This window comes from Pseudidiomarina tainanensis, assembly GCF_004214835.1.
GTDB lineage: Bacteria > Pseudomonadota > Gammaproteobacteria > Enterobacterales > Alteromonadaceae > Pseudidiomarina > Pseudidiomarina tainanensis.
In genome coordinates this window covers 230,687-288,357 of the sequence record NZ_PIQJ01000002.1, presented here as the reverse complement: position 1 = coordinate 288,357, position 57,671 = coordinate 230,687, and the positions used below count along the sequence as shown (strand labels likewise).

Genomic DNA, 57,671 nt, shown 5'->3' with positions numbered 1-57,671 from the left:
TCTAACCAGGCTAACAATTCGCGGTGCAACCAGTCAGCTGTCCAGTCCGGTGCTTGATAGGCGCCATGACCCCAAATTGAGCCCAATTGCATACCACCGACCGACTGCCAAGCAGTTTGACCATCAAGGATCGTCTCTTCCGTCATCAGTACTTGACCCGATTCGGTCACCACTTGATCCGGAATAGGCGGAGCGACACGGTAAACTTCTTTACCGAAATAACCGAGGACACCAAAGGTAATTGCCAAAATGGCAATCAGTATCCACCATAACTTTTTATAACCGGCCATGTGGCACCTCCGGCTGTTGATGTTGTTGCATTGTTGATTCTCCCTTTAATCACGTTTGCGCTGTGTTACGAATGGGTTGCGCACACGTCGATTGTCTAGCAAGCCCCGTGCCAAGTTTTATCTCACTGAAATAGCACGGTTATTCAAATCTACTGGGTTAAATCAACCCAATTCGTCAGCGGTCATTTCAACCGCGTCGGTAGAAATTACCCGCGTATAGAATGGCAAAGCCTTCGTCCATTAGAAATTGAGCTAAAGAGGTAAATTAAAGGAATGTTTGGGGTATACCCATTGGAGGTAGTTTTTATTGATCTGGATCAAAGCAGCATTGTGCGCCGAGACTATGCTGAAACACAATATATAGTTATTTAATAATAACCTTACACAATATATAGGTATTTCATGTTGCGATACAGTGCTGAACAGGTGGTATTTCAGGAGGTTCCTGGAGAGGTTTCCCTTGCCTATACCATCACCGGCTGTCCAGTGGGATGCAAAGGGTGCCACAGCGTCGACAGTTGGCCAGTTGGTAGCGGCGAGACGCTCACTACCGACTACTTCGCGGCGCGTTTGGCACAGTATCGCAACCTGATTACCTGCGTTTTGTTTCTCGGCGGTGAATGGCAGCCAGAAGCATTGATTGAATTGCTTAAATTAAGCCGAGATGCCGGTCTCAAAACTTGTTTATACACCGGTTATGACGATGTGTCGCTGGCGCTTAAACAACAATTGACCTATCTCAAAACGGGGCCGTGGATTGCTGAGCTAGGTGGTTTAGATAGCCCCACCACCAACCAGAAGTTTTATGACTTACGCAATCAACAACTACTGAATTGCCGGTTTATCACGACGTAACCGGATACATCAATAAAAACATGGAGAAGAACAATGCTGCGCTTACACCCAGAACAAGTTGACGCGAAAATGGATTTCATCAAGCAGTATTTGGCTGCCCAAAATGCTGCGGATGGTTCAAAAATGGATGCCAATGCGAACGTTACCCAGAAAAATATTGCGACCCTTGAAGCGGAATTGATGAAGGACTTTTTCGTGCAAGTAAACCGCAAACAAGTGAGCTCGAAAATTGGTGAGTTGTTCGGCGCTGATCTCGCCCAAGAATATATTCGTCAAATTGAAGATCACGAAATTTACGTCCATGACGAAACCAGTTTGAAGCCGTACTGTGTGTCGGTCACCATGTATCCGTTTTTACGCGATGGTTTGACGAAGCTAGGCGGAGAATCAAAAGCTCCGAAGCATCTCGAAAGCTTCTGCGGTACCTTTGTCAATTTCGTTTTTGCGGTGAGTTCACAGTTTGCTGGCGCCGTTGCGACGGTTGAATTTTTGGCGTACTTCGACCATTTTGCGCGCCGCGACTACGGGGATAATTACCTAGAAACTCACCGTCACGAAATCGAAAATCACCTACAACATGTGGTTTACGCGTTGAACCAGCCGGCGGCGGCACGCGGTTATCAAAGTGTATTCTGGAATATTTCTGTGTACGACCAACACTACTTTGACAGTATGTTCGGTGACTTCGTGTTCCCTGATTTTAGCAAAAGCAGTTGGGAATCTGTCAGCAAACTGCAAGACTTCTTCTTGCATTGGTTTAACGAAGAGCGCAAGAAAACAATTCTGACGTTCCCTGTGGTGACCGTGGCCATGTTAACTGACAATGGCCAATGCAAAGACCAACAATTTGCCCGTCATATTGCACATGAGCTTGCCGACGGTAACTCGTTCTTTGTCTACTTATCGCCAAACGCTGACTCTCTTGCTTCATGCTGCCGTTTGCGCAGTGAGATTGCCGACAACACTTTTAGCTATACCCTGGGGGCAGGCGGCGTTGCCACTGGCTCGATTAATGTAATTACCATCAATATGAACCGCTTAGTGCAAGACGGCCGTGACCTCAATACCGAAATTGAAAAAATTCATAAATACCAAGTGGCGTACCGTCGCATCATGGAAGAGTACAAAGCTGCAGGCTTGCTCACCGTATATGACGCGGGCTTTATCTCGCTGGACAAACAGTTCTTAACCATTGGCATCAATGGCATGGTCGAAGCGGCCGAATCACAAGGTTTAGTGGCCAGTAATAACCGCGAATACATTGAATTCGTGCAGCGTCATTTGAAAGTGATTTACGATGCCAACAAACGGGCGAAGCAAGAATACGGTTACATGTTCAACACCGAGTTTGTCCCAGCTGAGAATCTTGGCGTGAAAAATGCGAAGTGGGACCGTGAAGATGGCTACTTTGTCCCGCGTGATTGCTACAACTCCTACTTCTATGTGGTGGAAGATGAGCAAACCAATTCACTGGATAAATTCGTGATGCACGGCAATGAGTTGATTGAGTTCTTAGATGGTGGCTCTGCGCTACACTTGAACCTCGATGAAAAACTAACGGAAGACGGTTATTTATCGATGCTCAATATTGCCGCTACCACCGGTTGCAACTACTTCTGCATCAACGTCAAAATTACCATCTGTAATGAGTGCGAGCACATCGACAAACGGACGTTATGTGAGTGTTCATCATGTGGCTCAGAAGATGTGGATTACGGTACTCGCGTGATCGGTTATTTGAAGCGAGTATCCTCATTTAGCCAAGGGCGTCGTAAAGAACATCAAGTGCGTCATTATCACCGTAAACAGCAGGACACCAGTATTGCTGGGGCGCGTGCGCACGCAAATGCGCTGAAGCAAGCCAGTTAGGCTTGCTTTAAATCAACGCTCAAATAAGCGCTACGTTACACCACTTTGGAGTAACGTGGCGCGGTTGCAGCATCATCCAAGTACGCATCAAAACAGGCACAGATACTACGCACCCATAAGCGACCTAATGGGGTCACGGTCAAGCGCTGGTCGTTTAATTCAACCAAACTATCTTCTACGAATGGTGCCAATTTTCGCTTCGCATCGGCGAAGTAAGACCAAAAATCGTCGATCTTCCATTCTTTTGCGAATGCCTCAATGTCGAGATCAAAATGGCAAATAACTTGTGAAATCAGTGCCGCGCGTAAGCGGTCATCAGCGTTTAACTCAAATCCTTTCACAATCGGCAACGTGCCGTTATCAATTGCCTTGTAATACGACGGTAGCTCTTTCACGTTTTGCCACAACACGCCATCAATTTGGCTAATCGACGAAGCACCGATACCCAGCAAGGCATCTTGTCCAGACGTGGTGTAGCCCTGGAAGTTACGTTGTAATTCGCCACGTTGTTGCGCTTGCGCCAGGGTATCGTCCGTTTTAGCAAAGTGGTCCATGCCAATGAACTGATAGCCCGCTGCGGTAAATTTGGTGATACCTAACTGCAGTAATTCCAGCTTAATAGGAGCCGTTGGCAGACTTGATTCGTCTATTTTACGCTGCCCAGCAAAGCGCGATGGCAAATGCGCGTAGCTGAACAGTGACACGCGGTCGGGATTAAGTTCAATCACTTGGTCAATCGATGCCGCGAAGGTTTCAGGACGCTGATACGGCAGGCCATAGATTAAATCCAGATTAATTGAACGGAAGCCAAGCTCCTTGCTCAGTGCCACTTGGTGTTTGATCATGTCGGTGTCTTGCACGCGGTTAATGGCAATTTGCACTTTCGTATCAAAATCTTGTACGCCATAACTCACGCGGTCGAAACCCAGTTGGCGCAAATGCCGCAGCTTGTCGTCGCTACAACTGCGCGGATCAATCTCAATGGACCATTCCGCATTGTCGGTAAAGCGAAAGTGCTCATGCAATAAGTCCATCAAGCGTGACAGTTGGGTTTCGCTTAAGAATGTTGGCGTACCGCCGCCCATATGTACCGACTCAAACTTACGGTGACCCAACAAAGCGCTGTACATCGCCATTTCTTTCGCTAGGTAGTCCAAGTAAATGTCGGCTTTATGCTGGTGGCGGGTGATGACTTTGTTGCAACCGCAGTAATAGCAAAGCTTTATACAGAACGGTAAATGAATATATAAACTCAACTCATCAGGGGCGTTAGCAAGCGTGCGCTCCATGGTGCTCAACGGGAACTGATTATGCAGCGCCAAGGCGGTTGGATACGACGTATATCGTGGTCCGTTGATATTGTATTTGTCGATGAGCTCTTGGCTCCAAACAATTTGGTTTGCGTGGTTAGTCATGCGAACACCCCGTGGGGAAACCCCTTACTGATGAATATCTGAGCGCAGTTTATATGATGCGGATCAAAAATTTGATACATCTGAAGGGGTATAAGGACCGCGAATTGTCGCGGCAGTTAGCGCAATTCGGGCTTTGCTAAAATCAGGCTAGCGGTTTCTTGGGTGGCTCGATATAGCGTGCTAGGCAGACGCCCCTCGAGCTCAATTGTATCGAGTAAATTTTTCACCGATAAGCCGAGTTCAGTGTCGCCTTTGATAAGTAATTTGCGCCGGAAAAACAGGGTGTCAGGGTCCACTTGACCACTCATCAGCAATACCAGCGAGGCGCTATTTCCGCGCATCGTAACAGCTGCTTGTTGCGGTTTTACCGTTACTTTCAGACGCATGGTGTGCGGGCTCGCAATGGCGGTGACATAAAATACTAAGCTGAGATCAGGAACTTCAATTTGTACCCATTGACCCACTAAAAATTGGAGTTTTTGGTGTTGTAACTCTGGCTTTAATACGTGGTTCAAAATTGCCCCAAGCACTTGTTCTGACAAGGGTTTGGGTACAATGTGCAGAGCGCTATTCAAACCTCTCATTAGCTGCTGCCAGTGATCTACTACTTTTGGGATAACCATAAGTTGCCGTCCATTAATGTCCCGGAAAATATTCATCGGATTATAATACTCATTACGAATGCATGTTTATCGACGGGATCAATAATTATGGAACTTCTGTGTCCGGCTGGCAGCATGCCAGCTTTAAAAGCGGCGATTGAGCACGGCGCCGATGCGGTGTATGTCGGCCTCAAAGACGAAACCAATGCGCGGCACTTTGCTGGGTTAAACCTTGATCAAGCGGGGTTAACCGAAGCGGCGCGATATGTACACCAGCACGGTAAGAAGCTTCATGTTGCGATTAATACGTTCGCGCATGCGGATACTTTTGAAAATTGGCGTCGAGCTGTGGATATGGCCGTTAAAGCTGGCGCCGATGTGCTGATCCTCGCTGATATGGCGGTATTAGCGTATGCCGCCGATCGGTATCCCAAAGTCGAACTACATCTGTCGGTACAAGCGTCGGCAACCAACGCGGCGGCGATTGAGTTCTATAAACAGTTTGGTGTCAGCCGAGTGGTATTGCCGCGCGTGCTGTCGATGAATCAAGTGCGGGCGATTGCACGCACCACCGACATCGAGCTTGAAGTTTTCGCATTTGGCAGCTTATGCATTATGGCTGAAGGGCGTTGTTATTTAAGTTCGTACATGACGGGCGAATCGCCTAACACTGCTGGTGCTTGCTCACCCGCTAAATTCGTTCGTTGGGATGAAGCCGACGACGGCACCTTAGAGTCGCGTCTGAATAATATCTTGATTGATCGCTTTGCGCCGAACGAAACCGCAGGTTATCCAACGCTATGTAAAGGCCGCTTCAAAGTTGGTGACGATACTTACCATGCCTTAGAAGAGCCAACCAGTCTGAACACGCTCAGTCTACTGCCTGAGTTATACAAAGAAGGCATAGCGTCACTGAAAATCGAGGGGCGCCAACGTAGCCCAGCGTATGTTGCTCAAATCACCCAAGTATGGCGTCAAGCCATTGATGCCGTGATGGCAAATCCAGCGCAGTTCACCGTGCAAGAACAGTGGGATCATGTTTTGGCAGGTTTATCTGAGGGGAGCCAAACCACCCTTGGCGCTTACCACCGAAAATGGAAATAACGATGAAATTTTCTCTTGGAGCAATTCAGTATTTTTGGCCCAAACAAGTGGTCGATAATTTTTATCAACAGGCGGCAGAATCGTCTGTGGATATCGTTTACCTCGGCGAAACCGTTTGTAGCAAACGACGCGAGCTGAAGTTTGAAGATTACATGGCAATAGCGCATATGTTGCGCGAAGCGGGTAAGCAGGTTTGCCTTTCAACCATGACGTTACTCGAGGCACCGTCGGAATTACGTGAGCTACGCAAGTACTGCGATAACGGTGAATTCTTGGTCGAAGCGAATGATGTTGGCGCCATTCCTTATCTCCAAGAGCACAAAGTGCCCTTCGTTGCAGGTGCTGCTATTAACTGCTACAACCAACATACATTACGCAAATTAATGAGCTTAGGTATGAACCGCTGGGTGATGCCAGTTGAGTTGTCGCGCGAGTGGCTGGCAAATCTGTTGCAACAACCCATGGTGCACGATGTCCGCGATTGTTTTGAAGTGGAAGTGTTCGCGCTAGGACACATGCCGCTGGCGTGGTCAGGACGGTGTTTTACCGCGCGCTCCGAAAACCGCCCCAAAGATCAATGCGAACTGGTTTGCATCAACTATCCAGAAGGGCGTCCGGTCACCAGTCAAGAAGGCCAACAGGTGTTTGTGCTGAACGGTATTCAAACGCAATCAGGCAGCCGCTATAACTTGGTCAACCAACTCCCGAATATGGATGGCTTGGTGGATGTTGTGCGGTTAAGTCCGCAGTTAGTTGGAACTTTTGACTGGCTCGAGAAATTTCGCGCTAACGTGGCAGGTGGTGCGCCACAGCGGTTGGATAAAAATGATAGCAATGGCTATTGGTTAGCGCTGGCAGGACTTGTGCAACAGCTCGATTAATATTCGCTTAACGCTCGATCAAATAGGGAGAGCTCATGTTACAAATTACCGATTTACAGGTTGAACAAAAAATGTGGCCGTTATTGCGCCAAGCTTTTCGTCCCATGTTCTTGCTGGGCGCGAGCTTCAGTGCCATCGCGATGTTGTTGTGGATACTGGTACTCAGTGGTCAAGTGTCGTTGCCGGTATACGGGCAAGTGATGTTTTGGCATGCCCATGAAATGATCTTTGGCTTCGTCGCAGCAATTATTGTGGGCTTCCTACTCACTGCTGTCCAAAACTGGACGGGATTACGCGCGACCCATGGTCGGGCTCTGGGTATTTTAACCGTGGTGTGGTTAAGCGGTCGCTTGTTCATGTTATTTGGCGCGGGGTTACCAACTTGGTTAGTTGCCGCGGTGGACTTATTGTTTTTACCGTTGGCAGCGATTTTATTGGCGGTTCCACTTATTCGAGTCAAACAACAGCGTAACCTATTCTTTGTTCCGGTGTTGTTCTTGCTCACATTCTGTAATGCATTGATGCACTATGGCTTGGTGAGTGGACGTTTCGATATACAGCAATTGGGAAGTCAAAATGCAGTTTGGTTGGTCACGTTATTGATGGCGATTGTGGGTGGTCGAGTACTGCCGATGTTCACCGCCAACGGCACCATGACCCAAAAAGCGCAACCGATTGAGTGGCTGGATCGTATAGGGCTCGGCAGCTTGTGGCTGATTTTTATCCTGAATATTACTTTGTTCAGCGCGCAGCTACCGAATGGTGTCATGGCAGCTTTATACGGAATTAGCGCCGTTGCCTTAGGTATTCGCTGTTTGCGCTGGCGCATTTGGATCACGCTACGGGTGCCACTGCTGTGGTCCTTGCACGTCGCTTATTGGTTTATTCCGGTTGGCCTTGCATTGTTTGCTTTGCGTGAGTTGGGTATCACCAGCATCACCAACTCGATCGCCTTGCACGCATTAACAGCCGGCGCTATGGGCAATATGATTTTGGCCATGATTGCACGCGTATCCTTGGGTCATAGTGGTCGCCCACTCCAGCCTAAAGCCATCATGTCGTTGGCATTCCTCTTGGTTATTTCAGCGGCGCTTTCCCGTGTGGTACTGACTTGGTTGGTCCCTGATTTAGCGATGTCATGGTTGGTATTTGCGGCGGCAACGTGGATTATTGCCTATACGATTTATGTGGTGGTGTATCTGCCCATTCTTATCACGCCGCGGCCTGATGGGCGCCCGGGTTAATCGGCATCGATTGTATCGGCGGGTGCGGATTCAGGACGTAGCCAGAGCCAAAACGCGATAGTCGCCATAATGCCAATGATGGCAAACTTTAGCGCCAACGGTGCTGGGCTGAAGCTCAGCATAATGGCGCTACCGCCCATCATCACCGAGGCGATCACTTTGGGTTGACGTTTCACTACGCCGTGCTTACGCCAAGCGATTATCTGCGGGCCGTATTTGGGGTGAGAAAGCAATTTTTGCTCAAGTACCGGCCAGCCTTTACCACCCGCCCATGCAGCGACTAATAAAAACGGTACCGTTGGCATAATCGGCAACAATAAGCCGATTAACCCAAGCAGTAACGCCAAAATTGCTATCGTGCGCCACAGCAGTATGCGCAAAATGACCTTCATAGAATACCGAATCCGTAATTGCTTAAACCAAATGTGAGCACTGTTGCTATTTAAGCCCCAAGCGGCTGGCAAGCTTATGCAAGTTGCTCGGATCAAGGTCTAGTATACGGGCAGCTTGTGTCCATTTATAGTCAGTATGCTCGAGAGCTTGTTGAATGAGTTCTCGTTGCACCGTTTGTACCGCATTTTTCAAGTTTAATGCACCAGCATCTAATGAGCCTGATGTTTTCGGTAATGGCAGCTCATGCGCGCCTACTGCTGGCACCACAGCAGTGGGTAAATCCAGTAATTGCGCATCAATACTGACAATATCATCGCGGCGAGCGCCCAAGCTTAAAGCTTTAATGGCGGCGCGGCTGATAGTGTGCTCCAGTTCGCGCACATTACCTGGCCAGTCATAGCGTTGCAGTGCTTGCTCGGCGGCTGGTGATAAACGTAATGCCCGAACACCCAAGCGAGCGCGGTTGAGCTCAAGAAAATGTCCCGCCAGCACGGCGATGTCATCGTGGCGTTCACGCAGTGGTGGAATCGGCAACGGATAAACCGACAAACGGTGATATAAATCTGCGCGGAAGTCGCCAGACTTGATTTGTTGTTTCAAATCGCGATTCGTCGCTGCCACAATTCGAACATTCACTTTATGTGAACTATCGCTACCCAAGCGCTGAATTTCACCATTTTGTAAAACGCGCAACAACTTGGCTTGAATCGCTAGTGGTAACTCACCGACTTCGTCTAAAAAGATCGTACCACCATCGGCACTATCGAAACGTCCGGCACGTTCCCCGGTTGCACCTGAATAGGCTCCGCGGGTATGCCCAAACAGTTCACTTTCAGCCAAGGTTTCTGGTAACGCCGCACAGTTTACATAAACCAACGGCTTGTGGTTGCGTGGTGATAAACGATGGAGTTGGCGCGCAAAAAGCTCTTTACCGACACCCGTTTCACCCAGTAACAGTACCGGTAAATCAGAACCAGCAACCACTTCTAATTCTTGTAACACGGTCATCAATGCCGCACTGCGGCCAATAATTTCTTGGCCATCGTTGCTGTTGCTGGTAAGTGAGTATTCACTATCGCGGCGATTGTTACGCAAGGACCGAATATTTTGCTCAATCAGCCCCATACGAATGGCCGCTTCTACCAGTAAGCTGGCGCGTTGCAAGGCTTGCATGGTGTTATTATCGAACGTGCCTGGGTTAAGCGCATCCAGTGTCAGGACGCCCCAACATTTACCTTCAATATATAAGCTAATACCCATGCAATCGTGCACTGCAAGGTGCCCATCTGGGCTGTCTTCAATTAATCCATCATACGGATCAGGCAAGCTACTGTCTGGCTCAAACCGAACCGTTTCACGACTACTTAAAATGCGTTCGAGGCGCGGGTGTTGGGGGACTAAAAATCGCCGACCTAGCGCTTCGCGGGCGAGCCCGATACTTGCAATAGGACGCAACATATCTTGGTCATGTTTGAGTATCACCACAGCGCCACAGTTGAAGTGGGTGCGCAGTGTTTTGACAACTTTTTCGAGCCGAATGACCGCCGGTAAATCGGTCACTAAGTCGGCAATTAACGTTTCCAATAAAGAGACATCATGCATGGTAAAAACAACCCTTTTAGGCCGGAATGACCCGAACTTTATTGGGTTTAATTTACCATTGCGGATAAAAACTCGATATAAATCAAAGTGGGTAGTTTTGGCACCAAAATTGCACCAGTTAAGGGGTAAATACTATGAATGACGCTGCTTGCAGCGGAAAATTTTAGCTAGGAGACGTTATGACTACCCAAACCGTTCACAGTGAAGCTCTTGCCGTTTATCAAGCCATGCCGAAAAAAGCACTCACTGAATTCATGATTGAACACTTTCATGAGAAGCATCGTGCGCAGTTACCTGATCTCATCAACTTAGCGCGTAAAATCGAAGACGTGCACAATGACCACAACGAATGCCCAGCGGGTTTAGCTGAACATTTGCAAGCCATGTACCAAGAGCTTGAAAGTCACATGATGAAAGAAGAACAAATTTTATTCCCGATGTTGGCTGGTGGCATTTATCCAAAAGGTCCAATTGCGGTTATGGAAGAAGAGCATGATCAACATGAGCAAATGATTGCGCAGCTTTTAGAACTTACGAATCAGTGCAATGCACCGCGCGGCGCCTGCGGTAGTTGGATTATGTTGTATGAAGGCATTAACGAATTTGTGAGTGACTTACACCAGCATATAGCGATTGAAAACAGTGTGCTGTTTAAGCAGGCTGAAGAAGCAACTAAAGGCCACCATGGCAACGGCCACTGTTGTGGCGGTTGCCAATAGGCCGTGCAAGTTACTGAGCCAGCTCGCGCAAGCGGGTTGGCTCAATGACATTGACGAGTTTGTTCTGGACATCAATCACGCCCTCCAACTGCAGTGCAGATAGAATGCGGCTGATGGTTTCGACTGATAATCCCAGATAGTTACCGATGTCAGCGCGAGTCATGGTGAGTCGGAATGAACGGCTTGATAAGCCTCGCTCTTTAAAGCGATCAGCAAGGGTCACCAAAAAATGCGCTAAACGTTGCTGTGCAGAGCGATTATTGAGTGTTCCGAGCAATTGCTTGCTGGTGAAAATCTCACCGCTCATTAAGCGCCACATTTGACGGCGTAAGCCTGGCATTTGTTCCGCGAGATCATCGAGCGAGCTCACGGGAATTTCGCACAGCATGCTGGTTTCAAGCGCTTGGGTATAGCTTCGGTGTTCGCTTCTAGCAAGCGCGTCGAAGCCAATCAAATCGCCGGGTAAATGGAAGTCGATGATTTGCTCAACGCCATTATCATCAATCGTGTATGATTTTAGTGAACCACTGCGAACCGCATATAAAAACTTCAGTGGCGCGCCGGCGTTTACTAACACATCGCGTTTGTGTAACGGCTTATGACGCTGAATAATGGTATCGAGGCGTGCCATACCTTCTTGATCTAACTGATATGGCAAACACAGAGCTGCCATGCTGCAATTTTGACAATGAATGTGTGAAGTCATATTCGCCATAACGTTTTCCTGATGCAGATCAAAATCAAATATCAATGCATGCAGTATACGCAGTCTGGTTGCAAATTAACCTTGCGCTGAAGGAGTACCCCCGAGATCCCTCTCAAGGGGTAGATCGAAAGAGTTTTTGCGTCAGTGGTGGAATATCGATAAAATGCGCCCCTACCAAAAAGGAGCCGATTTTGGACGCATTTCTCACTTCGACGGTTACCGTCGCTCTCGCCGAAATCGGCGATAAAACGCAATTACTCAGCCTGTTTTTAGCCGCGCGATATCGTCACAAATGGTCGATTATTGCGGGTATCTTTGTGGCAACCGTTTTGAATCACTTTGTATCGGCTTGGTTCGGCAGTTGGATTGTTGGTGTATTGCCTGAAAATATTGCGACTTATATTGTTGCAGCCTGCTTTATTGCCGTGGGTTTGTGGGTGCTGATTCCTGATAAGCCAGACAACGATGAACACAATGAAGTGCGTAAATATGGGGCATTTATCGCTACAACGATATTGTTTTTTATTGCTGAAATTGGCGACAAAACACAGGTAGCGACCATTGTCCTTGGCGCGCAATACACCAGTGTGATGGCGGTTACAATTGGAACCACCTTGGGCATGATGATTGCGAACGTGCCGATTGTACTGCTCGGTGGAAAACTCATGCAGAAGCTCCCGCTTGATCTGGCTCGCTATATCGCTTCAGCGGTGTTCATTATTCTCGGTATCATTGCTCTGTTTTGGTGATTCACTGCGGTTGTAAAAAAACTTAACGATGATCACAAAATTGACCAAGATTTAATCTATAGTTGATCGCACATTGATAGAAAACTGGAGGTGTGCGATGCCCCGTCTTGAAGATAAAGTAGCCATTATTACCGGCGGTGCCGCAGGCATAGGGCTTGCGACCGCGGCATTATTTTTGCGCGAAGGCGCGAAAGTTTGCCTTGTCGACTTAAAGCAGTCTGACCTAGATGTCGCAGAAAAAGAGCTGGGTCATGCCAATCGTGTGTTTAGCGTCGCCGCTGATGTATCGAATGAATCCGACGTGCAGAAGTTTATCCAAGCAACTCTAGCGCATTTCTCGCGCATTGATGTCTTGGTCAATAACGCCGGCATTGAATGCAGACCCGCTGCTGTGCATGAGCAAGCAACCGAACATTTTGATCGCGTGATGGCAGTGAATACTCGCGGCGTATTTCTTGGCATGAAGTACGCTTTGCCGCATATGCTCAAAGCGAAGTCTGGTAGTATTATTAATATGTCATCGGTCGCGGGTCTCGATGGCTTTGGCAATATGAGTCCGTATGTGGCGTCAAAACATGCCGTGGTTGGTTTGACCAAGTCTGCCGCATTAGAAGCTGGACCATTTGGCGTGCGCGTTAACTCGGTGCATCCATCGCCCATTCATACACGAATGATGCGAGCTATCGAAGAAGCCATGAACCCTGGCCATGGTAAAGAAGTGCAAAGCCAATTTGAACAAATCATTCCAATGCAGCATTATGGCGAACCGATGGACGTGGCGAACTTAGTGTTGTTTTTGGCGTCTGATGACAGTAGTTTTATTACGGGTTGCCAATATCGCGTCGACGGCGGCATGGGCGCCAGTTAAAAAGCCAAGACGATATTAGCTCTTAGATATTGGATATTAGAAAATACAGTTATGTTGAGATTTGGTGCTGACAAAAAACGTGCTTATGCCGCCTTAATGGCGGTGTTTTGCGTGCTGTTTTTGTGTTGGGGCCAACAAAGTAGCTGGGTCCCTGCAGGGTGTCCGCAAGCTCAACATCACGCCCAAACCAGTGCTGCTGGCGATACGGTGGTGGTTGCTGAGTGTGATAGCTCCTCGCAATTACTGCAACAGGCGCATCTCAATATATTAGATGGCGGCGCGGCGGTTTCGCTGTTTGTGGGCGTGACCTTACTGGTTATTATTCGTCAGCTATTTGTTGGATTTGCGCAGGCGCCGCCCAGTTATCGGCGACGCCGACCCCACCTTCTATTTTGTGTATTCAATGAGTAACACCGGCATGGTTTAAAACTGTGTGATTGCACATTGCTGAATGTGTGATAAATAATCATGAATACATGAGATAACTCTATGATAAATAATTTAAAAATCTGGTTGGCGACACTGTTGCTATGGTTGCTGAGTAGTAATGCTCAAGCCCAAGTGGCGACCGACTGGATTCAACTCGAAGAACATCCTCCTGTTCAAGTGCGCTTGCTAATACCAGGCAAAACCGATCCGGAACAACGTCAAGTTGCGGCACTGTTGCAGGTGCGGCTTGCCGAGAATTGGAAAACCTATTGGCGCACGCCGGGCGAAGGCGGTGTGCCACCGCAGCTGGCTTGGCAGAACGACTCCGTCAATATCACCGACATTGCTTGGCGCTTCCCGGTACCTGAGCGTTTTGATGTGCAAGGAATCGAAACCGTCGGCTATCAAGGTGATATCAACTTTCCATTGCAAATTAGTGTGGAAAATTGGCAGCAACCCGTTGCGCTGCAAGGGCTCCTAACTTTAGCCAGCTGTACTAATATTTGCGTGATCTCGGACTTCCCTTTGGCATTAAACTTCACGCCAAGTGAGCTTACTGCTGATATGGATGCGATGTTTGCTTACGAGCAGGCGCAAAGTGCCCTGCCGCATCGAGATCACCCGCAGCTCAGTGTCGCTGACATGGTCTGGTCGGTGTCGCAACAACAATTAGCGGTTACCGTTAAAAATACCGCGCAATGGCGACAGCCGCGGATTTTTGTGGATAGTTTGCGCGAGGATTATGCGGATCTAACCATCGAGTTATTAGAGCAACACCATCAGGGCAATGAGCTGACCGCGCGGTTTGCAATTTCGCATTGGCTGGAACAGCCCGAACTAGCCGGTGAGCCGCTACAGGTGACTATCGCCGATGAGCTAATTCGGGCAGAACTTAGTGCAACGGCGCATGCCGGTACCGTCAGCTCATCAACAACCGCCACAGGCTGGTGGTTGATGGTTCCGCTGGCGTTACTGGGCGGGCTAATTTTGAATATCATGCCATGCGTGTTGCCAGTACTGGGCTTAAAGCTACAGTCGGTGATGGTTGCCGAGCGTGAACGAAGTCAGGTTCGTCGTCAATTTATTGCTTCGGCGCTTGGTATCATCACGTCATTTGTGCTTCTGGCTTTCATGTTGATGTTATTAAAGCTTGGTGGTCACGCGATTGGCTGGGGCATCCAGTTCCAGAACCCTTATTTTATTGGTGGTATGGCAATCGTCATCGGCTTGTTTGCGTTGTCAGTGAGCGGTTTATGGACAATTCAGCTTCCGCAAGGCATGCAACAATGGGTCGCCACCCGCGGTGATCAATCCACATTGGGACATTTCATTCAAGGTATGTTCGCAACCTTACTGGCGACACCCTGCACTGCACCATTTCTCGGCACAGCCGTTGCCTTTGCTCTGGCCGCATCTAACTTACAACTATTGATGATTTTTATCGCATTAGGTGTTGGTATGGCCCTGCCGTGGTTGGCGGTTGCACTATGGCCAAGCGTCGCGATGAAACTACCGAAACCGGGGCCTTGGTTGAAGTGGGTAAATCGGATTTTTGCGTTGTTGCTGTTACTCACCACCGCATGGTTAATTAGTTTGCTTGGCAATCATGTCAGTGCCACCACGTTTACATTCATTGTCGCCGCCTTGGTGTTATTGGCGTTGATGTTAGCCTACCGTCGTTTTGGGCGAGCTGGTGTCATCGGTGCTATCGCAGGCGCTATGTTACTGAGCGGGTTTGGTTTGCTCATCAGCAGTTGGACAAGTCAGCCAACGCAGCTACAAGAGCATGCGTGGCAACCGCTTGAGCCAAATGCAATTGCGCGTGCAGTCGCTCAAGGACAAGTGGTGTTTGTGGATGTGACAGCTGATTGGTGTGTAACCTGTAAGGCCAACAAAATAGGGGTGTTGTTGCAAGAGCCGGTTGCTAGTGCGTTACGCGCCGACGATGTCTTACTCATGCAAGGCGATTGGACTCGCCCTAGTGAGCAAATCACGGATTATCTGCGTAGCTATAACCGTTATGGTGTGCCGTTTAATCAAGTTTATGGACCAGGCGCACCGAACGGCATAGCGTTGCCAGTGATACTCACAGATAACGCTGTGTTAGAAGCAATTGAGCAGGCACGCCGATGAAATTTCTCAAGCAACTCGCTATCTATCTCGCCATATTCATTGCGATAAGTTTTGCAGTGGACAGTTGGCGTAGTCGTGGTCTGCCGTCAGGTCCGATTGATGCGCTCAGTGTCGTGACTATTGAGCAACAGCAACACGATGTTCTGGCTCGTAGTTATGAGCAGCCGGTGATGCTGTACTTCTGGGCCATCTGGTGCCCAGTATGTGATTGGGTATCACCGTCCATTAACTGGCTTGCGGACGATCATGCCGTGCTGAGCGTGGCCATTCGCTCGGGCAATGACGCGCGGTTAAATAGCTATTTGCAACACCATGACTATCAATTTGAAACCGTGAATGACAACACGGGTGAATTAGCGCGTCGTTGGCAAATTAATGCGACCCCGACGGTTGTTATCATTGCTAATGGCGAAATTGTTTCTTACACCACTGGTGCTTCTACGCCAGTCGGTTTATGGTTGCGTCTAACTTGGGCGCAATGGATGCAAAAATTGGAGAAGTTATGAAGTACCTATTGAGCACAGTGTTTTCATTGTTGTTGGCGACAGTGTTGTTGGGGATAAGCGCGACGACTAGCGCCCAGCAAGCGCCGAACCAAGCACAACAGCTGGAGCAAATTAATGAATTGTTGCAGCAAAATCCGGAAGTGATTCCGAGTGTATTAAATAGCTTGCAACAATACATTTCGAGCAAGAAAACCGCCGAACAAGCACAACAGGACCACGGCAGTTGGTTGCTTGATAATGACGATGCACACCCATGGTTTGGTAACGAAAATGGCACCGTGCCGGTGATTGTTTTTACCGACTATGATTGCCCATATTGCAAACGCTTAGAACCACATTTGCAGAAGCTCGTGGAAGAATTTCCGCAAGTGAAAGTGATCAACGTGCTGGTGCCACTGCGACAACAAAGCGTGCAAGGCGGCAATTTAAATCCAGCTAACTTTGCTCTAAATGTGTGGCAGAACCAACCGGAGCAATTTGCCGAATTACATGACCTTCTGTATAAAAAGAATGGCTTACATACCGGCAAATCGTTGGAGCAAATTGCGCGTAAAACCGGTACACGTTCGCAGTTAGATAGCCCAAAAGCGACACCGACGGTGATTGAACGCAACTATCGTGCCTTCGCTGATTTCCAATTGCGTGGCACGCCAGCCATTATGGTGGGCGGACAAACCATTCCAGGCTACATTGAATATAGTGAGCTGAAACAGATTGTGCAGCAAACACTCGCACAATAACGTTGAGATTTATGCTACAGAAACTTTCGTTAATCGTGTTGGCGCCCTTGTTGATATGGCAGGGGCGCCAAGTTCGCAAAAATACACTCCGGCTACCCGAAGCGGCGGGTGAGCGAGAGGGGGCTCGTAAAAGCTCAATCTGTGGCAAAAGTAACCATATTCGATTACTTATTCTCGGTGATTCGGCCGCAGCAGGCGTTGGTTGTGACACGCAAGACGAAGCGGTTTGTGGCCAACTGGTCGCACGAGCGGCGCAAACCTATTCGGTTGATTGGCAATTGTGGGCGCAATCCAGTTTAACTTGTGCCGGTATTTTACAATTGGCGCAGCAACAACCGGAAACCGAACCATTTGATTTGGTGCTTATTTCTGCTGGAGTGAATGATGTCACTCGGCGCACCTCACTGACCAATTGGCGCCACGATCTCCAAGCGCTAACTCAGTATTTAACTGAGCAACGCGGCGCAAAACGTATTATTTTCACTGGTCTGCCGCCAATGCATAAGTTTCCAGCGTTACCGCAACCGCTGCGTTGGTTTGTAGGCCAACAAGCACGTCGTTTAGATGACGCGTTGCGTGTACATTGTCAGCAGTCGGCTTGTGAATATCTTGAACTTGATTTGCCGTTTGCGCCTGAGTACATGGCGAAAGATGGCTTTCACCCCTCGGCAAAAGCCGCAAAGTTATGGGCGGACGCAATTCAAGAAATCTAGCAATGGTCAGCCCACATCTCTGTTATACTTGCGCCTCGCTTTCCAATGAAGAAGAACCCCACCATGTCGAAATCCTTACCAGCCGCATCAAATTTTGCCGAAGTAGGCCTTGCTGAAGCGTTGCTTAAAAGTTTAAACGAAGCCGGCTACGAACAAATGACACCGGTGCAAGCAAGCAGCTTACCGCTCATGCTAGGCGGCGATGACGTGGTGGTGCAGGCGCAAACAGGTTCGGGAAAGACTGCTACTTTTGCCTTAGCAATACTCGCAAAATTAGACGTCACCGAATTTGCTCCGCAAGCACTAGTGCTGTGCCCGACGCGTGAGCTGGCAGAGCAGGTGGCCGAGTCCATTCGTAAATTGGCAAAGAACATGGCGAACGTGAAAGTTCTGACATTGTGTGGCGGAGTTCCAACCCGCATCCAAATCGCCTCGCTAGAGCATGGCGCGCACATTTTAGTCGGCACGCCAGGGCGTGTTCTTGATCATCTCAACCAGAATCGACTGAACTTTGCCAAGTTACAAACATTAGTGCTTGATGAAGCCGATAGAATGCTCGAGATGGGTTTTCAGGATGAACTCCGTGCGATTGTGGCAAAAACGCCGTCGACGCGTCAGAACCTGCTGTTTAGTGCAACCTATCCAAACAGCATCAAGCAACTGAGCCAGCAAGTAAGCAAACAGGCACAGTTACTGAAAGTTGCTGAAACCCCAACGCACGCAAAAATCAGCCAAGTATTTTATCAACTGGATGACACCGATTCGGCGTACGCCGTTCAGCAAATTCTGCTGAGCCAACAGCCGCAAAACTGCATCGTTTTTTGTAATACTAAAGCGGAAGCACAGCGTATTACCGATAAATTAATCGGGAAAGGGTTTAGTGCTCTTGCGCTGCATGGCGATTTAGAACAAAAAGACCGCGATCAAACCATGGTGCAATTTAGTCATGGTAGCGCACGTGTCTTAGTGGCAACCGATGTTGCCGCGCGTGGGCTCGATATTGCCGAGTTGGATATGGTGATCAGCGTCAACATCGCCCATGATCTCGACACTCACACGCATCGCATTGGCCGTACCGGTCGTGCTGGCGCTGAAGGGCTTGCAGTAACGCTTGTGGGTGCGCAAGATGATTATAAGTTGCGCCTCTTGGAAGATGATTTCGCCGAGCCGATTCGTTTGCAAGTGCTGCCCACAGCACCATCAAGCAGTAAACCACTGCAATCGGATTGGGTGACCTTGCAACTCAGCGGCGGCAAAAAAGATAAATTGCGCCCAGGCGATATCGTTGGTGCACTGACTCGTGACAACAAATTAACTGTTCAGCAAATCGGCAAGATCAAGGTACAAAGCAGTTGGGCATTTGTAACCGTCGCAAGCAGTGCCGCAAAGCACGCTTTGAACCTGATCAACAACGACAAAATCAAAGGCAAACGCTTTCGCGCTCGCGCACTTTAAACGCTCTCGCCGCAAACCCAGCCGCTTGACCACGCCCATTGGAAGTTATAGCCGCCCAACCAGCCAGTGACGTCGAGCACTTCACCAATGAAAAATAGGCCAGGTTGTAAGCGGCTCTCCATGGTTTTCGAGCTCACTTCGTTGGTATCAACGCCACCGAGAGTGACCTCAGCAGTACGGTAGCCCTCCGTGCCATTTGGCTTCAAGGGCCATTGGTGAAGGGTATCGGCAACACTTTGTAGGAGCGCATTATTGCAATCGGCGAGGTTTTTATCCGGCCACTGATATTGCTCACAGAGAGTTAAAGCTAAGCGCTTCGGGAACCACTCTTGAATAGCGGTGCGTAAACTCATGCGTGGACGGCTTTGGCGCAGTTCGCTCAGGGCAGTAAATACATCGTCTTGCGGCAATAAATTCACGGCAATACTTTCGCCGGGTAGCCAGTAGGATGAAATTTGTAGCATGGATGGGCCGGACACTCCGCGATGAGTAAACAACATCGCTTCTTTGAAGCTGGCTCGGTCATTACTCGCAACCACATCAACACTGAGCCCAGAAAGTTCAGCATAGCGTTGTTTATCAGCATCATGCAGGGTAAACGGCACGAGCCCAGCACGCACCGGCACTACGCGGTGACCAAATTGTTCCGCCAGTTGATAACCGAGCGGGGTAGCGCCTAGCTTAGGCATCGATAATCCACCGCAAGCCACAACGATTTTTTCGGCTTGCAGCAGCCCTTGGGAAGTTTTCACCACATAGCCATCAGCGGTGTGTTCAACACTCAGAACTTCGGTGCGTAATTGCACATGTGCGCCATTTTTGCTGCACTCTTTCACCAGCATATTGACGATATCTTTGGCGCTATCGTCACAAAAAAGTTGGCCGAGCGTTTTCTCGTGGTAGGCAATGCCATAATCGTTAACTAAGCCAATAAAATCCCATTGGGTATAACGGCTGAGTGCCGATTTACAAAAGTGCGGATTTTCCGAGAGGTAGTTTTCGGGGCTAGCGTACATATTGGTGAAATTGCAGCGCCCGCCGCCGGAGATTAATATTTTTTTACCAGCTTGCTTGGCGTGATCGAGCACCAGAACCCGTCGACCACGCTTTGCTGCAGTTGCCGCACAATGCAGGCCAGCAGCACCGGCCCCAATCACAATCACATCATGTACGGCAGACTGCGACACGGCATTAACCTTGCAGTGCTTCGAGTACGTGTTCAGCGCTACTCACGCCGTAAGTTTTCTCGTCTTCAACGAACAAATGTGTGATCACACCGTCGGTAATAACCATCGCATAACGCTCCGCGCGGGTGCCGCCGAAACTACCAGTTTCTTTGATAAGGCCCAATTGCTGGTGATAAGACGCATCGCCATCAGCCAGTAGCATCACGCTGTCATCAACGTTCAGGGCTTTACCCCAAGCTTTCATGACAAAAGCATCGTTTACCGCAACACAAGCGATGGTTTGTACGCCTTGTGCGCGCAAATCATTCGCGTGTTTGACAAAGCTTGGTAAGTGCTTTTCCGAGCAGGTTGGAGTAAATGCGCCGGGTACCGCAAATAAAATGTGTGTGCCTTTGGCAAACAACTCAGCTGGATTGAATTGTTGCATACCCACTTCGCCAAGTGCGGTTAACGTGCCTGCAGGAATTCGGTCATTGGTTTTAATCATGATATTGCTCCGGGAAATATAAATCAAAGCGGTGTTTCTTGCTGACCACTTGGGCATGCGGTGAAACACCGGCGAGAAAATCAGCGTGTTGCGGTCGCTTCACCACCACTCGCTGACGAGCTATTCGTAGCGCAGGTTGCAACAACGCATCGGCGTCTTCGTCGGCGCCAACTAATTGTTGAAACATTTGCATGTCTTTCTTTACGGCTGCTTTGGCTTTGCGATCACCTTTGGGGTACATCGGGTCTAAATAAACCACGTCAAAGCTGTCGTCTGCAATCTCATCTAAGCTACTCACGTCTACCAAGTATAGTCGATGCCGCCACTCTGGTATGGCTTGATGCAGTCGGTTTAAGGCATCTGCAAGTAACTGCTTCACTATCGGATGACGTTCATTTAAGCCCACGGTTGCGCCTAATTGAGCTAATACCTGAGCATCACGACCTAGTCCGGCGGTTGAGTCTAAGATGCTTGGATTTTTAATTTTGTGCAAGCCGCATGCGCGCGCAATTGCTTCGTCTTTAATTCGCGCTTGGGCTGCCCGAAAAGCAGTTTTACCAGTTAAAAAATCAATTCGTAACGGATGCATTTTCGGCTGTTCGAGCCAGCGCAGTTGTAACCCGTCCGCACTTTGTTCAAGCACAAAAGCGTTGTCGGATGAGCCTACGCTCATGGCTGACGTTCCATATCAATATGGGGAATATCGTCTTCTAAGTACTCATCGCTAATCGCGACAAAACCGAAACTTTCGTAGAACGCGCGCAAATACACTTGCGCCGCCAAGCGAATCGATAAGTTTGGCGTGTAGGTATGGCAGACATCGAGAGCGCGTTGCATGAGTTCACGGCCAAGGCCTGAGCGACGTACGGATTGCGCAGTGAGCACGCGGCCAATGCGCGAGTAACCATCGCCGTCTTTACCCAAGAAAATACGCGTATAAGCTACAACGGTTTGTTGACCGTCATTGGCCCACAAATGCAGCGCGTGAATATCACTGCCATCGGCATCTAAGTAGGGGCAGGTCTGTTCAACCACAAACACTTGTTCACGCCGTTGCATGATGTCATACAGCTCGGTGGTGTTGAGCTCAGCAAATGCTTTTAAATGCCAATTCATCGTAACCGCTTCCGTAGTTCAGGGGTCAAAGTGACAACGTTATTGCGCTCGTTGTCATACAGCGCCAATAGTTCAGCTACCTTGCCGCGGCCATCGCCTTTCGGGCTGATAAACCGCGCTACCTGTAAGCTCTCTAATTCAGCTTTTTTATATAACAGGCGGGTAAATTCAGTGTCATGATTGCTGATGACCACCGGTATCCCGCGCTTTCTTGCCGTATGCTCGGCGCGGCGTGCTAATTCGGTCTGATCATCGATACCAAAGCCACCACAGGCATAACTGGTAAAATTGGCGGTTAAACTTAGCGGCGCATAGGGCGGATCGCAATACACCACGTCGCCTTTGCGTGCGCGGCGAAATACTTGCTCGAAGCTCATGCAGGTGAACGTCGCATGCTGCGCCTTTTCGGCAAAAAACTCAATTTCGGCTTGCGGAAAGTAAGGGCGCTGATATTGCCCAAATGGAACGTTAAATTGCCCGGACAAATTGTAGCGACACAGTCCGTTATAACCATGTCGATTCAGGTATAAAAACAATAATGAACGCTCGTACGGGTCACTACTACTATTAAATTGCTGCCGCAGCGCATAGTAGGCTTCAGGTGAATTATTCGCGACACTGAAGAGCTTGCGAGCATCTTCAATAAAACGTTTCGGACGACGTTTCACAAACTTAAACAACGTAATTAAGTCGGGATTCACATCGTTGAGCAAGTACTTTGGGTAGTCGGTATTCAGGAACACCGAACCAGCGCCGACAAATGGCTCAATGAGCTTATTGCCGTCAGGTAACACTGCGGTAATTGATTCAATCAGATTATATTTACCGCCTGCCCATTTGAGAAAGGCGCGCTGCTTCGTCATGCTCATTGGCTCATTATAATAAAGGGCTACGTGCGTCAGAATGGCTCATCGCGGCAATTGCTTTGCCGATAGCTTGCCAGTCTGACCACGGCTCAAGGCAGGCTTTTCCGATAGCTGTAGGTAACACTAACCGAACGACGCCCGCTTGTACTTTTTTATCACGTTGCATAAACGTCTGCCAACGCTCTAATGGCATTTCTGGTGCGCGCACAGGTAAGTTGAGTTGTCTTAATAGGGTTTCGATACGGGTAAAATCGTGACTGCTCAGCCGATTCTGTTGATGCATGAAATAGGCGGCAATCACTGTGCCGGCTGCCACTGCTTCACCATGCTTCCAGTTCTCGTAGTGTGCCGCTTCAATAGCATGTCCAAAGGTGTGACCAAGATTGAGTAATGCTCGCACGGATTGCTCACGTTCATCGGCGGCAACAACGTCAGCTTTGATTTCGCAACTGCGTTGAATGGCGTATGTTAGGGCTGCGGCATCGCGCTGGTTCAGTTCGCTTTGATGCGCTTCTAACCAAGCAAAAAAATCAGCGTCGGCGATAATACCGTACTTCACCACCTCGGCTAAGCCACAGGCATAATCACGGTCGTTCAGTGTACTCAAGCATTGGGTGTCAATTAACACCGCTTGCGGCTGATAAAACGCGCCAATGAGGTTCTTGCCGCCAGGATGATTGATAGCCGTTTTGCCGCCGACGGATGAGTCGACTTGTGCCAATAAAGTGGTCGGGATTTGGTAAAACCCAACACCACGTTGATAGGTTGCTGCTACGAATCCAGCAAGATCACCAACCACACCGCCGCCAAGCGCAATAATCGCGCAGTCGCGATTAAAATTATGCGTAATCAAAGTGTCCATAACGGCTGCATAATTGGCAAAACTTTTAGCGCTCTCACCGTCTTCAATCAGATGTGTCACCACGGTGTGGTGCTGTAGTTGAGCACGCACTTGGTCGCCATACAATGGGTCTACAACGGTATTCGAGAGGAGTAAAATTTGTTGCGGTAGATGTTCGAATAATGGCGTACGTGCGAGCAAGCCAGCGCCAATATCAATCGGATAGCTGCGCTCATCTAAACCCACGATGATTTGCTGTGTGGTGTTCTGCATGAGCGCCTCCGGATTTAATCGTCGAGTAGTTTATAAACCAACTTTTTCAATAATTTGATCAATCACTAACTTGGTACTTTGTTCGTCTGTGCGCACGACAATATCAGCAATTTCTTCATACAGTGGATTACGTAACTCAGCGAGGTTCTCGAGCACTTCGCGTGGGTTGTCCGCTTCGGCAATTAATGGCCGACGCTTGTCACGTTGGGTGCGGGCCAGTTGCTTTTCGATAGTGGTTTGTAAATACACAACCACACCGCGAGCGGATAAGCGGTTGCGGCTTTCTTTGCTCAAGATAGAGCCACCACCGGTCGCGAGTACAATACCGGTATTTTCAGTCAGTTCTTCAATAACTTTTTCTTCGCGTAAGCGAAAACCTTCTTCGCCTTCTAACTCGAACACCCAAGCAATATCGGCGCCAGTGCGGCGTTCGATTTCGGTGTCAGAATCAAAAAATTCGAGATGAAGTTGGCGGGCTAATTGTCGCCCGATTGTGCTTTTACCAGCGCCCATAGGGCCCACTAAGAAAATGTTACGTTTTTCAGCCATATTGATGTGTTACTTCACTTATTTAACTAGCTGTGACTCACGGAATCCGGAGTGTCTCAAGACCTTCCTTAACCCAACCAAAAAGATGCGCGATTATCGCAAGTCACAGCTCCATAAGCAAGGTTTACGGCGTATTCGTTACAATTCGTGGTGTGACGAAAATTAACAGTTCACGCTTTTCGTTAACTTGGCTATCAGTACGGAACAAAACGCCAACGTATGGAATATCACCCAGCAACGGCACTTTTGAAATGTCGTTTAAGATTTGCTGTTGGTAAATACCACCTAACACGATGGTTTCACCGTTCTCAACTAATACCTGCGTGCTGATCTCCTGAGTATCAATCGATACTGCAGGGCCAGTTGGCGTGCTCACGGTTTCGCCACGGGTATTTTGCGTGATCACTAAGTCGAGAATAACGCGATTATCTGGCGTAATTTGTGGCGTTACCGTTAACCCTAAAACAGCCTTTTTGAACTGGACTGAGGTGGCACCCGAAGAGGCGCTTTCCACGTATGGAATTTCGGTACCTTGCTCAATGTAGGCTTCTTTTTGGTTCGCAGTAGTGATACGCGGGCTGGCAATGATTTCGCCCTTGTTTTCACGCTCCAGTGCCGACAATTCGAGGTCTAACAAACGCCCATCAGCTAGTTTGGCAACTTGGAAACCAATGGTGGCTGCCGGTGATGCAATTGGCAGGTTCACGTTGAAGTCACCGGTCACATTGGTACCAGTACCCCATGGTGGTGGCACTGAGGTGTCCAGTGCTGGTTCGGTGATACCCCAGCGAATACCGAGTTCATCACTAATATTGTCACGTACCGTCACCATCCGTGCTTCGATGATTACTTGTTTTACCGGCACGTCGAGTACTTTTACCATCGCTTTAACGGTATCGATTTGTTCCGGCGTATCACGCACGAGTAGCGTGTTAGTGCGCTCATCCACAGTTACTGCACCGCGACTCGATAATAAGTCTGAGCTGTCGGTACGCAAAATCTGCGCAATCTCATCGGCTTTGGCGTAATTGATTTGAATATATGAGCTTTCAAGCGGCGCAAGCTCTTGCATGCGCTGCTGACTTTCAAGCTGTTCCGCTTCACGTTGGGCGAGTTCAGATGCTGGCGCAACAATCAGAATGTTCTCATCGTAGCGTTTATCCAGCCCTTTCACGCGCAAGATAGTTTCGAGCGCACGTTCCCAAGGAACATTTTCAAGACGCAAAGTGATATTACCCGTTACGGACTCACTGGCAACCAAGTTGAGGTTGTTCTCGTCGGCCAAAATCTGAAGGAGTTGACGCACAGGAACATCTTGGAAATTCAACGAAATCGGCTTCTGACTCGATTTTGCTTGAGCTTCTTGTGCATCCACTTGCGGTGCTTCAGCAAGGTTCAGGCGCAGGTAACCATCAATTTGTTCTAACTGATGTTTAAATTTGCGCTTACCAGCAATTTTAATGCGGCTATTACGACCGTCGCGGAACGTTTCCACGTATGCGACCGGGGTTGCGAACTGGCTGACATCTAAGACATAGAGAAGATCTTCGGGTAACTCAGTGTCATACAAAATAAGTTCGAGATCATTACCACGCATGCGCGCTTCGTGCTCAACATTATCTTTGTTCAAAGCGATACTGACTTGACCAACATCATTCGACAGACGGAAGAAATTGATATTGGTTACCGCAGTTTTCTTCGGTTGTTGTTTACTCTCGGTACGGACTTCTGCGCGTTGTGGCTCGGCAGGTTTTGTCGGAGTTTGAGTTGCCGCTTCTGGTTTAGCTGGAGCTGGCTTGGTATCAGTGACCGGACGCCGCTCCGCTTTTTCTGGTGCCGGTTTCGGCTCAGCTGGCTTGTTGCTTGGGGCCGGTTTCGGCGTTGCTGGCTGAGGCGACGGTTTAGCGCTTGTCGCAGCGGTTTTGCTACCATCTTTCGGCGCCACGAAAACTAAAACCATCACTTCACCAAAGCGACTCATTAAGTTTTCAAGCGGTTGTTTGGTATACACACGCAACATTAAATCTTCGCGTTGCTGCTCAATTTCAACGTAATCCAGCAACGGATGATCCGGCAGATTTAAGCGGCCATCTGGCATGTTGGCGCTGGTGCCAAGCAATAAAAATTCATGGAGATTTCGATTGCTGCTGCGAGTGACAACGGGAGACTCGACACGTTTCGAAAAGTGCGCTTCAAGATTGAAGCGATCTTTATTCAACGCAATCTGCTCAACCCGTAAGAGCTCATTGGCTGATACCGCAAGTGGCATCAACAGCAGTAGACATAAGGTACGGATTAAGTGCTTCATTAGTTCGAGCTCCTTTGCGAGTTCAGCAAGGTTAACGATACGTCGCGTTGCTGCCAGCAGCCGTCACCGGTTGCTAACCATTCACGAATCGAAATTTGTTGTGGAGTAATGGCGATGATGCGGCCGTTGTCGAGACCGATGAAATCACCACGTTGTACGCGGAATAATTTACCTTCGTTGGAAACCAGTAGCCCGATGAGCTGACCATTTCCTGAACGCATGGTGCCGCTCAAAGCCAACTGATCCAGGGCGACACCCTCTAAACCACCCTTAGGTGCACCGAGTGTTGGTTGCGGACAATTTTGGCCTGATACTTGCGCAGCAGAATCACGCAACGGTGTCGGCTGAAACGGATTACGAATATCGGCGCCGGTGTAGACAATACGTTCAAGCACAGGAAGCTCAGGCGGTGGACTAATACCAGGTTTCGCAGTTTGCTGAACCTCACTTGTGAACTGCTCGAGATCTTGGTGACCCGTTGGTGCACAGCCTGCTAAGAAGCCAAATGCAGCTAACGACACAATCATTTTTTTCATCATGGTTGTGTCCTCAAAGTTTGCTGACGATAGGTTTCAGCATTCACTGACAAGCTGAGTGTGCCTTCGTCATCTTGTAACTGCATCTTGAAATCTTTCACACTAATAATGCGATCAAGGCTCGACATCTGACCGACAAAGTCACCGATTTGATGGTATGCACCTTTCAATTCAATGCGCATTGGCAGCGCAGTATAAAACTCACGTGGCTGCGGCATGAGCCATTCGATGCGGTCAAAGCGCAAGCCACTCTTGGTGCCAATTAAGCTAATGTCATCCAAAAGCTTCGGTGTTTCGTCGTCGTTTGGCAGCATCGCAAGCAGTGTTTCTAGGTCGCTATTGAGTTGCTCAAGTTGCTCCCGATAGAGCGGCAAATTCACAGCCGTTTGATATTTAATACGATAGTCTTCTTTAAGTTGCGCTTCTTTCGCCACTTCGCGTTTATAACTTGCCCATTCGTCGGCCAATATAAAGTGGTAGCTTAAACCTAAGACAGCAATAGCAATGATGACCAGCACCGCCATGCGGAATGGTCGCGGCCAAAATGGCAACTCGTTAATATCTAATTCACGTAGGCTATCCATACTCATGTTATTTTTTCGCCTCCGTGGTAGTTGGCGGCACAATCGTGACCACCAATGAAAATGCATCGTAATCAGAATTCGCATCGACACCGCGTGCGCGACCACGAGCGTTTGAGTTCGCCGAAACCACGTTACGTAGTTCAGGATCAGCAAATACCGGTGATGCTTTTAAATCACGTAAAAATTCTGAAACTCGATTATTGGAAATACTGCGACCGCTAATAACTAGCTGCAAGTCACGTTTTTCAAGCGAATGAAGATAAACACCATCTGGCGTTCGTTCGGTTAACTCGTTAAAGATAGTGATGGCGGTATTGCGATCTTCGTGAAGCGATTGAATCAGTTTGATACGATTTAAAATCTCTTGTTTCTTTTTATTGATGCTATTTATTTCGGCTATCTGGGCATCAAGAATTTGAATTTGCGATTGCAAAAAGCCATTGCGCCGTTGCTGGTAGCTCTTGTAATCACCAATGACCATGTAAGCGGCGCCAAAAATAACTGCTGCAATGCCAACAGCGATGCCAGCATGGATACCAAAGCGAGTTTTTGCGCGCTGCCGAGCTGTTTCGCGCCATGGGAGTAGGTTTACATGTGCCATGTTGCAAAACTCCGTAGCGCCAGACCTATCGATTCAACGAATCGCGGCCCGTGATTTTGTAAATGCGAGAACTTGCTCGGCAAAATAAAGTGCTCAAACGGGTTTAACGCATGTACTGGATATTCCACCTGCTCACTCAGGGCTTCGGTAATCATTGGCAACATCGCGCCGGTATTAATCAGCAAAATTGCGGCGAAGCCTTTATCTGCAGCATTGCTCTGGTACATCTGCACACTGCGGCTCACTTGATTCCACAAGTTACTTAAGAAATCTTGAATAATGAGCGTTGGGAAATCATCGATATCGCCTGAGCGCAACTTCGCCATAATTTCGCCGTGGTCGATGCTACCGTCTTCATCCAGTGCGCTAAGTAAAGGGGTTAAGCCCCCTGATTGTGGCCGGTGAAACGCCACTTCGCCTTGATGCACGACGATAATTTGAATCGAGCTCGTGCTGATATCGAGAATTAAATAAGGGAGTTTGCTCTCAAGGACTTCCGGGTGCATATGCGGTAACAGGTGACCACAGGCGCGCGCAATCGCTTGGTTGTCGACGTCCATGATGGCAACTTTATAACCCGCTCCCTCAAGCGCTTGAACACGACTATCGACACTAATGGTTCGGGTTGCAGTGACTAATACACGTTGTTGCCCGGGTAAGGTTTGGTGCTCACCGAGACTTTCAAAATCATAGCGCACTTCATTGATGGGGAAGGGGATAAGTGCTTCAGCTTCACTTTCAATTTTTTCTGCAATCGCTTCATCGTCTAAATCAAGACTCATTGGCACTTGCTTAGAAATTGCTTGGGTGCCTGATACCGCCGCGACGGCAACGCGAGTGCTGCCCATACGCTTACGCACCTGCGTAATCATCTTGGCAAGTTTCTCGATGTCGGAAATTTCATCGTCGGTAATTAAATTCTTCGGTAGCGACACTTCAGCAACGTTCGTTATGTCGTAAGTATCACCGCTAGGTACAAGCTCAATTGCCTTAACTGCATCCGAAGCAATATCAATTCCCAGACCTGGCTTTTTTCCCAGACCAAATAGCCCCATAATGCTCCCCTGAATTGGACCGGTTTTAATGGCATTATATTATTAAAATTGTTCTATGCCGAACCTCATATTAAGCAGAAAGGTAAGCATTGTGCAAAGTTCTTTGCACAATCTAAATAAACATTACGTTTCTGTCCTTATCTTTCTATAATATGAACGTTAATTGCGCAACCTGTAAAACAGTATAGTCGAAAGGAAAAAAAGGGGCTGTCATTGAAGATTTTTAAGTGGGTGCTTGGCGTCGGAGTGGCGCTAGCAATTCTGGGCTCGATTGCCGTTGTTGGTTTGTACTTCTACTGGGAAGACGACTTGCCGAGCGTGGCCGAGTTAAAAGAAGTGCGCTTGCAAACCCCAATGCAGGTGTATTCCTCAGACGGTGAAATGATTGCCCAGTTTGGTGAAATACGGCGAATTCCTCTGCAACTTGAAGAAATTCCCCAGCCACTTATCAATGCTTTTCTTGCCACGGAAGACCAACGTTTTTACGATCATTTCGGTATCGACCCAATTGGTGTTGCTCGTGCGTTTGCCTTGTTAATCAGTACCGGGGAAATTCAAGGTGGTGGTAGTACTATCACTCAGCAACTGGCGCGTAACTTCTATTTGAGTTTTGAACAAACCTGGACGCGGAAAATAAAAGAAGCTTTTATTTCACTGCGCATGGAAAAAGAGCTCACCAAAGACGAAATATTAGAGCTCTACCTCAATAAAATTACTTTTGGTCATCGCGCGCACGGTGTTGGTGCTGCAGCGCAGGTTTATTATGGTAAAGATGTGCAGGATTTAACATTGGCACAAATGGCCATGATTGCGGGTTTACCGAAAGCACCATCAACAATGAATCCCATCTCTAATCCAGAGCGAGCACGTGAGCGTCGTGCCACGGTGTTAGGGCGCATGCTGGCCGAAAACTTTATCAGCGAAAACCAATATCGCGATGCCTTAGCAGAACCCATTGAAACTCGGTTACATGGTGCCGAAGTAACCATGAGTGCGCCCTACTTAGCTGAGATGGTGCGCGCCGACATGGTGGCGCGTTATGGTGAAGATGCCGCTTACAACTCTGGTTTTAAAGTCTACACCACCGTGAATGCGAAACAGCAACGCGCTGCACAACGCGCTGTGCAGCTGAATTTACATGGCTACGATGAGCGTCACGGTTATCGTGGTGCTGAGCAAATACTGTGGCAACCTGATGAAGAAGCTTGGGAATTTGATGCCATTCGTGAGTTTTTGCGCAGTCAAGAAGCAATTGGATTAACCGTACCGGCTGTGGTGCTGAGTGTTGCCGAGAAATCTGCGCAGGTATTAACAGCGAGCGGTGAACCGCGCGAATTGCCATGGTCTGGGTTGGCGTGGGCTCGAGCGTATATGCATGCTGATCGGCAGGGTCCGGCACCGCAAACGGCAACCGACATATTAGCCCCAGGACAACTAGTTCGCATTCGTGCGACTGAGCAGGGGCTGCGTTTAGCGCAAGTGCCAGAGCCAAGCGGTGCAATTATTTCATTGCGTCCGCAAGACGGCAGTATTGCCGCAGCAGTGGGTGGTTACAGTTTTGCGGTGAGCCAATATAACCGCGCCATTCAAGCAAAGCGTCAGGCCGGTTCAAATATTAAGCCGTTCATTTATTCCGCCGCCTTAGAAAATGGCTTTACGCTGGCAACCTTGGTCAACGATGCGCCAATTAACCAGTGGAATCCCGGTAGTGGCATTGCCTGGCGTCCGCGTAACTCGCCCGATGTCTATGAAGGACCAATTCGGGTGCGCCAAGGTTTAGCAAAATCGAAGAACGTGGTTTCAGTGCGTTTAATGCGCGCTATGGGGATTGATACCACCGTTGAATACCTCACTCGGTTTGGCTTTGTTATTGATGAATTGCCGCGCAACGAGTCATTATCACTGGGTTCAGCGTCAATGACGCCGTTAGAAGTTGCACGCGGTTATGCGGTATTTGCAAACGGTGGCTACTTAGTCAATCCGTACTTTATCGAGCGCATTGTCGACAATAACGACGAAGTAGTTTACAGCGCGCGTCCTGCGGTGGCGTGTGTGTTGTGCGAGGAAGAACGCGACGTGGTGCAAGCACCGCAAGTGATCTCTGAGCAAAATGCTTATTTAATCACCGAAGCGATGAACTCCGCAGTATGGGGTGGCGGTAGTTGGCAACATCGTACCGGTTGGAATGGTACCGCATGGCGTATTCAGCGTTCAAAACCGATTGTTGATTTAGCTGGCCGCAATATTGTCGGTAAAACCGGTACCACCAACGATGTTAAAGATACCTGGTTCTCAGGTTTCGTGAGTGGCTTAGTTACGACCGCATGGGTGGGTTTTGATAACCTAGAACGTGCGCTTGGCAGCACCACGATGAATGAAAACTTAGATAGTAACGAGCAACCGATTTCCGGAACTGAGGCGGGCGCGAAAACGGCTTTGCCAATGTGGATTGATTACATGGAAACCGCGCTTGAAGATGCGACCATTGAACCATTCCAAGTACCACCTGGGTTGGTGATGGCACGGATTGATCTGGCCACCGGTAAACTCAGCCGTAAGAACGATTACACCACGCGGTTTGAGTACTTTTTGCCAGGCACAGCGCCAACCGAGTATGCCGATTCGAAGTCGTCGTCAAAAGATATCTTTAGTGACGACGACTCGATTTTCTAATTGCTAAGGTAGGGAATTAACCTTGATGCCGGTTGCTGAGACGACTCAGCAACTGGTTCAAGTCAGATTGAACGCCACCTGCAGTCACTTCTTTACCTGCACCAGGACCACTAATCACTAACGGCATTTCGTGATACCAGTCGGTATAAATCACGAAGATATTCTCACCCGGTATCAAGTTCGCTAGCATGTCGCCTTCTGGGATATATTCAATCCCAACGCGGGCGCGCACACTGTCATCATCTTGCACCGCGAAACTGGCTAACAAGCGCGGCACTTTTTGTGTTTGTTGCGCGTCGGTATACAGGTGATGCATGGCATCATCGAGCTCCGGCAACCGTTGCATAAACTCTTCCAGCGAAATCTCTTCGAGTTGCTCTGGCAGCAAGCTCTCAACGTCGATGTCTTTCCAGTCGAGTTTAAGACCAATTTCGCGCGCCAAAATCAGCAATTTGCGCACGATATCCTGGCAGGTTAAATCCTCACGCGGATCGGGCTCACTTAAACCGCGGGCTTTCGCTTCGCGCACTAAATCGCTGAATTTCACCTCAGCATTAAAGTTTTCGAAGAGCCAACTCATAGTACCCGAGAAAATACCTGAAATACTGCGAATGGTGTCGCCAGAATTGCGCAGGTCATTCAGTGCATAATTCAGCGGTAGCCCAGCACCCACAGTCGTGTTGTAATACCATTCACGTTCGTACTCGCGCTGAATGGTGCGAATTTCATTGTATTGCGATTCACCTGAGGCGCCAGCGCGCTTGTTGGCACTGATAATATGCAAACCGTTGGCGAAGAAGCTTGGATATAGCTGAGCAACTTCAACCGAATCAGTCAAATCAAGCATCACCAGCTCATCACATGGCGCATTTGGCAGCTCAGGAATCAATTGGCTGAGCTCATAAGGGCGCGCAAATTTATCGAAACTCGCTTGCCAGTCGTCCAGCTCTAAACCATTGTAATCAAGCCACATGCGGGTCGAGTTCAAAATACCCAAAATACGTACGTCCATTTGCTCGTTAATACGCTCGCGCAAGCGACGATATAACGATAACCAAGCGCTACCGATGTTGCCGCGACCAACCACCAACACGCCGAGGCTACGACGATAGTTAAATAGCTGACTGTGCAAGCGATTAAGCAGACGGTTATCCAGCTTCTGTTCAAGAATCGCAATCACTGCATTGCTGTCTGGCGAGAATACCATGCGACGCAAGTTCTGAGCACTTAATTCGGCTTTAAAGGTGCTGTATTGGTCGGTTTCTTGAATGCGATTACCCACGAGTGCAATCATCGAATAACCTTGCATTTGCACCACATGATCCGACTTATCAACTTGCTCTAACCAACGCTCTAAAAACTCTAAATGGTTTTGGTGATAGGCATAGTAAGCATGGTGTTGTGCAATTTCGTTCCAGCTAATCAATGGCGTAAGATCAAGATCTTCAAATTGCTGTACTAACTTCGCATCGCTTAAATCCACACGGAACAGCACCACATCGGTGAGCGACGTTAATACTTTGCCTTTCGGCTCCGTGTCTTCGTACTGGCCAATACGTGTTTGTTGATTTTCAACTTTCAAACTCGAGCGTACCGCGATCACCATACGCTCGCGATTCACTGGTTGGAAAGTCCGTGGGTGCAACACCGGGCTACCCAAACGGGCGAGCTCTTCAGCCTCCTGCCAATCAAGAATCGGCAAGCTGACTACCCGCTCTACTTTGCGTGGGTCAGCTGAGTAAACCCCAGCGACATCTTTCCAAATCGTGACCTGTTTAGAATCGATCAGGCTACCGACCAGCGTGGCTGAGTAGTCACTGCCGTTTCGACCAAGAATCAGCGAGTTACCGTCAGGGTCGGCACAAATAAAGCCAGTGACAATAAACCGGGTGCCAGCATGTGGGGCAATACGATTTAATAATCCGGCGCGCGAGACGGGCACGCGAATATGCGGCTCAGGAGCATCATCGGCCACCAAAAATGTACGCGCATCAATATAATCAGACGTCACGCCTTGTTGCTGTAACAACGCAGACAATAAGCGCGCACTCCACAATTCGCCGTAAGAGAGTAGCTCTGGGCGGCGGTTAATTTCTTCTTCGCCGTTCAGCCATGCCCACCAGCGTTTAAAGTCATGCTGCGATTGCTCCAACACGCGCGTTTGAATATCACCGTTGAGTAACTCAGTGATCAGGCCCTGCTGGTATTTTTCGAGCTGCTTGAGAAGCACTTCGGCAACGCCTAAGTCATCTGCCTTGGCATCAATAATGGCGAGAATGCGGTTGGTTGTATCACCAGCAGCCGACACCACGACCAAATCGCTGGCGCCTGCATATTCGGTGACAATACGCGCCACACGACGGTAACAATAAGCATCAGCTAAGCTGCTGCCACCAAACTTATGAACCTGAACCGTATCGGCTACAGCTTGTATTTGCTCTGGGGTAACCTGAACCTCAACCGTCATGATGCGTGTGCGTTCTCCTGTAAGAAAGCCTGTGAGAAAAGAAAATAAAAATTCGATTATACGGTGCTGTGTTGCACCAATAAAGCGTCATTACGCAAGGTTAGCACAAAAAGACGTATAGACAGCTATGCGTATAAAGTTGACTGTGCCAATTTCGCCAGTACAATTCAACACATTGTGCAGGGTCTTTTAGTCACACATTGAACACGAGGTGCAGTATGGAATGGGACGGCGATTATATTTACCCGTATGTTGAGCACGGGAAAAAAAGCGAACACGTGAAAAAAATCACCGTGTCAATTCCTACACGCGTCTTAAAAGTGCTCACCGACGAGCGCACCCGTCGTCAGGTTAAAAACTTACGTCACGCAACGAATAGCGAGTTATTGTGCGAAGCGTTTTTACATGCGTTTACCGGCCAACCACTGCCAACTGATGATGACTTGCGCAAAGACAACCCGAACAAAATTCCACAAGCGGTGCGCGAAGAATTACAACGCCGCGGACTGCCTATTCCCGAAGATATCAGCGACGACGTTGAATAAGATTCAGCAAATAAAAAAGCTGCAGCCAATTTGGTCTGCAGCTTCGTCGTTTACACCAGAACGATTACAGTAAATATTCTAGCGCCGTTTCATCGCAATTATGTTTACGCGGACACAGCTCACAGTCTTTCATCACTTTCTCCGGTAGCTTTTCTTTCAGTGTTAGACGGAAATTTAATTTGCCGAAAAACTCTGGAACGCGAGTCAGCACAATCGTACGAGTAATGCCGAGTTCACGCGCTTTCCATAATGAAAAGGCGACCAGCTCTGCGCCAAGTCCTTTGCCTTGGGCGCTTGGGAATAATCCAAGACTGCGAATTTCAGCTAAACCAGTGCTGTAAACATACAGCGCGGCACAGCCAACCACTTCATCGTCAATTTCTGCCACTGCAAAACTTTGAATCGCTTGCAGAACATCGGCTTTATCGCGCGGTAAGTTTTCACCTTGATCGGCCCAGTAGGCAATCAGCTCGCAAATTTTATCGACATCACTCAAACGCGCTTGGCGTACGTGCTTACTCGCTGCTTCCGCTGCGTGTAACCAATCTTGCGCATGCTTAATGGCTACCTTCACGGCGCTTGGTGCGGTGCCGCCCATTGCTTTGCGCTGTTGCAATCCGTATGCGAGATCTAAAGTGGCGTACACGTCATCTTCGACCAGCTCACACACCTGCTGAAAATCAGCCAACGCGAGCTGCTCAAGCGCAACGCCCTGTTGTTGCGCGAGCACGACCAACTCACCAGTAAGGTGATGCGCGTCACGAAACGGCACACCTTTGCTGACCAAATAATCGGCAAGCTCAGTCGCATTGCTGTAGCCGAGCGCAGCTTGCAGCGCGGCATGTTCTTTATTCACTGTTAACTCGGGAATCGCAAAGGCCAACATCTGCAGACATTGCAAGTAACTATGAAGGGCATCAAATAAGCCTTCTTTATCTTCCTGCATGTCTTTGTTGTAGGCCAATGGCAGACCTTTTAGGGTTATCTGCATAGCATGTTGATGACCCATGACCCGCCCAGTTTTACCCCGCAACAGCTCAAATAAATCTGGGTTTTTCTTCTGTGGCATCAGCGACGAACCACTACTGATTTTATCGCTCATGCTAAAGCAACCCGACTCACCCGAGCAGTAGAAAATAACGTCTTCTGCTAACCGCGATAAATGAATCATGCCAGTGCTGGCGGCGTTTAATAAATCTAAAACGAAGTCGCGATCAGATACGCCATCCAGGCTATTTTCACAGGCATAGCGGAAGCCCAACTCATGCGCGAGCGCCTCGCGATCAATCGCGGCAGTCGTACCCGCCAAGGCACCACTGCCCAGAGGGCTCACATCGAGTCGACGGATAGTTTCCCGTAATCGACTGACATCACGCTGCAGCATACTGACATACGCCATTGCCCAATGCCCAGCCACAATCGGTTGTGCGCGTTGTAAGTGGGTATAACCCGGTAACATCGCATCCTGATAAGTCTCGGCAAAGCGCAATAAGTTCTCAATTGCCGCCAAGTTTGCCGTGACTAAATGTTGCGCAAACTGCTTGCAGAACAAGCGCAGATCGGTGGCGACCAAATCATTGCGACTGCGACCGGTGTGTAGCTTTTTAGCCGTCGCACCAATTTGTTCAATCAGCTGGGCTTCAACCCAGCTGTGAATATCTTCGGCATTCGTTTGTAACGGCAGCTCCGGGTGCTTCGCGATTTGTTTCACTAAACTGTCGAGCGCTTGTTGTAACTGCTGGTTTTCTTCCGCAGTAATCAGCGTGGCTTGCTTCAGCGCATTTGCCCACGCCTTTGATGCTTGCAGATCAAACGGCGCCAACACATAGTCAAACCGCAATGAGTCGTTAAATTGTTTGAATTCAGCGGCGCTTGGCTCGCTGAACCGTCCACCCCATAAGCTCATGGTTTACTCCTTGCTGGTCGCAGCAGTATCGTCGCCAGCTTGCTGATGTAACGCACGGATACGGCTTGCTAGGCTATACAGACGAATAAAGCCTTCGGCATGCTTTTGATTATAGACTTCGTCTTCATCAAAAGTCGCAAACGCATTCGAATACAAACTATTTGGCGAACGCTTCTGGGTAACTGTGACTTGGCCTTTGTAGAGTTTCACCACAATATCACCGCTCAATGGTTCAGCAATTTTGGTAGCAGCAGCCAACATCACATCTTTAAGCGGCGTAAACCAGCGGCCGTCATACATTAATTGGGCAAATTCATTCCCTAAGCGAATGCGATAATCTTGCGAGGTGCGATCCAACACGAGACTTTCTAAACCTTGCAGGGCGGCATATAACACTTCGCCGGCTGGGGTTTCGTAACAGCCACGTGATTTCATCCCAACCAACCGGTTTTCAACCATGTCCAACCGACCGACACCGTGCGCACCAGCAATTTGATTCAAATGTAAAATCGCATCCACTGGGTTATACGTCTGCCCGTCAATATGCGTCAGCTCGCCCTGATGAAATGACAACTTCAGATACTGTGGCTTATCCGGAGCTTGTTCAGGCGCGACCGTCCAAGTCCAAACTTGTTCAGTTGGCTCGTTCCACGGGTCTTCCAGCTCGCCACCTTCGGTCGAAATATGCCAAAGGTTGGCGTCGCGGCTATAAATTTTAGTGGCCGATGCACTACATGGAATATTGCGCTCTGCCAGATAAGCCAATAATTGCGGGCGTGAACGCATGGTCCACTCGCGCCAAGGGGCAATCACTTTCAATTCCGGCGCTAATGCGGCAAAGGCTGATTCAAAGCGAACCTGATCGTTACCCTTACCAGTACAACCGTGTGCCACAGCATCCGCGCCCACTTGGCGGGCAATCGCCACCTGCGCTTCAGCGATAATTGGCCGTGCCAATGCGGTGCCCAATAAGTATTGGCCTTCATAGATTGCACCGGTTTTTAAGGTCGGATAAATCACTTGCTCGGCAAATTTATCTTTCAAATCGACGATGTAACAACTGCTGGCGCCCGAAGCGATGGCTTTCGCCTCAACGCCTTCGAGTTCTTCGTCACCCTGACCGACGTCTGCCACAAAGGCGACTACTTCACAGTCATAATTTTCCTTCAACCACGGCACAATGGCGGATGTGTCCAAGCCACCCGAGTAAGCGAGAACGACTTTATTGACTGACTTACTCATGCGTGAGCTCCTTCAAATAATTTAACTAAAATGGCGTTTTGCGCGTGTAAACGGTTTTCAGCTTGCTTGAGTACCAAGCTTTGCGGGCTATCAATCACTTCCGCAGTGACTTCGCGGCCGCGATACGCTGGTAGGCAATGCATAAAATACTTCGCGCCAAGGCGCTTCATCAAATCGCTGTTCACTTGGTATGGTGCGAAGTCATGCATCACCGCATTGTTATCGCGGTTTTGCCCCATCGAGAACCAAGTGTCGGTATAAATAGCATCGGTTGGTTGCAGTTGTGTTAAATCGTGCAGCACGGTAATGGAACCACCGGTTTGTGCTGCTTGTTGCTGGGCTACCGCAGTTAACTCAGCATCGGGCGCATAGCCTTCTGGCGTCACCACCTGCATATGCATACCCGTGCGCGCAGCACCGGCCATCAGCGCTTGGCAAACATTGTTGCCATCACCAATGTAGGTAAGGTGTACGTGGCTTAAGTCGCCCAATTGTTCTTGCAAGGTCAACAAGTCGGCGAGCGCTTGGCATGGGTGACAGGTATCACTCAGAGCATTCACAACCGGCTTATCGGAAGCTATTGCCAGATCATTCAACGTATTTTGCGAGTAAACCCGCGCCACAATAGCATCATGCCAAAGCGCCAAGTTGGCACCGACATCCGTGGCTGGCTCACGCTCACCAATTAAATTCTGCGCATCGAGATAAATACTATGACCACCTAAACGGTGAATACCTGCGGCGAAACTAGCGCGCGTACGCAACGATGGCTTCTCGAACAACAGTGCAATACTTTTGCCCTGCAAATAAGTTGACCAAGCCGTTGGGCGCTGTTTGATGGTTTGCGCCAACTGCAATAAATCAGTGGTTTGTTGCGGGCTTAATGCCGGCATTTCTAATAAATCATTCATGGATGTTGTTACCTACAACTAAAAATCAAAAATTGCGTGGCAATTAAAGACGGATGCGGGTTCCGGCTGCTTCACCCCTTGCCAATCGGGTAAGCGCTTTGGCGTCTTGCCAGCCGGCCACCGCGATACTTCGTCGCGAGGCACGTGCCGCTTGCACGGCTGCGTTGAGTTTGACCAACATGCCGTCGCGCACGGTGCCGTCAGCAATGAGGGCATCCGCTTCGTCAGCGAGGATGGTTTCGATGAGATTACCGTTCTTGTCCAAAATGCCGGGCACGTCGGTGAGTAGAATTAAATCTGCATGCATCAATTGAGCAACGGCAGCAGCGGCTAAGTCAGCATTCACATTTAAACGCTCACCGCTGTCACTGGCGCCAATTGAGCTCAAAATCGGTAAAAAGTTTTGATCGAGTAACACTTGCAAAAGCTTGGCATTGTTTGGTTTTGGAATGCCAACAGCGCCGCGATTGGCGTCAATGTCACAAGCAATACTGTGACCTGCAGCCAGAGTTAAACCAACCGCATTCAATTGATGTTGTTGGGCAAGCGCGACCAGTTGGGTGTTCACGTCACCGGCCAAAACACCAGCCACAATGGGCATCTGTACTGCTGGAGTAATCCGCTGGCCATCCACTTTTAAACTGGTGTGGCCAAGTTGCAACAGCAACGCTTCAACTTGATCGCCACCGCCATGCACTAAAATTAAAGGGCGCAACAACGCTAGTTGCTGAACCGTCTTCAGTAACCGTTCTAAATTGCTGGCGCTTTGTAATACCCGCCCGCCGAGCTTTATAACGAGAGGCGATGTCATACGACGCCTCCGCGTTGTTGTAGTCCGAGTGCTGGCGCAAAATCAAAATACTGATTGGCCAACTGCACCGCTTGGGCAGCTGCGCCTTTCAACAAATTATCGATAGCGGCACAGATAATCAGATGATTCTGATGCACGACGGCGTGAATGTCGCAAAAAGCTGTGCCGACAACATTTTTAATTGCCGGTGGTTGCTGGCATAGCCGAACGAGCGGTTCTGCGGCATAGGCCTGCTGATAGGCCTTATCGACAGCTGCTTGCGAAACACCTGACCTAAGGGGGGCATAAATTGTCGCTAATATCCCGCGTTTGAAATTGCCCAAATGCGGCACAAAAATAACGTCCCGACCGATCGCTTGGGCAATTTCTGGCTGGTGGCGATGTGTTGCAACGCCATACGCGGCTAAGCTCACTTCACAAAAGCTGGTATGACTCGCGGCTTTGCGGCCAGCTCCAGAAACACCACTCACAGCGTTAACCATTGGCACACCATCTATAAGTGACATCACTGGTTTTAACGCCAAGCTGGAAACAGTTGGATAACAGCCTGGCACTGCAATGAGTTGCTCGGTGCCAATCAGCGTCGTCCACTCGGCCAAGCCATAAGGGATCTCAGTGGGTAAGTCATCGGGCCGTGCGAAACCATAAGCCTGAAAGTGTGCTGATGAGTCACGAAGCCGAAATGCACCTGACAAATCAAATACCACTAACCCAGCGTTGATCAACGCTGGTGCAATTGCCGCACTGGCCTCATGCGGTAGCGCTAAAAAAACCACTCGAACTTGCTGCGCCAGCTGACTCAGCAAATCCGAGTGCCAAGGTTGCAGAATAACATCGAGCTGTCCCGCTAATTGGGGATACAAACTAGCAATTGGCTCTGCATCTTCACGTGCGCTGGAAGAAAAAGCATATTCAAGCGAGAAATGTGGATGGTTATGCAACAGCAACACGAGCTCAACGCCACTATAGCCGCTCGCTCCAAAAACCGCGCATGGGATTGATTTAACGTGCTCCACCAAACAAACTCACTTGCTCTAATAAGACCCAAAAGATGAATAAATAATAATGCATAAAAATGCACAAAACAAGAATAAAAATGTAAAAACAAGTTAGATATTAGCTATTGGTTATTAGATATTGGAGCCACGCTTTCGGGTTCTCACTAATATCCAATATCTAAAGGCTAATATCCCTGCTCTAAAAGTTTTCGCTAATATCTAATATCCAATAGCTAATAGCGCTCTTGATCTTGAGGGGCTTGGCGCTTATAATTCGCGCCCTAATTTGTCGCGTTGATTAATAAATCAGCGCTTTTTTGAAACAGTAATTTGCGTGGTGCTCGACTTCGGGTCGGGTGGCGATGCAGCCTAACGAGGTAACCCCATGAAACAAGGTATTCACCCAGAATATTCAGAGCTGAAAGTATCATGCTCTTGCGGTCACTCTTTTGTGACTCACTCAACGAAAGGCGGCGAGCTACACTTGGACGTATGTTCAGAGTGTCACCCGTTCTACACTGGTAAGCAGCGTATTATGGACACTGGCGGTCGTATCGAGAAATTCAACAAGCGTTTCAACATGTTGGGTGGCAAGAAGTAATCCAGTTTTGGACATTTCTGCACGATATTTTAGAAAAGGCGCCAGAAGGCGCCTTTTTTATTTTCCGCTTCGGCGCAATGCCGCGCTACCATTGAAAAAAACGATGGTGTCAATTTAAACAACTCTAAATTCTTCTTCGTCTGTGAAGGTTACCATTTGCTTATAGTAAATTGAGCATCAGGTAAGATGTGTTGTTGCATTGATTCACTCTACAATGGCACTATTCACAGTCGTTATTTTCTTTATTTCGAATCAGGTACACGTACTTATGAGCGATTTCCGCAAACAAGCTTTGGATTATCATGCCTACCCAACGCCAGGGAAAATCAGCATTGAGCTGACCAAGCCAGCCGAAACCAGCAAGGATTTAGCGTTGGCGTATAGTCCGGGGGTCGCTGAACCGGTGCGCGCAATTGCGGAAAATCCAGATGATGTTTACAAGTACACGGCTAAAGGCAACATGGTCGCAGTGATTTCTAACGGTACCGCTATCTTAGGCCTCGGAAATTTAGGCCCCATGGCATCGAAGCCAGTGATGGAAGGCAAGGCATTGTTGTTCAAACGTTTTGCCGGCCTCGATTCTATTGATATCGAAGTGACGCATCGTACCACGCAAGATTTTATCAACACGGTAGCCAATATCGCCGACAGTTTTGGTGGCGTAAACTTAGAAGATATCAAAGCACCAGAATGTTTCGAAATAGAGCAAGCGTTGATTGAACGCTGCGAAGTGCCTATTTTCCATGATGATCAGCACGGCACAGCTATCGTAACAGCAGCCGGCTTACTCAATGCTTTAGAAATTCAAGGAAAAGACTTACGCAAAGCGCAAATCGTTTGTTTAGGTGCTGGCGCAGCAGCAATCGCCTGCATGGAATTGCTCATTAAGTGCGGTGCTCAACGTGAGCACATCTATATGCTCGATTCCAAAGGCGTGATTCATACGCGCCGTGAAGACTTGAATGAATACAAGGCACTGTTTGCGAATAACACGGACAAACGCACGCTTGAAGAAGTTATTACCGAAGCGGATGTGTTCGTTGGCGTATCAGGGCCGAATCTATTGTCACCAGATGCACTAAAATTGATGGCTGAAAAGCCAATTGTGTTTGCGTGTTCTAACCCAGACCCTGAAATTAAGCCGGAGCTTGCTTTGGCTGTGCGCGATGACCTCATTATGGCGACGGGACGCTCTGATTATCCGAACCAAGTCAATAACGTGCTGTGCTTCCCGTTTATTTTCCGGGGTGCTCTTGATGTACGCGCCAAGGCCATCAACGATGAGATGAAACTCGCCGCTGTTGAAGCCATCCGCCAGCTTGCCAAGGAGCCGGTACCCGAGTCGGTACTCAAAGCAGCAGGCATCGATAAGCTCGAATTCGGCGTCGATTACATTATTCCAAAACCATTAGATCCGCGTTTGCGCACCCGAGTATCGAAAGCGGTTGCTGAAGCTGCGGTCGCGTCAGGCGCCGCCCGCATCGAACTCCCAAAGAATTACATGACTGAATAAAAGCAAAGGCGATATTAGCTGTTAGATATTAGATATTAGAGCTGATGTATCGGGTATTTGTGTTTTATCTAATATCTAATATCTAACAGCTAATATCGTTCTTGCTTTTCTAATATCTAATATCTAACAGCTAATATCGTTCTTGCTTTTCTAATATCTAATATCTAACAGCTAATATCGTTCTTGCTTTTCTAATATCTAATATCCAACAGCTAATATCGTTCTTGCTTTTCTAATATCTAATATCTAACAGCTAATATCGTTCTTGCTTTTCTAATATCTAATATCCAATAGCTAATATCTTCACTTTCAAGTTACACTTTGCGGTATGACGACAATAATCCAGACCGCACTACCGGTACCCCTACCACGCCTATTTGACTACGACTGCGAGCAACTGCCCGCAGTAGGCGTGCGTGTGCGCGTGCCGTTTGGTAATCGCGAGTTGGTTGGTGTGTGTCTGGGGCAGGCATTAGCGCCTGATGATAGCTTTCAGCGCAAAGCGGTGCTTGAGATTATTGATGACGAGCCACTCTGGCCGCAGCCGTTGTGGCGAATACTAGAGTGGGCGGCGGATTATTATCATCACCCGCTTGGTGATGTCATGCAAAATGCGATGCCAGTGTTGTTACGCCAGGGGGAACGGGCGAGCTATCAGGCAACGACGCGCTATCAAGTGACCGAGCAAGGTGCGCAACAATCACCGAATGACTTGAAACGTGCATTACAGCAGCAACGTTTGCTAGCGGCATTACAGCAAAAGCCATTACTCAGCCGTGATATTCGCATGCAAGAGTTTTCGCCTTCAGCGCTTAAAGCGTTGCAAGAAAAAGGTTGGGTTGAAGCTGTTGAGCATATACCAGCGCCAGTACAGTCGTGGTCACTGAAAATAGCCGCAGAGCCGCTACAATTGAACCCCGAACAAGCGCTTGCGGTAGCAGCAATCGGTGCGGCAAAAAAACAACAGACTTATTTGCTCGAAGGGGTCACTGGCAGCGGTAAAACGGAAGTGTATTTGCAGGCAATGGCAGATGTTTTACGTCGTGGTCAGCAAGTACTGATGTTGGTACCCGAAATCGGCTTGACGCCACAAACCCTCAAGCGTTTCCAACAGCGCTTCGATGTGCCGATTGTCATGCTGCATTCAGCGTTGACCGACAGAGAGCGCCTCGACGCTTGGCTCGACGCTCGCGCCGGCAGTGCCGCAATTATTATTGGTACGCGCTCAGCGATTTTTACGCCCTGCAAAGCGCTCGGCATGATCATCGTTGACGAGGAGCACGATGGCTCGTTAAAGCAGCAAGATGGTTTTCGTTATCATGCGCGCGATATCGCCGTCATGCGCGGCCATGAAGAGCAGGTGCCGGTGATTCTTGGTTCGGCGACACCATCGTTTGAAACGCTCAATAATGCTTTGAATAAGCGTTATGCGCACTTGCAGTTAAGTAGGCGAGCTGGCCAAGCCAAATCGGCACGGCATGTGGTGATGGATATCAAAAACTTGCCATTGAAGGCCGGCTTGTCGCAGCCACTACTGAGTTTAATGCGGGAACATCTCGAAGCTGGCCAGCAAGTCTTATTATTTTTGAACCGTCGCGGGTTTGCGCCCGCGCTACTTTGTCACGAGTGTGGCTGGCTGGCGCAATGCCGTCGCTGTGATGCTTATTACACGGTGCATCAAGGTAGTCGACAGTTGCAGTGTCACCATTGTGGCGCGCAGCAACCCATACCTAAACAGTGTCACGACTGTGGCTCAACGCAGCTGATTGGCCGAGGCGTGGGGACAGAGCAACTTGAACAGTTGCTACAAGAGCAATTTCCGGATTATCCGGTGTTACGGATCGATCGCGACAGCACGCGTAAAAAAGGTAGCTTGCAACAGCATTTGCAAGATGCGCATGACAACAAGTATCCGATTTTAGTTGGCACGCAAATGCTTGCCAAAGGTCATCATTTTCCCGATGTCACCTTGGCGGCATTGTTGGATGTGGATGGCGCTCTATACAGTGCCGACTTTCGCGCCGCTGAACGTCTTGGCCAGATGTTTACTCAGGTAGCAGGGCGTGCCGGGCGCGCGAGCAAACCCGGCACGGTAGTTCTGCAAACGCATCACCCTGAACACGAGTTAATTCAAGATTTAATTAATAACGGTTATGGGCATTTTGCACAAACAGCGTTACGTGAACGCCAACTGACGCATTTACCGCCGTTTAGTCAGCACGCATTGTTCCGAGCTGAAGCCAACAATGCCGAAGCAGTTATTGCGGCGCTTGAAGCTATCGCTGCATTATTTCCGCAGCGCGATGACGTGATTGTATTGGGCCCAATCCCAGCCGTTATGGAGCGTCGGGCCGGGCGCTATCGCTATCAATTATTGATTCAAACGCAACAACGCGCGATGCGCGCGCAGCTATTACGCTATGTTTTACCGCAATTAGAAAAATTGCCGCAGTTACGAAAAGTGCGTTGGTCGCTCGACATCGATCCACAAGACTTCAGTTAGCCGCCAAAAGCAGATAAAATAAAGAACAAATGCGCTATTAGCCGTTAGCTATCAGATATTAGCTAAAAACGACTGCAGCGCTCTTACTAATATCTAATATCCAATAGCTAATATCGCTTTAAGGTTTTTTATTCATGAAAGAACAGTTGGAATCCCTCCTTGGCGCCGCCGTGGCGACCCTGCAACAACAAGGTACTTTGCCGGCCGACGTACAGCCACGTATTCAGTTGGACCGTCCGCGCGACAAAAGTCATGGGGATTTCGCAACGAACTTAGCGATGATGTTGGCGAAGCCAGCTCAGATGAACCCGCGTGCGTTGGCAGAAGCGATTATTGCCGCTATTCCAGACAACCAACTGCTCGCGAAGTGCGACATTGCAGGCCCAGGTTTTATTAACTTTACGATTAGCCAGCAACAGTTATTGGATCAGCTTGAGCGTGCTTATCGCGATAGCCAAGTGGGTATTGAGCCAGCGGCAAAAACACAAACGGTGGTGATTGACTATTCGTCACCAAACCTCGCGAAAGAAATGCATGTGGGCCATTTACGCTCTGCCATTATTGGTGACGCTGTTGCTCGCGTTGAAGAGTTGCTTGGTCATAACGTGATTCGCCAAAACCATGTGGGTGACTGGGGCACGCAATTTGGTATGTTGCTGGCGCACATGGAAGAGCTCAATAATGACGAGCTGGACATGGAGCTAAGCAACCTAGAAACTTTCTACAAAGCGGCGAAAAAGCGCTTTGACGAGAGTGAGGAATTCGCCAAGCGTGCGCGTGAATTAGTCGTTGCGTTGCAGTCGGGTGAACCAAAGTGTCGTCAGTTATGGCAACAGTTTATTGATGTGTCACTGAGCCACTGTCAGGAAGTTTACGACCGTTTGGGTGTGAAACTCACGCGCGCCGATGTGATGGCAGAAAGTGCTTATAATGATGATTTAGCGCAAGTGGTTGCAGACCTTCGCGAGCAAGGTTTATTGGTTGAAGACCAAGGCGCACAGTGCGTATTCCTTGATGAATTCAAAAACAAAGATGGCGAGCCATTGCCAGTGATCGTGCAGAAATCTGGCGGCGGATATTTATATGCCACCACCGATTTAGCTGCCGTGCGCTATCGTCAAAATGTGCTCAAAGGCGATCATTTGATGTACTTCGTTGACCAACGCCAAAGCTTGCACTTCCAACAAATTTTCACCTTAGCTCGTAAAGCTGGTTTTGCTCGTGAAGATTTGCAAATGGACCACTACGGCTTTGGTACGGTAATGGGCAAAGACGGACGCCCGTACAAGAGTCGCGATGGCGGTGTTACCAAGCTGGCTGATTTACTCGATGAAGCTGAAAAGCGTGCACTTGAGTTAGTGCAACAGAAAAATGGCGCACTCACCGAAGAAGAGCAGGCGCATGTCGCAAAAGTCGTGGGTATCAGCTCAGTCAAATACGCTGATTTATCGAAAAACCGTACCAGCGACTACATCTTCGATTGGGACACCATGTTGAGCTTTGAGGGCAACACCGCACCATACTTATTGTATGCCTACACGCGGGTGAATAGTGTGTTTAGTAAAGCCGGTGTGAACCCTGACCAGATTGATGCGCCGTTTGTTCTTAAAGACGAACGTGAAATTAATCTTGCGAATACACTCGTTCGCTTTAATGAAGTAGTTCATAGCGTTGCCGATAAAGCGATGCCGCACTTTTTATGTGGTTACCTCTACGATGTGGCTGGCGCATTCTCAAGTTTCTATGAAGCCTGTCCAATTCTGCAAACCGAAGATGATAGCGTACGTCAAAGCCGCTTAAAGCTGGCTGCATTGACCGCGAAAACGCTACGTCAAGGCTTAGAATTGCTCGGCATTCCGACGCTTGAGAAGATGTAATTATGGATTACGCAAACCGAAAGCGTCCGGCCAAACGCACCCCGCCAAGAAAGCCTAATAAAAAGGCCGCGAAAAAGCCCGCGGTCTCATGGTGGGTGGTATTGCTCGCGGTCGCCTTGGTGGCTGCTTTTGTGTGGTTATTGGTAAGCATTGCCGGTAAATCAGAGCAGTCGCCTGCGCAAACAACCCCGGTAGAAGTGCCGCAAGCACAACCACAACCGGTTGCCGAACCTTTGCCAGAAAAGCCGGAAGAGCGCTGGCAATATATCGAAGAATTGGAAAACCAAGAAGTGATTGTCGATGTGCCTGAGCGTGAAGTGGGGCCACCGAAACTCATGCAATGTGGCTCGTTCCGTAATATCAGCGACGCTGAAGAAATGCGTGCGATGATCGCAATGATTGGCTTAGAAGCACAAATTCGCACCACCGACGGTAGCAATGGTGTATGGCACCGCGTGATTCTTGGCCCTTACGAAGGCCGTCGTGCTGCCGAGACCGATCGCCATAAATTGCAACGCGCAAATATCCGCGGTTGCCAAATTTGGAACTGGAATTAATCCCCGCCTATTGAAAATCACAAATACGACCTCATAACAGGTTCATAGCAACTAAGAGGACGTATTTGTGACTACTATCGTATCTGTCCGTCGCGGTGACAAAGTTGTCATTGGTGGCGATGGCCAAGTATCCCTTGGCAACACCGTAATGAAAGGCAACGCACGCAAAGTGCGCCGTTTGTACAATAACCAAGTGCTGGCAGGCTTTGCCGGCGGTACTGCCGATGCCTTCACCTTATTTGAACGCTTCGAAAAGAAACTTGAAGCCCATCAAGGCAACTTGATGCGTGCGGCCGTGGAGCTCGCCAAAGATTGGCGTACGGACCGCGCCTTACGTCGCCTTGAAGCCTTATTGGCGGTAGCGGATAAGCACACCTCTTTAATTATTACTGGTAACGGCGACGTGGTGCAGCCAGAAAATGATCTCATTGCGATCGGCTCAGGTGGCCCATACGCACAGGCTGCGGCAACTGCATTACTGGAAAATACCGAATTAAGCGCACGTGAGATTGTTGAGAAAGCTCTGACTATTGCAGGCGACATTTGTGTCTACACCAACAGTTTCCAAACGATTGAAGAACAGGAGTCGGTAAGCAATGTCTGAGATGACCCCACGCGAAATTGTTGATGAATTGAACCGTCACATTGTCGGCCAAGACGATGCGAAAAAAGCAGTCGCAGTCGCCTTGCGTAACCGCTGGCGCCGGATGCAATTGGACGACGAATTACGTCAAGAAGTCACGCCGAAAAACATTTTGATGATTGGCCCAACGGGTGTGGGTAAAACTGAAATTGCGCGCCGCTTAGCAAAGCTGGCGAATGCTCCATTTATCAAGGTGGAAGCAACGAAGTTCACCGAAGTGGGCTATGTTGGTAAGGAAATTGAGTCGATCATTCGCGATTTGACCGATACCGCAGTGAAGCAAACACGTGAGCAAATGATGCAAAAAGTGCGTCATCGTGCTGAAGACGCCGCCGAAGAGCGGATTCTCGATGCCTTGTTGCCTCCGGCTAAGAAAACCGGCTGGGCTGATGAAGAAGAGGAACCGCGCGAGCAGTCGAGTACGCGTCAAACTTTCCGTAAAAAATTACGTGAAGGCCAGTTGGACGACAAAGAAATTGAAATTGAGATCAGTGCCCCTCAAATGGGCGTTGAAATTATGGCGCCGCCAGGCATGGAAGAAATGACTTCGCAGTTGCAAAGCATGTTCCAGAACATTGGCAGTGGCAAAGCAAAACCGAAGAAAATGAAAATTAAGGATGCGTTTAAGCAGCTGATTGAAGAAGAAGCCGCAAAAATGCTTAATCCGGAAGATATTAAAGAGCAAGCATTACACTCCGTTGAGCAAAACGGCATTGTGTTCTTAGATGAAATCGACAAGATTTGTAAGCGCGGTGACGTTTCTGGCCCAGACGTTTCTCGCGAAGGTGTGCAACGTGACTTGCTACCATTAGTCGAGGGTACCACGGTGTCGACCAAGCATGGCATGGTGAAAACCGACCATATTCTGTTTATTGCCTCGGGTGCGTTTCAAATGTCGAAGCCATCGGATTTGATTCCAGAATTGCAGGGGCGTTTGCCGATTCGCGTTGAGTTACAAGCATTAACCAGCTCTGACTTCGTGCGTATTTTGACTGAGCCAAATGCTTCGTTAACCACCCAGTACAAAGCATTGATGGCCACCGAAGGTGTTGAAGTTGAGTTTACCAAAGACGGTATTCAGCGCATTGCCGAAACGGCATTCCAAGTAAACGAAACCACTGAAAACATTGGTGCGCGCCGTTTACACACCGTTTTAGAGCGTTTAATGGAAGAAATCTCTTTCAAAGCCAGTGACTTACATGGCCAACGCATTGAAATTGATGCGGCCTATGTTGACCGTCACCTTGGTGAACTGGCACAAGACGAAGACCTCAGCCGGTTTATTTTATAATTGCTTGACCCGCGCCGCTTTTGCACTTGGGCAGAAGCGGCTATACTGTGCTTTAACATTCAAGACGTTAAGTCACAGTGAACGGGGTACGGCAATGGAATACAACACGTCAGAACTTTGCGATTTATACCCAGATCTTGTCGATGTGGTTGAACCCATGTTCATTCATTACGGCGGTCGGGTTTCGTTTGGCGGCCAGTTGGTCACCGTGAAGTGCTTCGAAGACAAAGGCATTATCGAAGAAGTGGTGCAACAGCCAGGAACCGGCAAAGTATTGCTGATAGACGGTGGTGGCTCAACGCGTCGTGCGCTAGTCGACATCGCTGTGGCAGACTTAGCGTTTGAGAACGATTGGGAAGGCATCATTTGTTATGGTGCTGTTCGCGACGTGGATGCCCTAGATGAGCTTGATATGGGCATTATGGCGGTGGCTTCTATTCCGGTTGGTGCTGCGAACGATGGCATCGGCGAAGTTGACGTTGCAGTGAATTTCGGTGGCGTGACTTTCTTACCAGAAGACCATTTATACGCCGATAGCACCGGCATCATTATTGCACCAGAACCACTCGACATTGAATAAGTTATTATGTTCTTAACTTCTATTGACCCCGCTGCGTGGTTTACCCCACGTAGCGGCGAGATTCGTCTCGGTCAAACCCTACATTGTTTACCCGAAATCGATACGATTGATGCTTATCATGATGCCTTGCAGCAAGCGTGGGAGCGCGGGCAACGTATTGCCATTGTTGGCGTGCCTGAATCAATAGGTCCGCGTGCGAATCTCGGCCGCGGTGGCGCAGAACACGCCTATGCAGCGGCGCTAAAAGGCCTGTTAGCGTTACAATCCAACCCGATGATCGCCGACCACGAGTTGTTGCTTGTTGGGCAAGTGCAATGTGACGACTTACAGCAACAAGCGGATGCGTTACGCAACACGGATGCCGGCGAATTAGCGCAGTTACGTGAACTCTGTGAGCGCCTCGATCAGCGCGTTCAACAAGTGCTAGTGCCACTATTTGAAGCGGGTTTTGATGTCATACTTGTTGGTGGCGGTCACAATAATGCCTACCCATTGCTGACCTCGTTGCAGCAGGCTTCAGGAGAGAGCGTGGGTGCCGTCAACCTTGACCCGCATGCCGATTTCCGAGCGCGTGAAGGGCGCCACAGCGGCAATGGTTTTAGCTATGCCTATATGGAAGGCGCACTGAAACATTATCATGTGGTTGGCCTGCATGAAGGTAAGAACAACGCGGAGAGCTTGAAACAACTCGCCGATGCAGAATTTACCTATCGCAGTGTGCATGAGCTCTACACGCACGATTGGTCGAACGAGCTAAGCGCCATTGCCGCGCAAGCGGAAGCCTGGCATGTGCCATTAGGCATCGAGATTGATGTGGACGCCCTACAGGGTGTGCCCGCTAGCGCGATTAACTTCAACGGCTTGAGTGTCGCACATGGATATAGTTTGGTGGAAACCTTAGCCAGCTTACCGCGTACGCGCTATCTGCATTTAGCCGAAGCGGCGCCGAGCTTGCACCCCGCTGGACGCGAAGCCGGCGACATGGCCTGTGCGCAACTCTTGAGTGAGTTAGTACTGGCTTACCTGCACGGGTTTCAACGCCGCGAACCTTGATACCAACAGGCGCTTAACGGATTGGTACCAAACTGATACGTGAGCGCCGCCGGATCCTCGACGTTCCACAAACACAAATCAGCCCGCATACCAGCAAATAATTGCCCGCGATCACGTAAGCCGAGCGCTTGCGCTGCATTCACGGTCACCCCACGCAAACATTCTTCTGGTGTCATGCGGAATAATGTCGCCGCCATTTGTAGCATCAGCTGAAGACTCAGAATAGGCGAGGTGCCTGGATTGGCGTCGGTCGATACGGCAATCGGTACGTTGTAGTCGCGTAGCAACTGTAATGGCGGTTGTTTGGTTTCTCGTAGAAAATAAAATGCACCTGGAAGCAATACGGCAACGGTGCCAGCTTGAGCCATTGCTTGTACACCAGCTTCATCTAAATATTCCAGATGGTCACAGGAGAGTGCTTGATAGCGCGCTGCCAGCGCACTGCCGTGTTGATTACTCAGCTGTTCAGCATGTAGCTTCACCGGAATGCCAGCCGCTTGCGCCGCTTGAAAGACGCGTTCGGTTTGCGCCGAAGTAAAACCAACGGATTCACAAAATGCGTCGACTGCATCGGCTAAGCCTTCGGCTGCCAAAGTTGGGATAATAGATTCAACTACCGTATCAATGTACGCATCAGCTTGGTCTTTGTATTCCGGCGGCACCGCATGGGCCGCCAGCAACGTGGTTTGTACGGATACCGGCATTAATTCAGCAAGTTGACGCGCTGCCCGTAGCTGCTTGCGCTCATCTTCAAGGCTCAAGCCATAGCCTGACTTGATCTCAACCGTCGTCACGCCTTCGCGCACTAGCGCTTGTAAGCGAGGTATCGTCACCTTAACCAGATCGTGTTCTGAAGCCGCGCGTGTTGCTCGAACCGTCGCTGCGATGCCTCCACCTTGGGCGGCAATCTCGGCATAGCTGACACCGTGCAGGCGCTTGGCAAACTCATCAGCGCGCGAACCGGCCCAGACTAAATGGGTATGACAGTCAATCAACCCGGGCGTGACTAAGCCACCCTGGCCATCAATAATTTCAGCGGTCACGTCAGGCGCTTCGTTGCGCTTGCCAGCGAAATGAATCTGCTCGTGATCGAACACAATCACGCCGTCATCTATAAGTCCGTAGCCCTCACCAGTCATGGTGGCAAGGCGGACATTTTCGAGGCGCTGCATGGTTGCTGTCATAAAAATTCTCCCGCTGACAACTTGTATATACAATTAAAGATGACTACACTCTATCACACTCTAGCATGAGTCTGAATGATTTCATCACAGCCGCTGCCCATGGTAGCCAATGCGATAATCACATAGGTAGAACGCTCGTGAAATTTTCCAAAATCAAACAGCATATTTACAGCAAAATAGCGTCGGGCGAGTGGCCGGAAAACCACCCAGTGAGTTCTGAAAATGCGCTGGCGATTCAATTTAAAGTCAGTCGGATGACCGCACGCCGCGCTTTGCAGGAATTGGCGGACGAAGGATTGGTGATTCGCTCGAAAGGCTCGGGCACCTATGTTGCGCCGCTAAAATCGCAAACCTCGTTTATGGCCATTCGCAACATTGCCGATGAAATTCGTGCTCGCCAGCATGATTATGAGGCACATGTGCACGTTCTCAGGCAAGTACCAGCGAGTTTGCAGGTAGCTGAGCAACTTCAGGTTGAACCGGAAACACCGGTGTTCTATTCGGTGATTACCCATTTAGAAAACGGTTTGCCAGTGCAAGTTGAAGAACGCTATGTGAACCCTGCCGTTGCGACCGATTATTTAAAGCAAGATTTTCGCCAAATTACACCGCATGAATATTTAAGTGCCGTGGCACCACTGACCGAAGCAAGTCACCAAATTGAAGCGGTGACCCCGAGCACACATGTTTGCGAATGGCTTGAGTTAGCCAAACCAGAGCCATGTTTACGTATTGTTCGTCGCACATGGAGCGATGCCGGTGTGGTGACTTATGCAGTATTGACGCACCCAGGCTCTCGCTTTGTGCTGGGTGGCCATTTAACGTTTAAAGCTTAAACGCAGTTAAAAGAAAGGATCAACAGATGAGTTTTACCCGCTTAGATAAAAGCCGCAAGATTCGCGCTGATCGTGGTGCTGAGCTCACCACGGCAAACTGGCAGATTGAAGCTGCCAAACGGATGCTCATGAATAACCTCGACGATGAGGTTGCTGAACACCCGCAAGCATTAGTGGTGTATGGCGGTATTGGCCGTGCTGCACGTAGCTGGGAAGCATTCGACAAAATTGTGGAAGTTCTCGAGCGCTTAAAACCAACCGAAACCTTATTGGTACAATCCGGCAAACCTGTGGGCGTATTCCCAACGCATGAAGATGCGCCACGGGTGTTGATTGCCAACTCAAACTTAGTACCTGAGTGGGCTAACTGGGAACACTTCAACGAGCTCGATAAAAAGGGCTTAATGATGTACGGCCAAATGACGGCCGGTTCGTGGATTTACATCGGCTCGCAAGGCATTGTGCAAGGTACCTACGAAACATTCGTTTCAGTAGCGCGTCAACATTTTGATGGTAATACCAAAGGCCGTTGGATACTGACGGGTGGCCTTGGTGGCATGGGTGGTGCGCAGCCGTTGGCAGCCACCATGGCGGGCTATAGCATGTTGGCTGTTGATGTGGATGAAACGCGCATCGATTTTCGCTTACGCACGCGTTATGTCGACCATAAAGCGACCTCATTAGACGAAGCACTGAAACTGATTGATACAGCACGCGCAGAAGGCCGTGCGATTTCGGTTGGCTTGCTGGGGAATGCGGCCGATGTTTACGCGGAGTTAGTTGAGCGTAATATCACTCCAGATGTGGTGACTGACCAAACCTCAGCGCATGATCCGTTGCATGGCTATTTGCCGCAAGGCTGGACGCTCGAGCAGTATTTAGAACGCCAAGAAAGTGACCCAACGGGCACAGTCGCAGCGGCTAAGCAATCCATGGCAGTACAAGTGCGCGCCATGTTAACGCTCCAAGAACGCGGTGCTGCCACGTTAGATTACGGCAACAACATTCGCCAAATGGCGAAAGACGTCGGTGTTGATCACGCATTTGATTTCCCAGGTTTCGTCCCTGCGTATATTCGGCCGTTATTCTGTCAAGGCATCGGTCCATTCCGCTGGGTGGCACTCTCAGGTGACCCAGAAGATATCTACAAAACCGATGCCAAGGTGAAAGAACTGATTCCAGATGATCCCCATCTGCACAACTGGCTAGACATGGCGCGCGAGCGTATTAGCTTCCAAGGCTTGCCGGCACGTATTTGCTGGATTGGTTTGAAAGACCGTGCGCGTATTGCGCGAGCCTTTAACGAGATGGTGAAAAGCGGTGAACTAAAAGCGCCGATTGTGATTGGTCGTGATCACCTTGATTCAGGTTCAGTGGCGAGCCCGAACCGTGAAACCGAAAGTATGCTCGACGGTTCTGATGCGGTCTCTGATTGGCCATTACTAAACGCCCTATTAAATACCGCTGGCGGTGCCACCTGGGTCAGCCTGCATCACGGTGGTGGTGTTGGCATGGGTTACTCACAGCATTCTGGCGTCGTGATTGTTGCCGACGGTACTGACGCGGCGGATCAACGTTTAAGTCGCGTGCTGTGGAATGATCCGGGTACGGGCGTGATGCGCCATGCCGATGCTGGCTATGACATTGCCAAAGACTGTGCACGCGAACAAGGCTTAGATTTACCAATGCTGGAGGGCAAATAAATGAGTGATGTATTTGAGTTGCAACCTGGCACGTTAAGTCTTTCGCAGTTACGTCAATGGTGGCAGGAGCCAAAGCATGTGACGTTGCACGCCGATGCCGCTGCCGTCATTGCGCGCTCGCACCAAACCGTTGCCGACGTACTCGCTAAAGGCAAAGTCGTTTACGGCATCAATACCGGTTTTGGCTTGCTGGCCAATACTCGGATTCCGCCAGAAAAACTGGAAGACTTGCAGCGTCGCATCGTGTTATCGCACGCTGCCGGTACGCAGGAACTCATGGACGATACCGTGGTGCGTTTGATGTTGTTACTGAAAATTAATTCACTCAGCCGCGGCTTCTCGGGTGTTCGCCAAGAGGTCATTGATGCGCTGATTGAGTTACTCAACAACGAAGTGTACCCATGTGTGCCGAGTAAAGGCTCAGTGGGCGCATCGGGCGACTTAGCGCCGTTGGCTCACCTTGTATTACCCTTGCTTGGTGAAGGCCAAGTGCGCGTGGAAGGCAAAATTTATCCGGCTGTTGAAGGGATGGCGAAACTTGGTTTGAAGCCACTGAGCGCCCTCGCACCAAAAGAAGGTTTGGCGTTACTCAACGGCACCCAGGCATCAACCGCGCTGGCGCTGCATGGCTTATTCCAAATTGAACGGGTGTTCAATGCAGCATTGGTCACCGGTGCGATGGCGGTAGAGGCGGCAATGGGCTCTCGTTCACCATTTGATGCGCGTATTCACGCAGTACGCGGTCAACCGGGGCAAATTGCGGTGGCGCAAAGTTTCCGTCAATTATTGGGTGATAGCTCTGAAATTGCTGCGGCGCATGTGGACTGTGAAAAGGTACAAGATCCGTATTCATTGCGCTGTCAGCCACAAGTGATGGGTGCCGTGTTCGATCAACTACAACACGCTAGCCAAATTCTTGTGCGTGAAGCCAATGGTGTGACTGATAACCCGCTGGTATTTAGCGATAACGGTGACATTATTTCTGGCGGCAACTTCCATGCTGAGCCGGTAGCGATGGCTGCGGATATTCTGGCGATTGCTGCAAGTGAAATTGGTGCGTTGTCTGAGCGCCGTAGCGCTTTGTTAATTGACCATCACTTGAGTAACTTACCGCCATTTTTGGTCAACGACGGCGGCGTGAATTCTGGATTTATGCTGGCGCAGGTAACTGCTGCGGCATTAGCGTCAGAAAACAAGACGCTCGCGCATCCAGCGTCAGTAGATAGTTTACCGACCTCGGCAAACCAAGAAGATCACGTATCCATGGCAACCTTTGCGGCGCGTCGGTTAACCGATATCGCACGTAATATTCGTGACATTGTGGCGATTGAGCTATTGGAAGCGGCGCAAGGTTTAGATTTCCGACGTCCGCTAAAAGCTGCACCGGCAATTGAAGAAGCGCATGCACGGGTTCGCGCGCAAGTTGGCTTTTACGACCAAGACCGTTACTTTGCGCCGGATATTGCCGCTATTGGGACTTTGATTGAACAAGGTAAGTTGCACAACTTAGTGCAAGAAGGGGCAGTACTTGAGGACGCTTAAGCGTCCTCTTCTTCGTCTTTTAAAGCCTGGCAGTCGACACATAATGCGACGTCAGGCTTCGCGGCCAAACGTGCCGCTGAAATCTCCTCACCACACTCAATACAGTAGCCATATTCGCCGCTACGCATGCGCTGTAAAGCAGCGTCAGCACTTTGCGCCTGACGAGTCCCAGGTTGTTCATTGACAACCGCTTCAAGCTTACTTCGAATACGTAACAACTGCTGGGCGGATAAATTATCACTCATGTTAACGTCCTTCTTATTTTTCTTTTTTCGCGAGCACGACAAACTGGCCAGTAAATTCAGCAACGGGTTTATCACCATCAAATACTTGTGACTTTAGCGTAGCGCGCGCATTTTTACCCAATGTAAGTGCCGATAAATCCCCTGTCATCGCTGACAATCGAGCAATGGCGCGCGGTTCTCGGCTGACCGGTTTGTGGTAGTGAATTTGACCATCGGCCAATACGACTGCGCCGTGCAACTGCCGTTCGCGCAATTGTAAATGCAATAACCCCCAGCACGTCAAGGTCGCCAATGAATAAATACTGCCGGCAAAC

General features: G+C 49.3%; 55 protein-coding genes (2 of these 55 running past the window's edge). 28 read left to right on the top strand and 27 right to left on the bottom strand.

The window, feature by feature from the left end:
- Positions 1 to 290 carry the beginning of a nitric-oxide reductase large subunit gene (locus tag CWI82_RS09915; protein WP_130203419.1) on the bottom strand. Its footprint begins 1,987 nt before the window's first position, so the window shows 290 of its 2,277 coding nt (coding positions 1-290); it begins with the start codon at positions 288 to 290; its stop codon lies off the left edge, out of view.
- A gap of 402 nt (positions 291 to 692) precedes the next feature.
- Between CWI82_RS09915 and nrdG the strand changes: the two genes are divergently transcribed.
- Positions 693 to 1,145, top strand: a complete 453-nt coding sequence (nrdG, locus tag CWI82_RS09910; protein ID WP_130203418.1) for an anaerobic ribonucleoside-triphosphate reductase activating protein — start codon at positions 693 to 695, stop codon at positions 1,143 to 1,145.
- A gap of 33 nt (positions 1,146 to 1,178) precedes the next feature.
- The gene (nrdD, locus tag CWI82_RS09905; RefSeq protein WP_092857501.1) at positions 1,179 to 3,014 is read left to right on the top strand and encodes an anaerobic ribonucleoside-triphosphate reductase; all 1,836 of its coding nucleotides are present in this window, start codon (positions 1,179 to 1,181) and stop codon (positions 3,012 to 3,014) included.
- Positions 3,015 to 3,049: 35 nt separating this feature from the next.
- Here nrdD and hemN read toward each other — a convergent pair whose 3' ends face one another.
- Positions 3,050 to 4,429, bottom strand: a complete 1,380-nt coding sequence (hemN, locus tag CWI82_RS09900) for an oxygen-independent coproporphyrinogen III oxidase (protein ID WP_130203417.1) — start codon at positions 4,427 to 4,429, stop codon at positions 3,050 to 3,052.
- A 116-nt stretch (positions 4,430 to 4,545) separates the two neighbouring features.
- The gene (gene ubiT / locus CWI82_RS09895) at positions 4,546 to 5,013 is read right to left on the bottom strand and encodes a ubiquinone anaerobic biosynthesis accessory factor UbiT (protein WP_165383921.1); all 468 of its coding nucleotides are present in this window, start codon (positions 5,011 to 5,013) and stop codon (positions 4,546 to 4,548) included.
- A gap of 126 nt (positions 5,014 to 5,139) precedes the next feature.
- Between ubiT and ubiU the strand changes: the two genes are divergently transcribed.
- The 3 genes from ubiU to CWI82_RS09880 are packed head-to-tail and all read left to right on the top strand — an operon-like array spanning position 5,140 to position 8,260.
- Entirely contained in the window at positions 5,140 to 6,135 is a 996-nt protein-coding gene (ubiU, locus tag CWI82_RS09890) for a ubiquinone anaerobic biosynthesis protein UbiU (RefSeq protein WP_130203415.1), read from the top strand.
- A gap of 2 nt (positions 6,136 to 6,137) precedes the next feature.
- Positions 6,138 to 7,016 (top strand): U32 family peptidase, encoded by an 879-nt coding sequence (locus CWI82_RS09885; RefSeq protein ID WP_130203414.1) that lies wholly within the window; start codon positions 6,138 to 6,140, stop codon positions 7,014 to 7,016.
- Positions 7,017 to 7,051: 35 nt separating this feature from the next.
- Positions 7,052 to 8,260 (top strand): NnrS family protein, encoded by a 1,209-nt coding sequence (locus tag CWI82_RS09880; RefSeq protein WP_130203413.1) that lies wholly within the window; start codon positions 7,052 to 7,054, stop codon positions 8,258 to 8,260.
- Here CWI82_RS09880 and CWI82_RS09875 read toward each other — a convergent pair.
- Together CWI82_RS09875 and norR are read right to left on the bottom strand one after the other, a co-directional pair.
- On the bottom strand, positions 8,257 to 8,652 hold the full coding sequence (locus CWI82_RS09875) for a YbaN family protein (protein ID WP_092857489.1): 396 nt from the start codon (positions 8,650 to 8,652) through the stop codon (positions 8,257 to 8,259). The two genes, CWI82_RS09880 and CWI82_RS09875, sit on opposite strands and share 4 nt — an antisense overlap.
- Before the next feature lie 46 nt (positions 8,653 to 8,698).
- Entirely contained in the window at positions 8,699 to 10,255 is a 1,557-nt protein-coding gene (gene norR, locus CWI82_RS09870; RefSeq protein WP_130203412.1) for a nitric oxide reductase transcriptional regulator NorR, read from the bottom strand.
- A 179-nt stretch (positions 10,256 to 10,434) separates the two neighbouring features.
- Between norR and CWI82_RS09865 the strand changes: the two genes are divergently transcribed.
- Positions 10,435 to 10,974 (top strand): hemerythrin domain-containing protein, encoded by a 540-nt coding sequence (locus CWI82_RS09865; RefSeq protein ID WP_233340247.1) that lies wholly within the window; start codon positions 10,435 to 10,437, stop codon positions 10,972 to 10,974.
- Positions 10,975 to 10,984: 10 nt separating this feature from the next.
- On the opposite strand, the gene fnr is transcribed toward CWI82_RS09865, so the two are convergent.
- Entirely contained in the window at positions 10,985 to 11,689 is a 705-nt protein-coding gene (gene fnr, locus CWI82_RS09860) for a fumarate/nitrate reduction transcriptional regulator Fnr (RefSeq protein WP_233340246.1), read from the bottom strand.
- Positions 11,690 to 11,871: 182 nt separating this feature from the next.
- Here fnr and CWI82_RS09855 point away from each other — a divergent pair, with 182 nt between their 5' ends.
- From CWI82_RS09855 to dbpA, 8 genes are all read left to right on the top strand, one after another.
- Entirely contained in the window at positions 11,872 to 12,429 is a 558-nt protein-coding gene (locus tag CWI82_RS09855; RefSeq protein ID WP_130203411.1) for a TMEM165/GDT1 family protein, read from the top strand.
- A 97-nt stretch (positions 12,430 to 12,526) separates the two neighbouring features.
- Entirely contained in the window at positions 12,527 to 13,297 is a 771-nt protein-coding gene (locus tag CWI82_RS09850) for an SDR family NAD(P)-dependent oxidoreductase (RefSeq protein ID WP_130203410.1), read from the top strand.
- A 51-nt stretch (positions 13,298 to 13,348) separates the two neighbouring features.
- Complete coding sequence (locus CWI82_RS09845; RefSeq protein ID WP_130203409.1) at positions 13,349 to 13,708, top strand: hypothetical protein; 360 nt, start codon at positions 13,349 to 13,351, stop codon at positions 13,706 to 13,708.
- A gap of 78 nt (positions 13,709 to 13,786) precedes the next feature.
- Complete coding sequence (locus CWI82_RS09840; protein ID WP_130203408.1) at positions 13,787 to 15,859, top strand: protein-disulfide reductase DsbD family protein; 2,073 nt, start codon at positions 13,787 to 13,789, stop codon at positions 15,857 to 15,859.
- Positions 15,856 to 16,365: a protein disulfide oxidoreductase gene (locus CWI82_RS09835; protein WP_130203407.1), complete on the top strand. Its 510-nt coding sequence runs from the start codon at positions 15,856 to 15,858 to the stop codon at positions 16,363 to 16,365. The genes CWI82_RS09840 and CWI82_RS09835 overlap by 4 nt, the downstream gene beginning before the upstream one ends.
- Positions 16,362 to 17,105 (top strand): DsbA family protein, encoded by a 744-nt coding sequence (locus tag CWI82_RS09830; RefSeq protein WP_165383920.1) that lies wholly within the window; start codon positions 16,362 to 16,364, stop codon positions 17,103 to 17,105. The genes CWI82_RS09835 and CWI82_RS09830 overlap by 4 nt, the downstream gene beginning before the upstream one ends.
- 11 nt (positions 17,106 to 17,116) lie before the next feature.
- Positions 17,117 to 17,818: an SGNH/GDSL hydrolase family protein gene (locus CWI82_RS09825; RefSeq protein WP_130203405.1), complete on the top strand. Its 702-nt coding sequence runs from the start codon at positions 17,117 to 17,119 to the stop codon at positions 17,816 to 17,818.
- A 63-nt stretch (positions 17,819 to 17,881) separates the two neighbouring features.
- Entirely contained in the window at positions 17,882 to 19,273 is a 1,392-nt protein-coding gene (gene dbpA / locus CWI82_RS09820) for an ATP-dependent RNA helicase DbpA (protein WP_130203404.1), read from the top strand.
- Here the strand turns inward: dbpA and CWI82_RS09815 are convergent.
- From CWI82_RS09815 to pilM, 12 genes are all read right to left on the bottom strand, one after another.
- Positions 19,270 to 20,460 carry a BaiN/RdsA family NAD(P)/FAD-dependent oxidoreductase gene (locus CWI82_RS09815; protein WP_092857458.1) on the bottom strand — a complete coding sequence of 397 codons (1,191 nt, stop codon included), beginning with the start codon at positions 20,458 to 20,460 and terminating at the stop codon, positions 19,270 to 19,272. The two genes, dbpA and CWI82_RS09815, sit on opposite strands and share 4 nt — an antisense overlap.
- Positions 20,461 to 20,464: 4 nt before the next feature.
- Complete coding sequence (locus tag CWI82_RS09810) at positions 20,465 to 20,947, bottom strand: peroxiredoxin (protein WP_092857456.1); 483 nt, start codon at positions 20,945 to 20,947, stop codon at positions 20,465 to 20,467.
- Positions 20,940 to 21,620 carry a class I SAM-dependent methyltransferase gene (locus CWI82_RS09805; protein ID WP_130203403.1) on the bottom strand — a complete coding sequence of 227 codons (681 nt, stop codon included), beginning with the start codon at positions 21,618 to 21,620 and terminating at the stop codon, positions 20,940 to 20,942. The genes CWI82_RS09810 and CWI82_RS09805 overlap by 8 nt, the downstream gene beginning before the upstream one ends.
- Positions 21,617 to 22,063, bottom strand: coding sequence for a GNAT family N-acetyltransferase (locus CWI82_RS09800; RefSeq protein ID WP_130203402.1), 447 nt, complete (start codon positions 22,061 to 22,063; stop codon positions 21,617 to 21,619). Before CWI82_RS09800 ends, CWI82_RS09805 begins: the two co-directional genes overlap by 4 nt.
- Complete coding sequence (locus tag CWI82_RS09795) at positions 22,060 to 22,932, bottom strand: Dam family site-specific DNA-(adenine-N6)-methyltransferase (RefSeq protein WP_199286264.1); 873 nt, start codon at positions 22,930 to 22,932, stop codon at positions 22,060 to 22,062. Before CWI82_RS09795 ends, CWI82_RS09800 begins: the two co-directional genes overlap by 4 nt.
- Before the next feature lie 7 nt (positions 22,933 to 22,939).
- Positions 22,940 to 24,043 (bottom strand): 3-dehydroquinate synthase, encoded by a 1,104-nt coding sequence (gene aroB / locus CWI82_RS09790; protein ID WP_130203400.1) that lies wholly within the window; start codon positions 24,041 to 24,043, stop codon positions 22,940 to 22,942.
- A 30-nt stretch (positions 24,044 to 24,073) separates the two neighbouring features.
- Positions 24,074 to 24,592: a shikimate kinase AroK gene (gene aroK, locus CWI82_RS09785; protein WP_092857446.1), complete on the bottom strand. Its 519-nt coding sequence runs from the start codon at positions 24,590 to 24,592 to the stop codon at positions 24,074 to 24,076.
- A 124-nt stretch (positions 24,593 to 24,716) separates the two neighbouring features.
- A complete protein-coding gene (gene pilQ, locus CWI82_RS09780) occupies positions 24,717 to 26,900 on the bottom strand; it encodes a type IV pilus secretin PilQ (protein WP_233340245.1) in 2,184 nt (727 codons plus the stop codon).
- Positions 26,900 to 27,439: a pilus assembly protein PilP gene (locus tag CWI82_RS09775; protein ID WP_092857444.1), complete on the bottom strand. Its 540-nt coding sequence runs from the start codon at positions 27,437 to 27,439 to the stop codon at positions 26,900 to 26,902. The genes pilQ and CWI82_RS09775 overlap by 1 nt, the downstream gene beginning before the upstream one ends.
- Complete coding sequence (locus CWI82_RS09770; protein ID WP_165383918.1) at positions 27,436 to 28,026, bottom strand: type IV pilus inner membrane component PilO; 591 nt, start codon at positions 28,024 to 28,026, stop codon at positions 27,436 to 27,438. The genes CWI82_RS09775 and CWI82_RS09770 overlap by 4 nt, the downstream gene beginning before the upstream one ends.
- 1 nt (position 28,027) lies before the next feature.
- Entirely contained in the window at positions 28,028 to 28,621 is a 594-nt protein-coding gene (locus tag CWI82_RS09765) for a PilN domain-containing protein (protein ID WP_130203398.1), read from the bottom strand.
- Complete coding sequence (pilM, locus tag CWI82_RS09760) at positions 28,609 to 29,676, bottom strand: type IV pilus biogenesis protein PilM (protein WP_092857438.1); 1,068 nt, start codon at positions 29,674 to 29,676, stop codon at positions 28,609 to 28,611. Before pilM ends, CWI82_RS09765 begins: the two co-directional genes overlap by 13 nt.
- A gap of 213 nt (positions 29,677 to 29,889) precedes the next feature.
- Here pilM and CWI82_RS09755 point away from each other — a divergent pair, with 213 nt between their 5' ends.
- On the top strand, positions 29,890 to 32,349 hold the full coding sequence (locus tag CWI82_RS09755; RefSeq protein WP_130203397.1) for a penicillin-binding protein 1A: 2,460 nt from the start codon (positions 29,890 to 29,892) through the stop codon (positions 32,347 to 32,349).
- Between the two features lie 16 nt (positions 32,350 to 32,365).
- On the opposite strand, the gene metL is transcribed toward CWI82_RS09755, so the two are convergent.
- Positions 32,366 to 34,816: a bifunctional aspartate kinase/homoserine dehydrogenase II gene (gene metL, locus CWI82_RS09750; protein WP_130203396.1), complete on the bottom strand. Its 2,451-nt coding sequence runs from the start codon at positions 34,814 to 34,816 to the stop codon at positions 32,366 to 32,368.
- A gap of 218 nt (positions 34,817 to 35,034) precedes the next feature.
- On the opposite strand from metL, the gene metJ reads away from it, so the two are divergent.
- The gene (gene metJ, locus CWI82_RS09745; protein ID WP_130203395.1) at positions 35,035 to 35,361 is read left to right on the top strand and encodes a met regulon transcriptional regulator MetJ; all 327 of its coding nucleotides are present in this window, start codon (positions 35,035 to 35,037) and stop codon (positions 35,359 to 35,361) included.
- Positions 35,362 to 35,425: 64 nt separating this feature from the next.
- On the opposite strand, the gene argH is transcribed toward metJ, so the two are convergent.
- Genes argH through argC form a run of 5 tightly spaced genes read right to left on the bottom strand, consistent with a single transcriptional unit; the run spans position 35,426 to position 41,247 of the window.
- Positions 35,426 to 37,267: an argininosuccinate lyase gene (gene argH / locus CWI82_RS09740; RefSeq protein WP_130203394.1), complete on the bottom strand. Its 1,842-nt coding sequence runs from the start codon at positions 37,265 to 37,267 to the stop codon at positions 35,426 to 35,428.
- Positions 37,268 to 37,270: 3 nt separating this feature from the next.
- Complete coding sequence (locus CWI82_RS09735) at positions 37,271 to 38,509, bottom strand: argininosuccinate synthase (RefSeq protein WP_130203393.1); 1,239 nt, start codon at positions 38,507 to 38,509, stop codon at positions 37,271 to 37,273.
- Positions 38,506 to 39,420, bottom strand: coding sequence for an ornithine carbamoyltransferase (argF, locus tag CWI82_RS09730; protein WP_130203392.1), 915 nt, complete (start codon positions 39,418 to 39,420; stop codon positions 38,506 to 38,508). Before argF ends, CWI82_RS09735 begins: the two co-directional genes overlap by 4 nt.
- Before the next feature lie 43 nt (positions 39,421 to 39,463).
- Positions 39,464 to 40,231: an acetylglutamate kinase gene (gene argB / locus CWI82_RS09725; RefSeq protein ID WP_130203391.1), complete on the bottom strand. Its 768-nt coding sequence runs from the start codon at positions 40,229 to 40,231 to the stop codon at positions 39,464 to 39,466.
- Positions 40,228 to 41,247 (bottom strand): N-acetyl-gamma-glutamyl-phosphate reductase, encoded by a 1,020-nt coding sequence (gene argC / locus CWI82_RS09720; protein WP_233340244.1) that lies wholly within the window; start codon positions 41,245 to 41,247, stop codon positions 40,228 to 40,230. Before argC ends, argB begins: the two co-directional genes overlap by 4 nt.
- A 367-nt stretch (positions 41,248 to 41,614) precedes the next feature.
- On the opposite strand from argC, the gene rpmE reads away from it, so the two are divergent.
- The 9 genes from rpmE to CWI82_RS09675 all read left to right on the top strand — a co-directional run bounded on the left by rpmE (position 41,615) and on the right by CWI82_RS09675 (position 51,847).
- Positions 41,615 to 41,830, top strand: a complete 216-nt coding sequence (rpmE, locus tag CWI82_RS09715; RefSeq protein ID WP_092857422.1) for a 50S ribosomal protein L31 — start codon at positions 41,615 to 41,617, stop codon at positions 41,828 to 41,830.
- A 268-nt stretch (positions 41,831 to 42,098) separates the two neighbouring features.
- Positions 42,099 to 43,343 (top strand): malic enzyme-like NAD(P)-binding protein, encoded by a 1,245-nt coding sequence (locus tag CWI82_RS09710; protein ID WP_092857420.1) that lies wholly within the window; start codon positions 42,099 to 42,101, stop codon positions 43,341 to 43,343.
- Between the two features lie 328 nt (positions 43,344 to 43,671).
- The gene (gene priA / locus CWI82_RS09705; protein ID WP_130203390.1) at positions 43,672 to 45,846 is read left to right on the top strand and encodes a primosomal protein N'; all 2,175 of its coding nucleotides are present in this window, start codon (positions 43,672 to 43,674) and stop codon (positions 45,844 to 45,846) included.
- A 134-nt stretch (positions 45,847 to 45,980) separates the two neighbouring features.
- Entirely contained in the window at positions 45,981 to 47,723 is a 1,743-nt protein-coding gene (gene argS / locus CWI82_RS09700) for an arginine--tRNA ligase (protein WP_130203389.1), read from the top strand.
- 2 nt (positions 47,724 to 47,725) lie between these two features.
- Positions 47,726 to 48,280: an SPOR domain-containing protein gene (locus CWI82_RS09695; RefSeq protein WP_130203388.1), complete on the top strand. Its 555-nt coding sequence runs from the start codon at positions 47,726 to 47,728 to the stop codon at positions 48,278 to 48,280.
- A gap of 67 nt (positions 48,281 to 48,347) precedes the next feature.
- Positions 48,348 to 48,884 carry an ATP-dependent protease subunit HslV gene (gene hslV, locus CWI82_RS09690; RefSeq protein WP_055439050.1) on the top strand — a complete coding sequence of 179 codons (537 nt, stop codon included), beginning with the start codon at positions 48,348 to 48,350 and terminating at the stop codon, positions 48,882 to 48,884.
- Entirely contained in the window at positions 48,877 to 50,214 is a 1,338-nt protein-coding gene (hslU, locus tag CWI82_RS09685; protein ID WP_130203387.1) for an HslU--HslV peptidase ATPase subunit, read from the top strand. The genes hslV and hslU overlap by 8 nt, the downstream gene beginning before the upstream one ends.
- 94 nt (positions 50,215 to 50,308) lie before the next feature.
- On the top strand, positions 50,309 to 50,794 hold the full coding sequence (gene rraA / locus CWI82_RS09680; RefSeq protein WP_130203386.1) for a ribonuclease E activity regulator RraA: 486 nt from the start codon (positions 50,309 to 50,311) through the stop codon (positions 50,792 to 50,794).
- Positions 50,795 to 50,800: 6 nt separating this feature from the next.
- Entirely contained in the window at positions 50,801 to 51,847 is a 1,047-nt protein-coding gene (locus CWI82_RS09675) for an arginase family protein (RefSeq protein ID WP_130203385.1), read from the top strand.
- Here CWI82_RS09675 and hutI read toward each other — a convergent pair.
- The gene (hutI, locus tag CWI82_RS09670; protein WP_130203453.1) at positions 51,829 to 53,019 is read right to left on the bottom strand and encodes an imidazolonepropionase; all 1,191 of its coding nucleotides are present in this window, start codon (positions 53,017 to 53,019) and stop codon (positions 51,829 to 51,831) included. The two genes, CWI82_RS09675 and hutI, sit on opposite strands and share 19 nt — an antisense overlap.
- Positions 53,020 to 53,168: 149 nt before the next feature.
- Between hutI and hutC the strand changes: the two genes are divergently transcribed.
- Genes hutC through hutH form a run of 3 tightly spaced genes read left to right on the top strand, consistent with a single transcriptional unit; the run spans position 53,169 to position 57,112 of the window.
- Positions 53,169 to 53,867, top strand: coding sequence for a histidine utilization repressor (gene hutC / locus CWI82_RS09665; protein ID WP_233340243.1), 699 nt, complete (start codon positions 53,169 to 53,171; stop codon positions 53,865 to 53,867).
- Between the two features lie 26 nt (positions 53,868 to 53,893).
- Entirely contained in the window at positions 53,894 to 55,570 is a 1,677-nt protein-coding gene (hutU, locus tag CWI82_RS09660; protein ID WP_130203384.1) for a urocanate hydratase, read from the top strand.
- Positions 55,571 to 57,112 carry a histidine ammonia-lyase gene (hutH, locus tag CWI82_RS09655; RefSeq protein ID WP_130203383.1) on the top strand — a complete coding sequence of 514 codons (1,542 nt, stop codon included), beginning with the start codon at positions 55,571 to 55,573 and terminating at the stop codon, positions 57,110 to 57,112. It abuts the gene before it with no gap.
- Here hutH and CWI82_RS09650 read toward each other — a convergent pair.
- On the bottom strand, positions 57,109 to 57,357 hold the full coding sequence (locus CWI82_RS09650; RefSeq protein WP_199286263.1) for a TraR/DksA family transcriptional regulator: 249 nt from the start codon (positions 57,355 to 57,357) through the stop codon (positions 57,109 to 57,111). The two genes, hutH and CWI82_RS09650, sit on opposite strands and share 4 nt — an antisense overlap.
- Before the next feature lie 13 nt (positions 57,358 to 57,370).
- Positions 57,371 to 57,671, bottom strand: the 3' end of a protein-coding gene (locus CWI82_RS09645; RefSeq protein ID WP_130203382.1) for a bifunctional GNAT family N-acetyltransferase/hotdog fold thioesterase. 605 nt of this gene lie beyond the right edge of the window; 301 of the gene's 906 nt are visible here — the last part of the coding sequence; its start codon lies off the right edge, out of view; the stop codon is at positions 57,371 to 57,373.

Excerpts from the sequence above, each read along its gene's own strand:
- metJ (WP_130203395.1), top strand. The coding sequence starts at position 35,035 with ATGGAATGGGACGGCGATTATATTTACCCGTATGTTGAGCACGGGAAA.
- CWI82_RS09835 (WP_130203407.1), top strand. The coding sequence starts at position 15,856 with ATGAAATTTCTCAAGCAACTCGCTATCTATCTCGCCATATTCATTGCG.
- ubiT (WP_165383921.1), bottom strand. The coding sequence starts at position 5,013 with ATGAGAGGTTTGAATAGCGCTCTGCACATTGTACCCAAACCCTTGTCA.
- CWI82_RS09710 (WP_092857420.1), top strand. The coding sequence starts at position 42,099 with ATGAGCGATTTCCGCAAACAAGCTTTGGATTATCATGCCTACCCAACG.
- hemN (WP_130203417.1), bottom strand. The coding sequence starts at position 4,429 with ATGACTAACCACGCAAACCAAATTGTTTGGAGCCAAGAGCTCATCGAC.
- CWI82_RS09800 (WP_130203402.1), bottom strand. The coding sequence starts at position 22,063 with ATGAATTGGCATTTAAAAGCATTTGCTGAGCTCAACACCACCGAGCTG.
- CWI82_RS09675 (WP_130203385.1), top strand. The coding sequence starts at position 50,801 with ATGTTCTTAACTTCTATTGACCCCGCTGCGTGGTTTACCCCACGTAGC.
- pilM (WP_092857438.1), bottom strand. The coding sequence starts at position 29,676 with ATGGGGCTATTTGGTCTGGGAAAAAAGCCAGGTCTGGGAATTGATATT.
- argF (WP_130203392.1), bottom strand. The coding sequence starts at position 39,420 with ATGAATGATTTATTAGAAATGCCGGCATTAAGCCCGCAACAAACCACT.
- metL (WP_130203396.1), bottom strand. The coding sequence starts at position 34,816 with ATGACGGTTGAGGTTCAGGTTACCCCAGAGCAAATACAAGCTGTAGCC.
- CWI82_RS09695 (WP_130203388.1), top strand. The coding sequence starts at position 47,726 with ATGGATTACGCAAACCGAAAGCGTCCGGCCAAACGCACCCCGCCAAGA.
- CWI82_RS09775 (WP_092857444.1), bottom strand. The coding sequence starts at position 27,439 with ATGATGAAAAAAATGATTGTGTCGTTAGCTGCATTTGGCTTCTTAGCA.
- CWI82_RS09850 (WP_130203410.1), top strand. The coding sequence starts at position 12,527 with ATGCCCCGTCTTGAAGATAAAGTAGCCATTATTACCGGCGGTGCCGCA.
- hutU (WP_130203384.1), top strand. The coding sequence starts at position 53,894 with ATGAGTTTTACCCGCTTAGATAAAAGCCGCAAGATTCGCGCTGATCGT.
- CWI82_RS09865 (WP_233340247.1), top strand. The coding sequence starts at position 10,435 with ATGACTACCCAAACCGTTCACAGTGAAGCTCTTGCCGTTTATCAAGCC.
- hslU (WP_130203387.1), top strand. The coding sequence starts at position 48,877 with ATGTCTGAGATGACCCCACGCGAAATTGTTGATGAATTGAACCGTCAC.
- CWI82_RS09845 (WP_130203409.1), top strand. The coding sequence starts at position 13,349 with ATGTTGAGATTTGGTGCTGACAAAAAACGTGCTTATGCCGCCTTAATG.
- hutH (WP_130203383.1), top strand. The coding sequence starts at position 55,571 with ATGAGTGATGTATTTGAGTTGCAACCTGGCACGTTAAGTCTTTCGCAG.
- nrdD (WP_092857501.1), top strand. The coding sequence starts at position 1,179 with ATGCTGCGCTTACACCCAGAACAAGTTGACGCGAAAATGGATTTCATC.
- CWI82_RS09805 (WP_130203403.1), bottom strand. The coding sequence starts at position 21,620 with ATGAGCGTAGGCTCATCCGACAACGCTTTTGTGCTTGAACAAAGTGCG.
- CWI82_RS09770 (WP_165383918.1), bottom strand. The coding sequence starts at position 28,026 with ATGAGTATGGATAGCCTACGTGAATTAGATATTAACGAGTTGCCATTT.
- CWI82_RS09880 (WP_130203413.1), top strand. The coding sequence starts at position 7,052 with ATGTTACAAATTACCGATTTACAGGTTGAACAAAAAATGTGGCCGTTA.
- CWI82_RS09795 (WP_199286264.1), bottom strand. The coding sequence starts at position 22,932 with ATGAGCATGACGAAGCAGCGCGCCTTTCTCAAATGGGCAGGCGGTAAA.
- CWI82_RS09650 (WP_199286263.1), bottom strand. The coding sequence starts at position 57,357 with ATGAGTGATAATTTATCCGCCCAGCAGTTGTTACGTATTCGAAGTAAG.
- CWI82_RS09735 (WP_130203393.1), bottom strand. The coding sequence starts at position 38,509 with ATGAGTAAGTCAGTCAATAAAGTCGTTCTCGCTTACTCGGGTGGCTTG.
- CWI82_RS09885 (WP_130203414.1), top strand. The coding sequence starts at position 6,138 with ATGAAATTTTCTCTTGGAGCAATTCAGTATTTTTGGCCCAAACAAGTG.
- rraA (WP_130203386.1), top strand. The coding sequence starts at position 50,309 with ATGGAATACAACACGTCAGAACTTTGCGATTTATACCCAGATCTTGTC.
- rpmE (WP_092857422.1), top strand. The coding sequence starts at position 41,615 with ATGAAACAAGGTATTCACCCAGAATATTCAGAGCTGAAAGTATCATGC.
- pilQ (WP_233340245.1), bottom strand. The coding sequence starts at position 26,900 with ATGAAGCACTTAATCCGTACCTTATGTCTACTGCTGTTGATGCCACTT.
- CWI82_RS09825 (WP_130203405.1), top strand. The coding sequence starts at position 17,117 with ATGCTACAGAAACTTTCGTTAATCGTGTTGGCGCCCTTGTTGATATGG.
- fnr (WP_233340246.1), bottom strand. The coding sequence starts at position 11,689 with ATGGCGAATATGACTTCACACATTCATTGTCAAAATTGCAGCATGGCA.
- priA (WP_130203390.1), top strand. The coding sequence starts at position 43,672 with ATGACGACAATAATCCAGACCGCACTACCGGTACCCCTACCACGCCTA.
- ubiU (WP_130203415.1), top strand. The coding sequence starts at position 5,140 with ATGGAACTTCTGTGTCCGGCTGGCAGCATGCCAGCTTTAAAAGCGGCG.
- nrdG (WP_130203418.1), top strand. The coding sequence starts at position 693 with ATGTTGCGATACAGTGCTGAACAGGTGGTATTTCAGGAGGTTCCTGGA.
- dbpA (WP_130203404.1), top strand. The coding sequence starts at position 17,882 with ATGTCGAAATCCTTACCAGCCGCATCAAATTTTGCCGAAGTAGGCCTT.
- aroB (WP_130203400.1), bottom strand. The coding sequence starts at position 24,043 with ATGCAGAACACCACACAGCAAATCATCGTGGGTTTAGATGAGCGCAGC.
- CWI82_RS09875 (WP_092857489.1), bottom strand. The coding sequence starts at position 8,652 with ATGAAGGTCATTTTGCGCATACTGCTGTGGCGCACGATAGCAATTTTG.
- aroK (WP_092857446.1), bottom strand. The coding sequence starts at position 24,592 with ATGGCTGAAAAACGTAACATTTTCTTAGTGGGCCCTATGGGCGCTGGT.
- CWI82_RS09840 (WP_130203408.1), top strand. The coding sequence starts at position 13,787 with ATGATAAATAATTTAAAAATCTGGTTGGCGACACTGTTGCTATGGTTG.
- argB (WP_130203391.1), bottom strand. The coding sequence starts at position 40,231 with ATGACATCGCCTCTCGTTATAAAGCTCGGCGGGCGGGTATTACAAAGC.
- CWI82_RS09810 (WP_092857456.1), bottom strand. The coding sequence starts at position 20,947 with ATGATTAAAACCAATGACCGAATTCCTGCAGGCACGTTAACCGCACTT.
- norR (WP_130203412.1), bottom strand. The coding sequence starts at position 10,255 with ATGCATGATGTCTCTTTATTGGAAACGTTAATTGCCGACTTAGTGACC.
- hutI (WP_130203453.1), bottom strand. The coding sequence starts at position 53,019 with ATGCAGCGCCTCGAAAATGTCCGCCTTGCCACCATGACTGGTGAGGGC.
- argH (WP_130203394.1), bottom strand. The coding sequence starts at position 37,267 with ATGAGCTTATGGGGTGGACGGTTCAGCGAGCCAAGCGCCGCTGAATTC.
- CWI82_RS09830 (WP_165383920.1), top strand. The coding sequence starts at position 16,362 with ATGAAGTACCTATTGAGCACAGTGTTTTCATTGTTGTTGGCGACAGTG.
- CWI82_RS09765 (WP_130203398.1), bottom strand. The coding sequence starts at position 28,621 with ATGGCACATGTAAACCTACTCCCATGGCGCGAAACAGCTCGGCAGCGC.
- argS (WP_130203389.1), top strand. The coding sequence starts at position 45,981 with ATGAAAGAACAGTTGGAATCCCTCCTTGGCGCCGCCGTGGCGACCCTG.